Annotated in this window: 53 protein-coding genes, 3 pseudogenes and 1 riboswitch (1 of these 57 running past the window's edge); of the genes and pseudogenes, 34 read left to right on the top strand and 22 right to left on the bottom strand. The window is 36.0% G+C overall.

Features of this window, described 5'->3' with window-relative positions; translation table 11 throughout:
• The 4 genes in view from rnr to lepB are tightly spaced (at most 1 nt apart) and all read right to left on the bottom strand, a layout consistent with a single transcriptional unit that may run on beyond the window.
• A protein-coding gene (gene rnr / locus M1V25_RS03075; protein ID WP_498842397.1) for a ribonuclease R crosses the window boundary here: on the bottom strand, positions 1 to 2,093 show its 5' portion. 337 nt of this gene lie to the left of the window's left edge; 2,093 of the gene's 2,430 nt are visible here — the first part of the coding sequence; its start codon is at positions 2,091 to 2,093; the stop codon falls past the left edge of the window.
• Positions 2,071 to 3,003: a tRNA pseudouridine(55) synthase TruB gene (truB, locus tag M1V25_RS03070; protein ID WP_116963963.1), complete on the bottom strand. Its 933-nt coding sequence runs from the start codon at positions 3,001 to 3,003 to the stop codon at positions 2,071 to 2,073. The genes rnr and truB overlap by 23 nt, the downstream gene beginning before the upstream one ends.
• Before the next feature lies 1 nt (position 3,004).
• Positions 3,005 to 3,688, bottom strand: coding sequence for a ribonuclease III (gene rnc, locus M1V25_RS03065; RefSeq protein WP_498842396.1), 684 nt, complete (start codon positions 3,686 to 3,688; stop codon positions 3,005 to 3,007).
• 1 nt (position 3,689) lies between these two features.
• Positions 3,690 to 4,523 (bottom strand): signal peptidase I, encoded by an 834-nt coding sequence (lepB, locus tag M1V25_RS03060; protein WP_116963961.1) that lies wholly within the window; start codon positions 4,521 to 4,523, stop codon positions 3,690 to 3,692.
• A gap of 352 nt (positions 4,524 to 4,875) precedes the next feature.
• Between lepB and cphA the strand changes: the two genes are divergently transcribed.
• The 4 genes from cphA to M1V25_RS03040 are packed head-to-tail and all read left to right on the top strand — an operon-like array spanning position 4,876 to position 11,103.
• Positions 4,876 to 7,689 carry a cyanophycin synthetase gene (cphA, locus tag M1V25_RS03055; protein ID WP_498842395.1) on the top strand — a complete coding sequence of 938 codons (2,814 nt, stop codon included), beginning with the start codon at positions 4,876 to 4,878 and terminating at the stop codon, positions 7,687 to 7,689.
• A 14-nt stretch (positions 7,690 to 7,703) separates the two neighbouring features.
• Positions 7,704 to 9,404 (top strand): Mur ligase family protein, encoded by a 1,701-nt coding sequence (locus M1V25_RS03050; RefSeq protein ID WP_498842394.1) that lies wholly within the window; start codon positions 7,704 to 7,706, stop codon positions 9,402 to 9,404.
• A 29-nt stretch (positions 9,405 to 9,433) separates the two neighbouring features.
• Complete coding sequence (locus M1V25_RS03045) at positions 9,434 to 10,252, top strand: cyanophycinase (RefSeq protein ID WP_498842393.1); 819 nt, start codon at positions 9,434 to 9,436, stop codon at positions 10,250 to 10,252.
• Positions 10,252 to 11,103 carry an isoaspartyl peptidase/L-asparaginase gene (locus tag M1V25_RS03040; RefSeq protein WP_116963957.1) on the top strand — a complete coding sequence of 284 codons (852 nt, stop codon included), beginning with the start codon at positions 10,252 to 10,254 and terminating at the stop codon, positions 11,101 to 11,103. The genes M1V25_RS03045 and M1V25_RS03040 overlap by 1 nt, the downstream gene beginning before the upstream one ends.
• Before the next feature lie 18 nt (positions 11,104 to 11,121).
• On the opposite strand, the gene rsmB is transcribed toward M1V25_RS03040, so the two are convergent.
• Together rsmB and M1V25_RS03030 are read right to left on the bottom strand one after the other, a co-directional pair.
• The gene (gene rsmB / locus M1V25_RS03035; RefSeq protein WP_116963956.1) at positions 11,122 to 12,405 is read right to left on the bottom strand and encodes a 16S rRNA (cytosine(967)-C(5))-methyltransferase RsmB; all 1,284 of its coding nucleotides are present in this window, start codon (positions 12,403 to 12,405) and stop codon (positions 11,122 to 11,124) included.
• 14 nt (positions 12,406 to 12,419) lie between these two features.
• The gene (locus tag M1V25_RS03030; protein ID WP_116963955.1) at positions 12,420 to 13,259 is read right to left on the bottom strand and encodes an inositol monophosphatase family protein; all 840 of its coding nucleotides are present in this window, start codon (positions 13,257 to 13,259) and stop codon (positions 12,420 to 12,422) included.
• Between the two features lie 51 nt (positions 13,260 to 13,310).
• Between M1V25_RS03030 and M1V25_RS03025 the strand changes: the two genes are divergently transcribed.
• The 5 genes and pseudogenes from M1V25_RS03025 (at position 13,311) to M1V25_RS03005 (ending at position 17,848) form a co-directional block, all read left to right on the top strand.
• Positions 13,311 to 14,051 carry an RNA methyltransferase gene (locus tag M1V25_RS03025; RefSeq protein WP_204723368.1) on the top strand — a complete coding sequence of 247 codons (741 nt, stop codon included), beginning with the start codon at positions 13,311 to 13,313 and terminating at the stop codon, positions 14,049 to 14,051.
• Positions 14,048 to 14,620, top strand: a complete 573-nt coding sequence (rnhB, locus tag M1V25_RS03020; protein WP_116963953.1) for a ribonuclease HII — start codon at positions 14,048 to 14,050, stop codon at positions 14,618 to 14,620. The genes M1V25_RS03025 and rnhB overlap by 4 nt, the downstream gene beginning before the upstream one ends.
• Positions 14,621 to 14,837: 217 nt before the next feature.
• Positions 14,838 to 15,881, top strand: a complete 1,044-nt coding sequence (gene gshB, locus M1V25_RS03015) for a glutathione synthase (protein ID WP_116963952.1) — start codon at positions 14,838 to 14,840, stop codon at positions 15,879 to 15,881.
• Positions 15,859 to 16,092 carry a hypothetical protein gene (locus M1V25_RS03010; protein WP_498842392.1) on the top strand — a complete coding sequence of 78 codons (234 nt, stop codon included), beginning with the start codon at positions 15,859 to 15,861 and terminating at the stop codon, positions 16,090 to 16,092. Before gshB ends, M1V25_RS03010 begins: the two co-directional genes overlap by 23 nt.
• Positions 16,031 to 17,848 (top strand): annotated as a pseudogene (locus M1V25_RS03005) (flavohemoglobin expression-modulating QEGLA motif protein). Before M1V25_RS03010 ends, M1V25_RS03005 begins: the two are co-directional and overlap by 62 nt.
• A gap of 98 nt (positions 17,849 to 17,946) precedes the next feature.
• On the opposite strand, the gene M1V25_RS03000 reads toward M1V25_RS03005, so the two are convergent.
• From M1V25_RS03000 to mutM, 4 genes are read right to left on the bottom strand one after another with little or no spacing between them, the layout of a single operon-like run.
• The gene (locus tag M1V25_RS03000; RefSeq protein WP_498842447.1) at positions 17,947 to 18,171 is read right to left on the bottom strand and encodes an HAD hydrolase family protein; all 225 of its coding nucleotides are present in this window, start codon (positions 18,169 to 18,171) and stop codon (positions 17,947 to 17,949) included.
• A 25-nt stretch (positions 18,172 to 18,196) separates the two neighbouring features.
• The gene (locus tag M1V25_RS02995) at positions 18,197 to 18,718 is read right to left on the bottom strand and encodes an HAD-IIB family hydrolase (RefSeq protein ID WP_498842391.1); all 522 of its coding nucleotides are present in this window, start codon (positions 18,716 to 18,718) and stop codon (positions 18,197 to 18,199) included.
• A 4-nt stretch (positions 18,719 to 18,722) separates the two neighbouring features.
• Positions 18,723 to 18,938 (bottom strand): hypothetical protein, encoded by a 216-nt coding sequence (locus M1V25_RS02990; protein ID WP_116963949.1) that lies wholly within the window; start codon positions 18,936 to 18,938, stop codon positions 18,723 to 18,725.
• Positions 18,939 to 18,960: 22 nt separating this feature from the next.
• Positions 18,961 to 19,779, bottom strand: a complete 819-nt coding sequence (gene mutM, locus M1V25_RS02985) for a bifunctional DNA-formamidopyrimidine glycosylase/DNA-(apurinic or apyrimidinic site) lyase (protein ID WP_116963988.1) — start codon at positions 19,777 to 19,779, stop codon at positions 18,961 to 18,963.
• 145 nt (positions 19,780 to 19,924) lie between these two features.
• On the opposite strand from mutM, the gene M1V25_RS02980 reads away from it, so the two are divergent.
• Complete coding sequence (locus tag M1V25_RS02980; protein WP_116963948.1) at positions 19,925 to 21,097, top strand: class I SAM-dependent rRNA methyltransferase; 1,173 nt, start codon at positions 19,925 to 19,927, stop codon at positions 21,095 to 21,097.
• A 64-nt stretch (positions 21,098 to 21,161) separates the two neighbouring features.
• On the opposite strand, the gene bioA is transcribed toward M1V25_RS02980, so the two are convergent.
• The gene (bioA, locus tag M1V25_RS02975) at positions 21,162 to 22,451 is read right to left on the bottom strand and encodes an adenosylmethionine--8-amino-7-oxononanoate transaminase (RefSeq protein WP_498842390.1); all 1,290 of its coding nucleotides are present in this window, start codon (positions 22,449 to 22,451) and stop codon (positions 21,162 to 21,164) included.
• Between the two features lie 95 nt (positions 22,452 to 22,546).
• Between bioA and bioB the strand changes: the two genes are divergently transcribed.
• The 5 genes and pseudogenes from bioB to bioD all read left to right on the top strand — a co-directional run bounded on the left by bioB (position 22,547) and on the right by bioD (position 26,750).
• The gene (gene bioB, locus M1V25_RS02970; protein WP_498842446.1) at positions 22,547 to 23,539 is read left to right on the top strand and encodes a biotin synthase BioB; all 993 of its coding nucleotides are present in this window, start codon (positions 22,547 to 22,549) and stop codon (positions 23,537 to 23,539) included.
• Positions 23,523 to 24,675: pseudogene (locus M1V25_RS02965) on the top strand (aminotransferase class I/II-fold pyridoxal phosphate-dependent enzyme). Before bioB ends, M1V25_RS02965 begins: the two are co-directional and overlap by 17 nt.
• 2 nt (positions 24,676 to 24,677) lie before the next feature.
• Positions 24,678 to 25,343 (top strand): hypothetical protein, encoded by a 666-nt coding sequence (locus M1V25_RS02960; protein ID WP_498842389.1) that lies wholly within the window; start codon positions 24,678 to 24,680, stop codon positions 25,341 to 25,343.
• Positions 25,336 to 26,097: a methyltransferase domain-containing protein gene (locus tag M1V25_RS02955; protein WP_157966605.1), complete on the top strand. Its 762-nt coding sequence runs from the start codon at positions 25,336 to 25,338 to the stop codon at positions 26,095 to 26,097. Before M1V25_RS02960 ends, M1V25_RS02955 begins: the two co-directional genes overlap by 8 nt.
• Complete coding sequence (gene bioD / locus M1V25_RS02950) at positions 26,094 to 26,750, top strand: dethiobiotin synthase (protein ID WP_157966604.1); 657 nt, start codon at positions 26,094 to 26,096, stop codon at positions 26,748 to 26,750. Before M1V25_RS02955 ends, bioD begins: the two co-directional genes overlap by 4 nt.
• 58 nt (positions 26,751 to 26,808) lie before the next feature.
• Here the strand turns inward: bioD and glnE are convergent, their stop codons facing one another.
• Positions 26,809 to 29,538, bottom strand: coding sequence for a bifunctional [glutamate--ammonia ligase]-adenylyl-L-tyrosine phosphorylase/[glutamate--ammonia-ligase] adenylyltransferase (glnE, locus tag M1V25_RS02945; RefSeq protein ID WP_498842388.1), 2,730 nt, complete (start codon positions 29,536 to 29,538; stop codon positions 26,809 to 26,811).
• Between the two features lie 178 nt (positions 29,539 to 29,716).
• Positions 29,717 to 30,361 carry an outer membrane beta-barrel protein gene (locus M1V25_RS02940; RefSeq protein ID WP_498842387.1) on the bottom strand — a complete coding sequence of 215 codons (645 nt, stop codon included), beginning with the start codon at positions 30,359 to 30,361 and terminating at the stop codon, positions 29,717 to 29,719.
• 320 nt (positions 30,362 to 30,681) lie between these two features.
• Between M1V25_RS02940 and purF the strand changes: the two genes are divergently transcribed.
• From purF to prfC, 4 genes are all read left to right on the top strand, one after another.
• Positions 30,682 to 32,193: an amidophosphoribosyltransferase gene (purF, locus tag M1V25_RS02935; RefSeq protein WP_498842386.1), complete on the top strand. Its 1,512-nt coding sequence runs from the start codon at positions 30,682 to 30,684 to the stop codon at positions 32,191 to 32,193.
• Positions 32,194 to 32,196: 3 nt separating this feature from the next.
• A complete protein-coding gene (locus M1V25_RS02930; protein WP_116963938.1) occupies positions 32,197 to 32,802 on the top strand; it encodes a MiaE family protein in 606 nt (201 codons plus the stop codon).
• Positions 32,803 to 32,880: 78 nt separating this feature from the next.
• On the top strand, positions 32,881 to 33,084 hold the full coding sequence (locus M1V25_RS02925; protein ID WP_498842385.1) for a hypothetical protein: 204 nt from the start codon (positions 32,881 to 32,883) through the stop codon (positions 33,082 to 33,084).
• Between the two features lie 203 nt (positions 33,085 to 33,287).
• Entirely contained in the window at positions 33,288 to 34,868 is a 1,581-nt protein-coding gene (prfC, locus tag M1V25_RS02920) for a peptide chain release factor 3 (protein ID WP_116963936.1), read from the top strand.
• 1 nt (position 34,869) lies between these two features.
• Here prfC and M1V25_RS02915 read toward each other — a convergent pair whose 3' ends face one another.
• Both M1V25_RS02915 and M1V25_RS02910 read right to left on the bottom strand, forming a co-directional pair.
• Positions 34,870 to 35,955 (bottom strand): carbohydrate kinase family protein, encoded by a 1,086-nt coding sequence (locus tag M1V25_RS02915; protein WP_498842384.1) that lies wholly within the window; start codon positions 35,953 to 35,955, stop codon positions 34,870 to 34,872.
• A 13-nt stretch (positions 35,956 to 35,968) separates the two neighbouring features.
• On the bottom strand, positions 35,969 to 38,113 hold the full coding sequence (locus tag M1V25_RS02910; RefSeq protein WP_498842383.1) for an anthranilate synthase component I: 2,145 nt from the start codon (positions 38,111 to 38,113) through the stop codon (positions 35,969 to 35,971).
• A gap of 205 nt (positions 38,114 to 38,318) precedes the next feature.
• Between M1V25_RS02910 and M1V25_RS02905 the strand changes: the two genes are divergently transcribed.
• Positions 38,319 to 39,047 (top strand): glutathione peroxidase, encoded by a 729-nt coding sequence (locus tag M1V25_RS02905; protein WP_116963933.1) that lies wholly within the window; start codon positions 38,319 to 38,321, stop codon positions 39,045 to 39,047.
• Positions 39,048 to 39,107: 60 nt separating this feature from the next.
• Here the strand turns inward: M1V25_RS02905 and M1V25_RS02900 are convergent, their stop codons facing one another.
• Both M1V25_RS02900 and M1V25_RS02895 read right to left on the bottom strand, forming a co-directional pair.
• Positions 39,108 to 39,884 carry a sulfite exporter TauE/SafE family protein gene (locus M1V25_RS02900; protein ID WP_498842382.1) on the bottom strand — a complete coding sequence of 259 codons (777 nt, stop codon included), beginning with the start codon at positions 39,882 to 39,884 and terminating at the stop codon, positions 39,108 to 39,110.
• A gap of 196 nt (positions 39,885 to 40,080) precedes the next feature.
• Positions 40,081 to 41,202 (bottom strand): NlpC/P60 family protein, encoded by a 1,122-nt coding sequence (locus tag M1V25_RS02895; protein ID WP_116963931.1) that lies wholly within the window; start codon positions 41,200 to 41,202, stop codon positions 40,081 to 40,083.
• A 343-nt stretch (positions 41,203 to 41,545) separates the two neighbouring features.
• Between M1V25_RS02895 and glsA the strand changes: the two genes are divergently transcribed.
• The 4 genes from glsA to rimI are packed head-to-tail and all read left to right on the top strand — an operon-like array spanning position 41,546 to position 44,041.
• Positions 41,546 to 42,781, top strand: a complete 1,236-nt coding sequence (gene glsA, locus M1V25_RS02890; RefSeq protein ID WP_116963930.1) for a glutaminase A — start codon at positions 41,546 to 41,548, stop codon at positions 42,779 to 42,781.
• A 48-nt stretch (positions 42,782 to 42,829) separates the two neighbouring features.
• Positions 42,830 to 43,150 carry a DUF4404 family protein gene (locus tag M1V25_RS02885; RefSeq protein ID WP_116963929.1) on the top strand — a complete coding sequence of 107 codons (321 nt, stop codon included), beginning with the start codon at positions 42,830 to 42,832 and terminating at the stop codon, positions 43,148 to 43,150.
• Positions 43,151 to 43,158: 8 nt separating this feature from the next.
• A complete protein-coding gene (locus M1V25_RS02880; RefSeq protein ID WP_116963928.1) occupies positions 43,159 to 43,590 on the top strand; it encodes a hypothetical protein in 432 nt (143 codons plus the stop codon).
• Complete coding sequence (gene rimI / locus M1V25_RS02875) at positions 43,556 to 44,041, top strand: ribosomal protein S18-alanine N-acetyltransferase (RefSeq protein WP_116963927.1); 486 nt, start codon at positions 43,556 to 43,558, stop codon at positions 44,039 to 44,041. Before M1V25_RS02880 ends, rimI begins: the two co-directional genes overlap by 35 nt.
• Positions 44,042 to 44,061: 20 nt before the next feature.
• On the opposite strand, the gene M1V25_RS02870 is transcribed toward rimI, so the two are convergent.
• Positions 44,062 to 44,772 carry an HAD family hydrolase gene (locus M1V25_RS02870; RefSeq protein ID WP_498842381.1) on the bottom strand — a complete coding sequence of 237 codons (711 nt, stop codon included), beginning with the start codon at positions 44,770 to 44,772 and terminating at the stop codon, positions 44,062 to 44,064.
• Positions 44,756 to 45,211, bottom strand: a complete 456-nt coding sequence (locus tag M1V25_RS02865; RefSeq protein WP_498842380.1) for a hypothetical protein — start codon at positions 45,209 to 45,211, stop codon at positions 44,756 to 44,758. Before M1V25_RS02865 ends, M1V25_RS02870 begins: the two co-directional genes overlap by 17 nt.
• An 88-nt stretch (positions 45,212 to 45,299) precedes the next feature.
• Here M1V25_RS02865 and secA point away from each other — a divergent pair, with 88 nt between their 5' ends.
• Complete coding sequence (gene secA / locus M1V25_RS02860) at positions 45,300 to 48,014, top strand: preprotein translocase subunit SecA (RefSeq protein ID WP_498842379.1); 2,715 nt, start codon at positions 45,300 to 45,302, stop codon at positions 48,012 to 48,014.
• 169 nt (positions 48,015 to 48,183) lie between these two features.
• On the opposite strand, the gene dctA is transcribed toward secA, so the two are convergent.
• Entirely contained in the window at positions 48,184 to 49,440 is a 1,257-nt protein-coding gene (gene dctA, locus M1V25_RS02855) for a C4-dicarboxylate transporter DctA (RefSeq protein WP_498842378.1), read from the bottom strand.
• A 269-nt stretch (positions 49,441 to 49,709) separates the two neighbouring features.
• Here dctA and queF point away from each other — a divergent pair, with 269 nt between their 5' ends.
• Positions 49,710 to 50,534: an NADPH-dependent 7-cyano-7-deazaguanine reductase QueF gene (gene queF, locus M1V25_RS02850; protein ID WP_116963922.1), complete on the top strand. Its 825-nt coding sequence runs from the start codon at positions 49,710 to 49,712 to the stop codon at positions 50,532 to 50,534.
• A gap of 1 nt (position 50,535) precedes the next feature.
• On the opposite strand, the gene M1V25_RS02845 is transcribed toward queF, so the two are convergent.
• Positions 50,536 to 51,534 carry a hypothetical protein gene (locus M1V25_RS02845; protein ID WP_116963921.1) on the bottom strand — a complete coding sequence of 333 codons (999 nt, stop codon included), beginning with the start codon at positions 51,532 to 51,534 and terminating at the stop codon, positions 50,536 to 50,538.
• Between the two features lie 180 nt (positions 51,535 to 51,714).
• Positions 51,715 to 51,900, top strand: a riboswitch (cobalamin riboswitch).
• 27 nt (positions 51,901 to 51,927) lie between these two features.
• On the opposite strand from M1V25_RS02845, the gene M1V25_RS02840 reads away from it, so the two are divergent.
• Together M1V25_RS02840 and M1V25_RS02835 are read left to right on the top strand one after the other, a co-directional pair.
• Positions 51,928 to 53,895: a TonB-dependent receptor gene (locus tag M1V25_RS02840; RefSeq protein ID WP_498842377.1), complete on the top strand. Its 1,968-nt coding sequence runs from the start codon at positions 51,928 to 51,930 to the stop codon at positions 53,893 to 53,895.
• A 6-nt stretch (positions 53,896 to 53,901) separates the two neighbouring features.
• Positions 53,902 to 54,543: a hypothetical protein gene (locus M1V25_RS02835; protein ID WP_116963919.1), complete on the top strand. Its 642-nt coding sequence runs from the start codon at positions 53,902 to 53,904 to the stop codon at positions 54,541 to 54,543.
• Between the two features lies 1 nt (position 54,544).
• Here M1V25_RS02835 and M1V25_RS02830 read toward each other — a convergent pair whose 3' ends face one another.
• Complete coding sequence (locus M1V25_RS02830) at positions 54,545 to 55,405, bottom strand: class I SAM-dependent methyltransferase (RefSeq protein ID WP_498842376.1); 861 nt, start codon at positions 55,403 to 55,405, stop codon at positions 54,545 to 54,547.
• 176 nt (positions 55,406 to 55,581) lie between these two features.
• Between M1V25_RS02830 and M1V25_RS02825 the strand changes: the two genes are divergently transcribed.
• The 6 genes and pseudogenes from M1V25_RS02825 to M1V25_RS02800 form a co-directional block, all read left to right on the top strand.
• Positions 55,582 to 56,022: a DNA polymerase III subunit chi gene (locus M1V25_RS02825; RefSeq protein ID WP_116963917.1), complete on the top strand. Its 441-nt coding sequence runs from the start codon at positions 55,582 to 55,584 to the stop codon at positions 56,020 to 56,022.
• Between the two features lie 99 nt (positions 56,023 to 56,121).
• Positions 56,122 to 56,403: a type II toxin-antitoxin system RelE/ParE family toxin gene (locus tag M1V25_RS02820; protein WP_204723366.1), complete on the top strand. Its 282-nt coding sequence runs from the start codon at positions 56,122 to 56,124 to the stop codon at positions 56,401 to 56,403.
• Between the two features lie 39 nt (positions 56,404 to 56,442).
• Positions 56,443 to 56,622 carry a hypothetical protein gene (locus M1V25_RS02815; protein WP_157966600.1) on the top strand — a complete coding sequence of 60 codons (180 nt, stop codon included), beginning with the start codon at positions 56,443 to 56,445 and terminating at the stop codon, positions 56,620 to 56,622.
• A gap of 3 nt (positions 56,623 to 56,625) precedes the next feature.
• Positions 56,626 to 56,757: a helix-turn-helix domain-containing transcriptional regulator gene (locus M1V25_RS02810; protein ID WP_498842445.1), complete on the top strand. Its 132-nt coding sequence runs from the start codon at positions 56,626 to 56,628 to the stop codon at positions 56,755 to 56,757.
• A gap of 194 nt (positions 56,758 to 56,951) precedes the next feature.
• Positions 56,952 to 57,206 (top strand): annotated as a pseudogene (locus M1V25_RS02805) (type II toxin-antitoxin system PemK/MazF family toxin); the annotation flags it as partial.
• Positions 57,207 to 57,412: 206 nt separating this feature from the next.
• Positions 57,413 to 57,671, top strand: a 259-nt coding sequence (locus M1V25_RS02800; RefSeq protein ID WP_498842375.1) for a hypothetical protein, incomplete at its 3' end; no start/stop codon positions are given.

Below are 57,671 nucleotides of genomic sequence, written 5' to 3'. Positions count from 1 at the left end.
CTAACTTTAGTACGTTGACCAATAAGACGATGTTGTGCTTCGTCAAAGATATAATAATCACTATGCATAGTAGAGATATGCACAAGCCCTTCGATGTAGTTGTCTATCAATTCAACATACATTCCGAATCCAGTGACATGAACAATTTTGCCAGCAAACAGTTCACCAATACGGTTGTGAAGAAAGTGACATTTTAGCCATTTTTCAACATCCGTGGATGCAGAATCTGCATTGCGTTCTTGGTTTGAAGCATGAGAGCAAAGCTCATTTAATTGAGTATAGGTATAACTTTTAGCACCAAATTTTTTCTCACTAATAATCGATTTAATAGTGCGATGAGTCAATAAGTCAGGATAGCGACGAATAGGTGATGTGAAATGAGTATAAGCAGGGTAGGCTAAACCAAAATGCCCTTGATTGTCAGGTGTGTAAATTGCCTGATTCATGCTTTTTAAGGTCATCAATTGGATATTGGCAAAGTCTTCTCGATCTTTAGCTTGTTCGAGCATGTGGCTATAGTCAGCAGAAGTAACTCCTTTCTTGTTAGGTTTAAAACTAATCCCTAAGGAGTGTAAATAGGCTCTCAGATCCTCAATTTTGCCACTCGGAGGTGCGCCATGTACACGAAATGGTGCATGTGCTTTGTGTTTTTCAATAAATTTGGCTGTTGCGACGTTAGCCATCAACATACATTCTTCAATTACTTTATGAGCTTGATTGCGTTGACGTGGAACAATAGCCTCGATATGGTTATGTTCATTAAGAATAATTTGAGTTTCAACCTTATCAAAATCAATCGCACCTCTTATTTTTCGTGCCTTGGCAAGTATTTGATATAAGTCATATAAGTCAAAAAGGTTTGGGACAAGTTCAGGTTGTTGGTAGTAAATATGTGACTCTTTATGATTTAAAAGTTTGCTAACTTCAGTATAAGTTAGGCGTGCCTTAGAGTTAATCACTCCAGAATAAAATTTATAACGTGACAGGCGAGCACTTTGACTGATGTTCATTTCACAGATCAATGCTAAACGATCAACGTTAGGCTTTAAAGAACAAAGTTCGTTAGAAATCTTTTCTGGCAACATCGGAATAACATAGCCAGGAAAATATACAGAAGTTGACCGACTTTGAGCATCTTTATCTAAGGTAGAATCAGCTCGAACATAGTAAGAGACATCTGCAATCGCAACGTATAATTTCCAACCATCAGTTGAGCTTTTATGTGCATAAACCGCGTCATCAAAGTCTTTTGCATCTTCACCGTCTATTGTGACAAACGGCAAGTGGCGTAAATCAACACGCTCAATGATTTCATCAGGCAGCACCTGTTGTGGTAGCGTAGTAACAAATTTTTCGGTTTTTTTAGACCATGCTTCAATTAGATTGTGCTTTCTACTTGCAATTGAAATAGCAGTGAGAATAGGGGATTGTTCTTCAAGCAATTCAGTAAATTCAGCTACTGCTGGAGATATGGGTGAAGGGTAAATAATCACTTTAGCCTTAATCAGGGCATCAGGTTCTAGCGCTTTTTTGGGAGGTAGTAATAAAATATGGCGTGACATAGTTTTGCTAACCGGCTGGATTAAATGGCTATCTAGCTGCTGGCTGTAACGACCAATGATTTCCGTTGTATTGCGTTGAATAATACTGTCAATTCTGGCTTCTAATTTGTGTTTGCGATTTAAACCAAGGATAACAGCACAGACCTTATCACCATTGAACACCAGTTTTGCTTGGTGTTGTGGTAAGAAAGCACTGTACATTTTATCTTCTGTGGTAACAATGGCATTACCATCATTTTCAACGCGTACTATACCCGTAACAATATGTTGCTTTTGTTTAAACAATCTAAAATATTGTCCATCTTGTTCAAGTTGTTCATCTCGAGTCATTGCCCCTAAGCGATTAGCAAGCGCATCAAGTTGTCGATTGCGTTTAAGTGACAACGCTTCAGCAATGTTTTCAAAAACTGTAGGTTGATTTAAATCTTTAAGATAAGCCAAAATCACATCACGACTTGGAATTGGATCATCATATTTCTGTGCTTCATTTTCCCTGTTGGGATCATTTTTAATTGTGTATTTCGTGCCCATTATTGATGATGCCTTGTAAAAAGAGTTGTTTTTTAATCAAGTTACCTTGTTCAAAATAGCCGATTGCAACAAAGTGCCCTTGATCATAAATTCTTGCAATTCCACTAAAGTTCCTTTCTAATTGTAGTTTTCCTTTTGAGTAAAATAAACTATGTGCGTCGCAAGGTATAGTAAAAATTGGGGTATCTGTAAATACACATTCTGTATTAAGTACCCTACTATGGCGTTGGGTAATAGTTAGTTGCTCTAAATTATCAATTTCAAGCATGATTTGACTGCTAAGCAGACCACATTGTGTACGTGTAAGCTTAGTTAAATGACCATCAGTGCCAAGTGCTTGAGCGATATCCATGCCAAGTGTGCGAATATAGGTGCCTTTAGAGCAGTGAACATCAATATTTATCGTATGCTTATATGCGTCGTAGTCAATAAGTTTAAGTGCGAAAATAGTTATTACTCTTGGTTTTCGCTCTATTTCAATACCTTTACGAGCAAACTCATATAATGGCACACCTTGATGTTTAAGGGCTGAATACATAGGTGGTACTTGTTTAATTTGACCAATAAAGCGCTGAAGTGTGGTGTTGATTGTCTCTTCATCCAGCACTGGAATATCACTTGTACGAATTACTTGACCTTCTATATCACCACTGTCAGTGCTAATACCTAATTGGATGGTGGCTTCATAGCTTTTATTTGCATCTAATAAATATTGCGAAATGCGTGTAGCTTGCCCAAAGCAAATTGGGAGTACGCCTGTTGCCAATGGATCAAGGCTTCCTGTATGCCCTGCTTTTTGAGCATTAAACGCCTTTTTAATGCGCTGAAGAGCTTGATTAGAAGAAAGACCATAAGGCTTATTAATAATGATAATACCATTTAAAGCGATCCCTTTTCTTTTGCGTGCCATTTTAGTCTTCTTTTATATTGATTGCATTTAATGCGATTTTGGCTGCGGCATGTTCAGCCTGTTTGCGTGACTTCCCTTTAGCACAGTAAGTCTTCTCAAGGCTACCTAAAGATACTTCAACAGTAAAGGTTTGGTCATGATCCAAGCCTTCAGTAGCAATAACAGTATAAATAGGATGAGTTTGGATCTTAGCCTGTAAATATTCTTGTAGACGTGATTTTGGATCTTTAGTGTGTTCTTCTATATTGAGTGTTCTAAGTGCATCGTCATACCAGCTTAAGATTTGTTCTTTAACAGTGTTCATATCACTATCAAGATAAATTGCACCTATAATTGCCTCAAAAGCATCTTCTAATAAACGAGCACGCTTATATCCGCCAGATTTGAGTTCTCCAACACCAAAGGACATGTATTCACCTAGATCGAAACGCTTGGCTATATCAGTTAGCATTTTGCCTCGGACTAAATACATGCGCAGAAGAGACAAATTGCCTTCATCTTCGTGAGGAAACCTTTGGTAAAGTGCTTCAGCCATTACAAACCCAAGAATGGAGTCGCCCAAGAACTCTAAACGCTCATTATGTTCTTTTTGCTTGCTTCGATGTGTAAGCGCTTGTTGAACCAATGCTTCATTTTTAAAATGATAGCTAATACGACGATATAAAGAAGAATAATCAACTCTCATACTACAATACTCGCGCTATTTGGTTCCAGCGAATAGAGTTGTTTAAACTGTTCCAACTAAACCAGACAAAGCGTGCTTTACCAACCAAGTCTTTCTCTGATACGAATCCCCAATAGCGGCTATCCTCACTGTTGTCTCGGTTATCCCCCATTACAAAATACATCCCTTGTGGTACAACAAGATTGGTAAAATCTGCTGAAGGGGTATTTGCAATCATATCAATCTCGTGTGGTGTATTACCAAGGTGCTCCATACAAATCGTGTTTGCACCATTGCCATTGTAGCTATTAATTTGATCGTATTTACAATTGCTGTATTCAATAGACTTGCCATTAATTGTGAGCTTTTTATTTTGGTAAGAAATGACATCTCCTGGTACGCCAACAACACGCTTAATAAAATCGACATTAGGATTAACCGGAAAATGAAACACAACGATATCGCCACGTTGAGGGTCACCTGTTTTAATCCAGATAGCGTTGGTGATTGGATTTCGAATGCCATAAGCTGTTTTGTTGACAAGGATAAAGTTACCAACAGGAAGCGTTGGTGTCATTGATGCAGAGGGAATGAGAAAGTTCCCAATTAAAAAACCGCGTAGAATGAATACAATCAAAAACACACTAAAAAGCGAGCGCGCATAATCGGCTAAAAAAGGTGCTTTTAACGCTTTGTTTTTTTGGATAAACTTATGGCGTTCTTTTTTGCTCATGCCTTTTAGTTGGTCGATAACAGGCGCTAAACGCTTAGGTTCAAACTTAAATTTATCAATTATGGCGATAATGCCAGAGGCTATGGTTAACACCAACAACCAAAAGCTAAAATCTATATTCATAATAATATTTACTATCCTTAACTATTCTACGTTCGTTATTATACGTTGTAAGCAAAAAATCGCCATGCTTTTTTCCTACTTCAAAGCAATTAAAGAAGGCAAATGAAGTTAAACCTCCATGAGGATATATTTCCTTTAGCGTGCTGCGATCAACGGGAGGTTGCAGTGAGCCCCGACTTACTTGTGGCGGAGATAGGAAGTTGAGCTCAAAGTTTATTAGAGAGCGATTATTGATCAACTTATGTTTTTATCTACCTTCAATGTAAAAAGCATTAAAGTTTGCTATACAATAGCATTTGGTTTGATTATTCTAAATAGACTATTTTTGGGAAAAAATACAAGGGAGCGCTTTATGCAAATTATTTCAAGTAATGTCTATATTGGTCCTAATTTATATGCCAATTTCCCAGTGATCCGACACGTAATTGATTTGGGTATTTTAGAGCATTGGCCATCTGCAAAATTAGGTGATGAGTTTATTGATAAGTTGGTGGAAGCCTTATCAGGGTTAAAAGAGCATGGTTGTTCATACCGAGAGCCAGGTGGTTTTATTCGTCGTATGAAAGAAGGTAAAGGGACTTGGATGGGACATATTTGGGAACATGTGGCCATTGAACTTCAAGATATTGCAGGTAGCCAAGTAAGTTTTGGTAAAACAAGAAGTACGGGACTGCCTGGGCAATATAATATGGTGTTTGAATACAAGCAAAAAGATGTTGGTTTACAGGCAAGCTATCTTGGGCGTGATTTACTATTATCCTTATTACCTAAACACTTACAACAAGAGCTCAATGTCAATTTGGAGACTTTTGATTTTGAAGAGCAAAAAGTGGGCTTCATTAAGTTTGCGCAAAGTAAGGAGTTTGGTCCAAGTACAGGGTCGTTAGTGGAAGCTGCAACAAAGCGTGATATTCCTTACATACGCCTAAATGAACACTCATTGGTGCAGTTTGGGCATGGTAAGTACCAAAAACGTATTCAAGCAACAATTACAAGCGAAACTAAGCATATTGCGGTTGAGATTTCATGTGATAAAGCGCAAACCAATACTATCTTAAATGGTTTGGGGTTACCCGTGCCCAAGCAAAGAACTATACGTTATGAAAGCGATGCCATTTCAGTGGCAAAACATTTAGGTTACCCACTTGTGGTTAAGCCATTGGATGGTAATCATGGGAGAGGAATTACAATTAATATTCAGGATGAAGAAACTTTGAAAAAAGCTTACGCCGTTGCTAAAGAGCATGGTCGTTGGGTAATTGTGGAGCAGTATGTTGAGGGTTTTGACCATAGGATGTTAGTTGTTAATGGTAAGCTTGTAGCCGTGGCAAAACGTGTACCAGGACATATTGTTGGTGATGGTAAGCATAGCATTACTGAGCTTGTGGATATTGTAAATGAAGACCCAAGACGTGGTGTGGGACATGAAAAAGTATTAACACGTTTAGAACTTGATCATCAAGCATTGATGCTACTTGAAAAAGCAGGCTTAAATGTAGAGAGTGTTTTAGCAGAAGGGGAGACTTTCTATTTACGTAAAACGGCAAATCTATCAACAGGTGGTACAGCAATTGATATGACGGATGTTGTGCATCCAGACAACCGTGAAATGGCTGAGCGTGCAGTTACTGCTATTGGTTTGGATGTTGGTGGCGTTGACTTTTTATCACCTGATATTACTCAATCTTATCAAGAAGTAGGTGGAGCAATTTGTGAAGTTAATGCTGCTCCTGGTTTTAGAATGCATGTTTCTCCAAGTGAAGGTCAATCTAGAGATGTTGCTGGTGCTGTGATGGATATGCTGTTTCCTAATACAGAATGTGCACGAATTCCAATTGCTGCAATTACAGGTACCAATGGTAAAACAACAACAACGCGTATGGTAGCACACATGTGGAAAATTGCAGGCAAATCTGTTGGCTTTACAACAACAGATGGAGTTTACGTTAATGGCAAGCAAACAGTTGCAGGTGATATGACAGGGCCTAGATCAGCACAAATGATATTAAGGGATCCTGCCGTAGAGGTTGCAGTGTTTGAAACCGCGCGCGGTGGCTTATTAAGAAGTGGCTTAGGATATGATTATTGTAACGTTGGTGCTTGTATCAATATTTCTGAAGATCATATGGGGTTAAAGGGCGTTAATACACTAGAGGAGCTTGCTGATGTCAAGCGAATCGTTACCGATGCTGCTCATGATGTAGCTGTATTTAATGCAGATGACCCACATTGTTTACGATTATCTGCTTATACAAATGCACAGCACATCATGTATGTAACGATGAATCCAGAGCATGGTTTAGTGAAAGAACATATTCGCACAGGTGGGAAAGCGGTTGTCATAGAGAAAGGTGTCAATGGTGATATGATTACAATTTTTGATAATCACATTCATATGCCTGTATTATGGACACATTTGATTCCAGCAACAATGGAAGGTCGTGCTATTCATAACGTACAAAACGCGATGTTTGCAGTAGCAATTGCTTATAGCATGAATATGAGCTTAGATGACATTAAAAATGGCTTACGCACATTCACTACTTCATTTTACCAAGCACCAGGCAGAATGAATTGGTTTGATGAGCATCCATTTAAAGTATTGTTGGATTATGCACACAATCCTGTAGCAGTTGAAGCAATAGGTAAATTAGTTGAGAAAATTGAGGTAAAAGGTTTTAAAACTTGTGTAATTGCGGCACCTGGAGATAGGCGAGACCAGGATGTGTTGAATCTGGCAAAAGCAGCAGCAACTTATTTTGATCGTTTTATTTGTAAGCAAGATAATGGATTAAGAGGGCGAGAGTATGGTGAAATTCCGTGTTTATTAAAGCAAGGATTGTTAGAAGCAGGTGTAGCAAGTCAAAATATAGAAATTATTGAAGAAGAAGCTCAAGCAGTTGATACGGCACTTAATCATGCCAAAGCAGATGATCTAGTTGTGATTTTTGCCGATGACATTAAAAAAACCTGGAAACAGATCATTCACTTTAATAAGCTAGAGTCAGCATTAGGGGAGATCCCACAACAAGTAAACAAGCATGCCATTACGTTATCTCAAAGTCATGGGTTGGCAAAAGAGATCGTTGAAATGATGCAAGCAGGGATTATTGCCGATGAGCGCGGTGTGCGAATTGCTGTGCATGCTGATGAAGATGCAGACTAAAAAGGGTAAATGTTATGATTGATCTACCAGAAGGGTATTCTCGTCGCTTAGTGGGACCAAACCTTTTTTTCAGCGAAACAGGGACGGTGTTAGATATTCCATTAAAGTCACATCAGCAAGAGTTGGTTAACATCTGGCAGAATGTGTGTAAGCGTGTTTTAACTGAACTTAATTGGGGAGAGTATAAGCTTGCTTATAAAATCTATAATGGTGGTTTACGCCTAGCATTTACCGCACCTGTCGATATTCTTTTAGCTGCCTGCGATGTGATTGATTATACCTGGAAAGAAGCTTGTTATAGATTTTTGCATAAACAGGAATTCGTTGTTTGCAAAGAGGCTAAGGATGTTTTGCAAAAAATGATCAAAGCAGAACAAAATCCAGCCTATCGCGTACTTTATGCCAAAGCTAAAACACATGGAGTGAATGTTTTTCGAGATGGTGATGAAGCTTATGTTGGCTCTGGCGTCGGTAGATATAAAGTATCTTTATTAACGGATGATTATTTATCTATTCCTTGGCAAGATGTATATGATGTGCCAGCAGTGATTGTCACTGGAACAAATGGCAAAACAACAACGGTGAGGTTAACCTATTACATTTGCCAACAAGCAGGAAAGTTAACAGGTTATGCTTCAACAGATTGGGTAGTGATTAATGATCAGATCATAGGTAAAGGTGATTATTCAGGACCAACAGGACATCAATTTGTTTTAACCAATCCTCAAGTGGAGATAGCCGTGTTAGAATCAGCACGAGGTGGTCTATTAAAGCGTGGACTTATTGAAACTCAAGTTAAAGCTGCTACGATTACGAATGTATCACCTGATCATATGGGTGAAGATGGTGTTGAAACACTTCAGGACCTTATTGAAGCAAAATGTATCGTTTATCGAGGATTAGCAGGTGAAAACGCATATGCTGTGATCAATCTGGATGACGTTCATTTAGCAAGTTTAGTCAATGTGATTAAAAAACCTAATAAAATTCTGATTAGTAAAAACCCAATTGAAGTATCCCAATTAGGTACTTTATCGGATAAGGATAAAGCTTGTTACGTTAAAAATAACGTATTTATTTGGTGGGAAAACTATAAAGAGCATATACTTGTTAAGCTAACAGATATTCCACTGACCATTAATGGTGCGGCTAAACACAACATTGAGAATACATTGCATGCGATTGCTTTAGCTTATGCACTGGGTATATCTTTAGATGATATTGGACATGCGCTTACAACTTATAAGAACGATATAAATCAAAATCAAGGCAGAGCAAATATCTATAAGCTTCAATCTGGAGCAACGGTTATTGTTGATTTTGCTCATAACCCAGCAGGTTTAGATGCAATTTTATCTCTTGCACGTCACTACTGTAACAAAGACTCAAGGCTTTCATTAATGCTTGGTACAACAGGAGATAGGATTAACTTAATTGATGATTGTTCAAGGGTAGTTGTGCAATATCAACCAAGCCAGATTTTTATTAAAGAGCTCAAAAAATATTTACGTGGTGCAAAGTTAGGAGAAATTCCTCAAAAAGTAGCAGTATCCTTAGCTCATTTTGGCATAAAACAAGATACAATCTTTTTTGTTGAAGATGAGCTATCTGGTGCAAAACAAGCATTACAAAATTTACAATCAGATGATGTATGTGTGCTTTGCTGTCATGATCAGATCACACCAGTAACAGATTTGGTAAAAACATTTTGCTAATAAACCCTAAGCAAATAGGAGGTATAAAGGTGCCAGCACCGACAGTTTCAGGTATTCATAGAGGTTATATTATTCCAATTGGTGGTCGAGAAGATAAATTTACTTCTTCTAAAGTGCTGACAAGGTTTATTGAGTTAAGTGGTGGTGAAGATGCGTATATTGTGATTATCCCAACAGCATCTAAGTTACTAGATACTGGGAGTGAATACGTTAAAATTTTTAATAACCTTGGGGTTAAAAATGCAATCAGTTTAGAAATTCAAAATCGTGCAGATACTGATAAAGAAGCGTATTTGGCTCATTTTGAAAAAGCAACAGGCATTTTTATGACAGGTGGTAATCAGCTCTTGTTATCTACGATTTTGGGTGGGACTAAAGTGGCGCAATTGATTCGTCGATGTAATGCCAAAGGAGTTCATGTTGCAGGCACCTCAGCAGGAGCGGCGTTTATTTCTGAGCATATGATTGTAGGAGGGGCAAATGGATTTATGCCACGTTATAATATGGTTAATATGGCACCAGGGCTAGGATTGACCAATAAGATTTTAGTAGATCAACACTTCTCACAACGTGATCGGTTAGGGCGTTTATTAACAGCGCTTTCCTATAATCCATTTGTGACCGGTGTTGGCATCGATGAGGATACAGGTGCGTTTTTGGCACATGATGGTGTGATTGAAGTTGTTGGTAGTGGGGCATTGACCATTATTGATATGTCCCATATTGAACACTCTTCTATGCCAGATGCACGTGATAATGATCCAATTAGTTTAGTTGGCATCCGCATGCACTTACTATTAGAAGGCAGTAAGTATGATGCCAACGTACATGAAGTAAGGGTGATATGATGCAAAGAATCATTATTCATGGAGGCTGTGGCGCAAGAGAAGATTACAACACAAGGTTTCAAGATTACCACAATCATTTATTAACAATTATCAAACAAGCCTATTCATTTTTACAAAAAAGTGATGATGCATTAAAAACTGCGGTATTTACAGCAAAGTGTTTAGAAGATGTTCCCATTTTCAATGCAGGAACTGGTTCAAGGTTACAGCAAGATGGTCAAGTGCGCATGTCAGCTTCGATTATGGATAGCTGCTTAGGCAAATTTGCAGCAGTCATCAATATTCAAGATATTCAATATCCAAGTGAAGTAGCAGCATCACTTTTGACTCATCAGCATAGTATTCTAGCAGCAAATGAAGCAACATATTATGCACGCCATCGTTTAAAAATGCCCAAGTATAATCCAATTACTGAGCATCGTTACCAAGAATATCTTGAGCTTAAAAAAGGATTAACTGGCACGATTGGTGTGGTGGTGCTTGATCATTCGAATAATATTGTTGCCTTAACTTCCACAGGAGGGGCTGGTTTTGAAGTTCCAGGGCGTGTTGGTGATAGCCCAACGATAGCAGGTAATTATGCTTCAAAAATAATGGGCATATCTTGTACAGGGATTGGTGAGCAAATCATCAATGAAGCGGTTGCTGCTAAAGTACATACCCGTGTAAGAGATGGGATGAGCTTGCAACAGGCAGTCGATAAAAGCATTAAGGAAAGTGATGCACTTGATGATTATGTTGGATTAATTGCACTGGATAATAAAGGGAATTTTGCAACAGGCTCAACTTCAGTTGCACAAACGCTGTACGCCTATCATGATAGTAGGTGTGCTTGTACTTTTTATCAATAGGGGACAAGACGTTAGCTTTCACTTTTTTTGTATTAAACAATAATAAAATCCATCTCCCGCTCGTGTTTTTGGGAAGAGTTGATAACCATGTTGTTGCTTTGCCTTAAAATTTAAAATTGGAATATCTAATATATAGGCATCTAAATGATTTTGTAAAAAGCTATTGATTTGTTTATCATTTTCTTCAGGTAAAATAGAGCAGGTTGCATAAAGCATAAGCCCATTGGGTTTTAAGTATTGCCATAGGTTATTTAAAATCGCTTTTTGTGTTTCAACGATGCTTTTGACTTCTTCTGGTGTACGTAAAACCTTAATATCAGGATGGCGACGAATAACACCTGTGGCACTGCATGGTGCGTCAATAAGTATCTTATCAAATTGCGAGTTTTGAGGGAGGGCTTGTGTTGCATTATGTAGTAGAAAGGTGATATTTAACTTCAGCTGTTGCAAGCGTTTAATATTTTCTTTTATACGTGGAAAGCGCTTTTGATTATTATCCATAATGGTCAGTTGGATATCTGGACAATATTCAAGTAGATGAGTGCTTTTCCCGCCAGGAGCTGCACAAGCATCCAATACTTTTTCATTTGGTTTGGGTTGTAGGATATGTGCGGCATATTGTGCTGATAAATCTTGAACGGTATAAAACCCTTCATCAAATAACGGTAATTCGTCTATATTACAGGCTTGTTGTAGATAAATACAATAAGGTAGATCGGTGATATGATATTCAATGCCTTGTTGTTTCAATGTGGTTAATAATTCTGTTTGGTTTTTTTGTTGATTTAGACGTAAAAACATAGGTGCTTGCTTATTACTCTCGTCAATAAGACATTTTATATCATAAGGGTAGTGTTTTTTAAGTTTCCCATATAACCAATCAGGGATCTCAGGAAAACCTATCATAGGTGGTAGAACTGTTGAATCAAGTGCAACCTTACGTAAAAGAGCATTGATAAAGCCTTTAGCGTTTTCAAGATTTAATTCTTGGCAAGCCTCAACCGTCTCATGAATAAGTGCATGTTTGGCTTTATTCATAAACAAAAGTTGATATAAGCCGACCATGCTAATTAAGCGTATTTTAGCTTTTGTTTTACTTTTTGCTAATCGATCAACACAAGCATCTAGGTAAAAGAAATGACGAAAAACGCCATAGCATAAAACATAAACTAAGCGTGTATTTTGTCGGTCTAGATTGTAAGCTTTAAGCAGTTGATCAAGATGAATAAGTGATTCTTTATGTTGTACGATTTGGTGAATAATATGACAGGCAATAGCACGCGGATTGTTAAGGGCTAACATATGAGTGAATGTCTTTAGGCTTCGCTATTAGCAGGCATTAAATGTGGCGCTAAGAATTTTGTCAATTTGGAGACAATTCGTGGATTTCCTGCAATTAAGCGACCATCATCTAAGAAGTTTACCCCACCATCTAAACCACAAAGCATTCCACCTGCTTCTTTGATAATTAAAGCTGCACCTGCTGTATCCCAGATCTTGGCATCACGTGAAGTCCAAACGGCATCTAAGTAGCCAGCTGCAACATAGCACATATCAAGGGCAAGAGAGCCAGAATAACGAAGTCCTGAAATTTCTTTATGTAAATCTAATACTGCCTCAGGATAGCTAGGTGCGAACACTTTTTTACTAAACTTCAATGCACCTGAGAACAAGCAACCAGTGAAGTCTTTACGATTAGCAACTCGGATACGCTGACCGTTTAATTGTGCGCCAGAGCCTTTTGTTGCAGTAAACAGTTGATCCAAATAAGGATTGTAAACAACTGCAAGCTCAGTTTTGCCACGAAACTGCATGGCGATTGATACGCAATGGTGTGGGATCCGATGTATAAAGTTGTTGGTGCCATCAATTGGGTCAATAATCCACGTGTGATCGCTGTTTTTTTTCCCAAATTCTCCTGATTCTTCAGTAATGTAATATTGATCAGGAAAAGCTCTTTGCAAAATATCAACAATGGCTTTTTCTACTTCAACGTCGACATTAGTAACATAGTTGTTATGTGATTTAGTTTGTATTTGAACATTTTGCATATTTTCACTGGCATTTAGAATCATGCGACCTGCTTTGCGCGCAGCTTTTACTGCAACATTCATCATTGGATGCATTGGCAATACCTTTTGGTTTTTTGCTCTCATAAAAAATTAGTTGTGTATAATAGCTTATTTATGAATAAGGTGATAGGTTCAATTTTAAAGATGTTGAATAAAATACGGATTGTATTAATTGAGACCTCACATACTGGCAATATTGGTAGTAGTGCGCGAGCAATGTTGAATATGCAAATTAATGAACTTTATTTAGTTAAGCCAAAATATTTGCCAGATGAACAGGCATTGGCAAGTGCAGCACACGCAATGGATGTGGTTAACAATGCCAAAATTGTATCAACACTTATCGAAGCATTAGATGGAGTGGATTTAGTAATTGGTACCAGTGCCAGGACAAGACGTATGGATCTGCCAATGTTAAGCGCACAAGATGCCAGCAAAGAAGCACTCAGCTATGCCAAAAAAGGATTAAATGTAGCAATTTTATTTGGGCGAGAACGCACAGGACTTTTTAATAATGAATTATTGATGTGTCATTTGCATGCCTATATTCCCAGTAATGAACACTATACTTCGCTTAACCTGGCTCAAGCAGTACAAATTATTTGTTATGAATTGCATAAACAGTTTAAAGAACAGGATGAGGCACAACTTTTACCAAAGCAAAGTCACATTCAAGATAAAGCTTCCATAAAAGACGTACAAGCATTTTATACCCAGTTGGAGCAAAAGCTGATTGAAGTGGGATTTTTAAATCCAGACAAACCAGGACAAGTTGTTGATAGGTTAAAGCGCTTATTTCAACGTGCGCAGTTAGAGTCACAAGAAATCAAAATATTACGTGGGTTCTTGAGTCAAATTAAAGGGGGAAAAAAATGATCATCGTTGGTGTGGATGAAGCAGGTCGAGGTCCATTAGTTGGTTCGGTGGTGGCAGCTGCTGTAATATTAGATGAAAAAAGACCTATTCTTGGTTTGACAGATTCTAAGCAATTAACAGAAAAAAAGCGTAAAGCTTTATATGAAGAAATCATGACAAATGCAAAAGCCTATGCTATTGCTGAGTGTACCGCCAGCGAGATAGATAAGCTTAATATCTTACAAGCAAGTTTATTGGCGATGCATCGTGCGGTAGCAAAAATCGAAACAGATTTTCATAGAGTACTAGTGGATGGCAATCATTTACCCATTTGGTCGTTTGAGTCAGAGGCGATTGTCAAAGGAGATAGTAAAATTCAAGCAATCAGTGCTGCATCAATTTTGGCTAAGGTTTATCGTGACCAACAAATGATTGCGCTTGATCAACATTATCCTATGTATCAATTTGCTAAGCATAAGGGATATCCAACCAAGTTACATATGGAAATGCTCCAAAAGTATGGTGTGCTTTCTGAACATCGTAAAAGCTTCTCTCCTGTAGCAAAGCTAATGATAGGTCAAAGTAATTGATCTATGATATGCATTACAGTTTACAGATATAAGTTAGGTGACCAGAGAATAGAGTATTAATCTACCTGCCAAAATGGAAATCGAAGTTTAATCAATTGATGCTTACGCTTTACCAACTTAATGATAAAGGACTAATGACAGATTTTATGTTTGATTGTTTAGATCAGTGGTTAATAGAAATCATGAGCGAAAAAGAATAAAAATCAGGACACTAAAAATGAGAATATGTTTTATTATGTACCCTTGGGAGCGTGTTGAGGCTCAAATGGATTCAACTTTACGCTTGATTCATGAGTGTGTCAAAAGAGGGCACATGGTTGCATTGACAACTCCAAATAACCTTACAATTCGTAATAGCGTTGCTCAAGCCTACGTTGACGTTTTTACTAAAGAAACAAAGGTAACTAATAATTTTGTTTCCTTTTATAAAAACGCCAAATTTAAGCGCTGCCAATTGCCATTGTCAGGGTTTGATATGATTTTTATGCGCGATAATCCACCGCTGGACACTTTGGCTTTAAACTTCTTAGATTCGGTAGACTCACATACTTTTATCATGAATAGCCTAAATGGCTTAAGGATTGCTAATAACAAGCTTTATACATCATCCTTCAACGATCACGAAAACCGTTTTATTCCAGTGACACACGCTTCAAAAAACCGTGAGTATTTACAGCGTGTTTTAGCAGAGTCTCCTGGAGATAGAATGATTTTAAAACCTCTAAATGGTTTTGGTGGTGAAGGTGTGATCATCGTTGAGAAAAAAGCAGCATCTAACTTTAGATCATTGTTAGATTTTTATATAGGGAATAAAAATTCAAAAGGCAATTACGTTATTTTGCAAGAGTATGTAGAAGGAGCAGATCAAGGTGATGTGCGTATTTTGATGTTAAATGGTGAACCAATTGGTGCGATGCGGCGTATTCCCGCAAAAGGTGATATTCGCTCTAATGTTCATGCAGGTGGCTATGTTAAAAAGCATGTGCTAAGCAAAGACGAAAAAACGTTATGCAAATTTATTGGTCCTAAGCTTGTGGAAGATGGCTTATATTTTGTTGGTATTGATGTCATCAATGGTAAGCTTATTGAAGTTAATGTTCAAAGCCCAGGTGGAATTTCAAGGATTAATACGTTAAACAAAGTAAAACTACAAGAAAAAGTGATCGATTTTATAGAAAATATTGTTATTACACGTAGAAACTTAATTGAGCATAAGAAATTATTAACTAAGGTAATCGATGATGCAAACTCTATCAACTAAAGAGATTGTGGCTAAAATCAAAGCGCATGAATGTTTTAAAGCAAAAGTTGATCATGGTGGGTTTAGTATTGCAATTTGCAATTATGTGCCATTCGTTGCCACCGCCATTCATGCAGGAGAGCATTTAGATAAAACTTTAGAACAGAATTGTGCATTATCTAAAGTCGAGCGCTACTACGAGGAAGACCCTTTTACAGAATTATTTTATTAGCGATTTACCCATTACATTGATTGGTCATGATTCTCGCTATGCTTATGATTTAAATCGTATCCCAGGGTCATGTATTTATGAGCGTGCTTGGGAAAAAGCTGTGTGGAAAAGACCATTAACAAACAAAGTGATCACTAAACTTCAAACACAACATCAAAGCTATTATCAAGTTTTAAATGCGCTTGTCGAAACCTTAGAACAGCAGTATAAAAAATGCTGTGTGTTTGATGTGCATAGCTACAATTATCAACGGATTTGTGACACGCTTTCGCCTGTATTTAATATTGGTACGCATTTTATTAATAAGGGTAAATGGCAAAAATGTTTAACTCAGTTTAATCAGCTGCTTATTTCAGAAATGAATATTCATAATATCGATGTTAATGTTGAGTGCGATTTAGTGTTTTATGGGCGTGGTTATCAAGCACAGTTTATTCGTGAACATTTTAGTGACACTTTACTGATTCCATTAGAGATTAAAAAAGTTTATATGGATGAGCTTACAGGTGAACCTTCCCCACTTATGATTGAGGCAATTGCTCAAGGTTTGCAAAGCGTTATTTATAGGTTTATAAGTACATTTAAGCAGGTAAAACTTAAAGCTAAAAGACAGCAAAGCATCGTCGATAAAACATTATTAGAGTTTGATCGCTGCTTGTTTCAGTTATCGCGTAAAATTGATATATTAAATTATGTCAATCCCATTAATTTTCATGCTGAAGAGAAGAAGTTTTTTCAAAAGCGTGGCAACTATGAACCTAAATTTCGTTATCGTCAACTTAAAATTAATCCGTTTGAATTTAGGGAAAAGCTTTATCATTTACCAATTAATCGAGTCAGCTCGCCTACATTAAGGCAGCTTTACACTGAAGTAATTGATGCGCTTGCGCTAGATATGGATCTATTAACGAGTATCAGTAAGGATGAGTTTTTTTATAACAGCCTGCGTATTTATGGCGAACCCAGCAATCGTGATATTGCCAATGCAACCTTCTTATTACATGCCCCTGATATAGAAGACAAAACGAAACAGCCAACGCTTGCAGGTGATTCCATCATTCAATTGTTTCAAGAAGTCATACATCAATATGGTATTGATTTTACGGTTAAATTAAGTGATCAAATGATTGCTAAGGCAATGGTGGATAATAATAAGCGTGAAGTGGTGATTAATAAAAATGCAAATTTTACTGACAAAGAGTTGTAAGCACTTATTCACCACGAAGTAGGAGTCCATGCCTTAACTACTATTAATTCTGAAGCTCAACCTTTATCATTGTTGCGCTTGGGTCTACCAAATAATACTCACACTCAGGAAGGCTTGGCAATATTCAGCGAGTACCTTTCTGGAAATTTAACCATTAAGCGTCTACATGAATTAGCATTACGGGTGATTGCTGTAGAACATATGATTAAGCATATGGAGTTTGCCAAGACTTATCATTACATGCGCTCTATCTGTGCTTTGGAAGCACATGCTTGTTTTTGCCTAGTAGCGCGAGTCTATCGAGGAGGGGGCTTTAGCAAAGACTTTTTGTATTTAAGTGGGTTACGCGAGGTCATTCAAGCTTATCATACAGTGGATATCAGTCTTTTATTTACGGGTAAAACTTCACTTAAGCATTTAGATAGCTTAAAGAAAATTCAACAAGAAGGTTATTTGATGAAGCCTAAGTTGATTCCACTTAGCTTTCAATCACCAATGATCAAAGAAGATGATGCTATTATTCGTTACTTAATGCAGTCGATTAAATAGTTGTCCCTGAAAAACAACACAAACAGTTTAATATTCCAACATAGATATTTTGTTTGAAGAAATGACATAATTACCAAAAACTTTCCTAAGCACCCTGCTTATATTTGTGACAAGCATTTTGTTCTTAGAGCGTTTGACGATAAGTCTTTTATTACATTATGAACATGGTGAAAATCGGTATAAATTGAAGCTTTGTTGTAAGAACTTTTAGTGCCCACAAATACAGATATAAATGCGTTGTCTAACATTTCAAAATCATTCATATCATTACCGAAACATACAGAACGAGAAACGTCAATATTGCACTCTTCTAAAGCGACCAGCTTGTTATTTTTAGTTGGGGTGATATCAAAAAAAACTCTCTTGAGTGTGATGATTTAAACTATACAATATATTCTGTTTATTTAGATATTTTATTAATTTGTTTTTAAACTTATTCTCTAAAATTAATAGCTTTGTTACCCCCTTACTTATCAATTTTTTCTCACTAAGTTCGTAATTACTTAATGACCTTATATAATCATGAAACATATGTTTTTTTTCTGATAAAGAAAAGAACCAATCACTATCAAGGACATAGGGCATATCATTGTTCTTAATAAACTCTATTACCCTTATTATCTGTTCTTTCTTAAAATAACGAGTTTTACCAAAACTACCATCTTTATAATGAATTCCGCCATTGCAGCCGATCAGCAAACTTTTATGTAATGAGCTATCAATTAAAGGCAACATATCCCGAATCGGTCTGGCAGATGCAAAAATGACATTTCTTGTTTTTGATAATTCCAATATCGCTTTTTCGATATTAGGATCAATATATCTTCCGTTGTTACATATTGTGCCATCAATATCAAACACAAAATTCATATCTTTATCCTATCATAAATTTTTTAATTTTCTGATAACCAATATTTTCTTCAAATTCTATATCCAACATAGACTTTCCCGTCAAAGCCTTATTATTTTTTATAAAGTCAATAAAATTTTCACCCAACTTATTTGTTATTTTTGAGCCTGGGCAAAAATAATTATCAACTCCAAATGAGAAGTGTTTTACTTTTAAATTATCTGTATTGGCAAAGTTCACGTTAATGAAGCAAGATGTTTACTTATCTTTGGCAGTTTGGACAATAAAAAGTTGTACGTTGAGCCAGTGTTATTGCTTTAATTGCAGTGTGGCAAATTACACAAGGTTTGTCTTTTTGACCATAGACTTTTAGTTTTTGTGCAAAATAGCCAGGTTTGCCTGTTGCATTTTTATAATCCTTTAAGGTTGTACCACCTTGAGTGATCGCATCCGCCAAGGTGGTTTTTATTGCATTAATCAATTGATGGTGCTCTTTTATTGTCAGTATATTACTGGCTTTTTGAGGATGAAGCTGTGCTAAGAATAAGCTTTCACAGGCGTAAATATTACCAATACCAACCACGATTTTATTATCCATAATTGAAGATTTTATCGGTTGTTTGCGCGATTTTAATGCGTTGACAAGATACTTTGGAGTAAATACATCACTCAGTGGTTCTAAGCCATAATGATTAAAACATCTATGCTGAAGTGGATCATCGCTTGTGATATGCCAATAACCAAATCTCCTAGGGTCGTGATAAAAAAGGGTAGTATTATCGTTAAGTTTCAGCACGATATGGTTATGTTTTTGAAGCTTATAGCAATCTGTATCAACAATTTGCAATGAGCCAGACATCCCCAGATGAATAATAAGCGTATAATTAGCTAACTTGACAATTAAATGCTTACCACGGCGCTCAAAGTTAAGAATCACTTGACCTTTTAGCTTTTGACAGAGTGTAGGATCAAGTGGATAACGCAACTTTTGACAATAGATACCAGCCTCAACAATGGTTTTATTGATGCAGTATTGGTTTAAGCCATTTTTGATGGTTTCAACTTCGGGTAGCTCTGGCATAATGAAATATTTAAAGTAAATAAAAATAAATGCTAATGGCTTTTTCGCTAAATGGAAAGGATGATCAAAGTCAAAAAAGCTGTAAAGTGGTTTGTGATGAGTATACAATAAGCACGCAATTTTTTGTAAAAAGATAAAAATCAATATGCAGTTAACTGAAATTACCTTAGTAAAGAAGATCAAAAACTATCATGTACGTAGCATTTTTTACAGCAATGAGATTGAGCATTTAGATCAATCAAAATTAAATGCCCAAGGCTGTAGTTTAGTGCAATGTAAACAAAGACTTGCCTTATACAGTAAGCATCAATTGATGGCAGTGAGAGTGTCAGCGTTAAGTATAGAAGAGATTGTAATACACGGATTAGAAAAAGTTATTATTGAATTTCTCGAGCATCTATATCAAGAGAAAGAAGTGTTTAAATTTGTCCAATGCCAAGAAGCTTTTCGCTTATGTCACGGCGATCATGATGGTTTACCTGGTATTACGATTGACTGCTATGGTGCAGTCAACGTTGTGCAGTCTAGCGCTGCAAGTGCAGATTTATTAATGCCTTTTGTTATTAAAGCACTTAGTCAGTTAATGCCAGCAGTTGCTGTTTTTGAGCGCAGCACTGGTCAAGTACGTGAGCAAGAAGGTTTGCAAAGTATTGTACAATGGCAGTATTTACAAGCTGAATCAATACAAACAACTAAACTTGCTGGTAATAACTTGAGCTTTGATTTAGTGCATGGACAGAAAACGGGTCTATTTATCGACCAAAGATGTAACTTAATTGCTTTTCAAGACTATCTCACCGAGCAGCTGTCATCAATGCTAGATGTTTGTTGCTATATGGGTGCATGGAGTGTTACAGCTTCACAACAGTTAAAAGTTTTTACCTTGATTGATCAAAGCGAAAAAGCACTTAATATGGCAAAACACAACATTGAGCAAGCAGCAAGTGGTAAAGTCATTACTTTATTGCATGGTGATATGTTTGAAGCACTTAAATCATTGACTACCATGAATAGGTACTATGATGTTGTGGTTGCTGACCCGCCTGCTTTTGCTAAATCTAAAAAGCATTTAGCAGAGGCGATACGTGCATATCAGCGACTGTATCGGTTGAGCTTAGCATGTCTCAATAAAGGGGGGTTGTTTATCGCGTGTAGTTGTAGTCGCCACTTAACAGAAGAGCTATTTTTTGAAATCATTCAGTCGTTAGGTGTTAATATGATTTTACTCCATAAGGGCTACTCATCCCCTTGTCATACTCAGTCAGTGCAAGTCGACTACCATGATTATTTAAAGTGTTATATTTTTAAATTGCGATAGAAGTTCAATTGAGTGCGGCTTAGGCATGTCAAGCGCTGATCAAAAGGATAATTGTTAATAACGCTTAATCTAGCGTTAACAAGGCTTGTATTGTGATGTCTTTGAGCTGATTGAGCGTTTTAAGATCCGTATTTAAAGGCGGTAACCAATAAATCGTATTGCCCAATGGTCGAAGAAATGCTCCTAATTGCACAGCCTTTTGGTAGACTTGATAACCTTGGCGTGGATGAGATGGGTTTTTAATATCAGCAGCAACCACTGCACCTAAATGGCGAATGTTGTGCAAAGCTTGAGTTTTATCGGCCACTTCATATAAGTTACGAGCAAGTGTAGGTGCAAGTGTATGATTAACGTAATCTAAAATCTGTTCATTCTCAAATGTTTCTAAGGTTGCTAAGGCAACTGCACAAGCAAGCGTATTTCCACTATGGGTATGTGAGTGCATAAAAGCTTTTTGAGTTTTATAATCATCATAAAATAATGCATAAATAAAATCATGAGTTAGACAAACACTTAATGGTAGCATGCCAGAAGTGAGTCCTTTGGATAAGCAAATAAAATCAGCTGTTATATTGGCATATTGACATGCTAACATTTTGCCTGTGCGACCGATGCCAGTCATGATTTCATCAGCAATAAGATAAACGTCATTTTCTTTGCACCACTGTGAGAGGTAAGATAAATAATCTTTGCTATAGATGAGCATTCCACCTGCGCCTTGAATTAAAGGTTCAATAATGATGGCATTAAGCTTATCTTTAATCATTTCTAGTTGTGTCTGTGTTTGAAACCAGTGTTCTTTAGCATCATGCCAAAGTATGTCTTTTTTACCACTAACGTAGGGTATAGCAGTTAAAAAAGTGCAATCAAATAATAAACTTTGGTATGGTTTTTTATATAAACCTGAGTCACTGACGCTTAACGTTGCACAAGTTTCACCGTGATAACTATTCCGCAACGCAGCAAATTGAGTCTTCTTTGTTTGACCACGTATTATTCTGGCATGAATACTCATTTTAAGAGCTATTTCCACTGCACAAGAACCATCACTGGCAAACAAGACTTTATCAGTTCGAGTAAGTGTGCAAAGCTTTTTTGTAAATTTTTCAATAGTTGGATTGGTGGTATTAGCTAGAATGGTATGCTCAAGTAAGTTCAATTGAGTGATTAAAGCTGCCTGGAGTTGTGGATGATTGTGTCCTAAAGACTTACACCACCAGCTGGAAATAGCATCGATAATTGCTTTATTATTGTGATAAACAAAGTTTCCTTTTGCTTGGGTAATATTAAGTGGGTTAAAGCTTTCATAGTCCTTCATTTGGGAGCAAGGGTGCCATAGATGAGTTGAGTACATTTGTAAACTTCTTTAAAAATAAAAGTTGACTGAGTTGAAAAGTATACGTAGATTGTTGGCGCATAGGAAGCAGTATTAGGAAAGCCATGCAAAATATAACGCTAGAATATGCCAAAACCTTGTATAGTAAGCCATTTAATGCACTTTTGTTTGAAGCTCAAACCGTGCACAGAATGCATTTTAGAGATGAAATGGAATTATGCACATTACTGAGTATTAAAACAGGTAGTTGCCCTGAAGATTGTAGATATTGCCCACAAAGCGCACATTATAACGTTGACATCAAAAAAGAAAAACTTATGGATGTTGAGCTTATTATCCCTCAAGTAGTAAAAGCAAAAGCATTGGGTGCCAAGCGTTTTTGTATGGGAGCAGCATGGCGTAACCCTCCACTAAAAGCGATGCCAAAACTCATAGAAATCATTCAAGCTGTTAAGGAGCAAGGCCTAGAAACCTGTATGACCTTAGGGATGTTGAGTAAAGAACAAGCTCAGATGTTAGCAGAGGCTGGCCTTGATTATTATAACCATAATTTGGATACATCAGAAAACTATTATAAATACATTATCACGACCAGAGATTATCAATCACGCTTGGATACATTGCAAAAGGTTGCAGAGGCAGGTATGAAAGTTTGCTGTGGTGGGATCCTTGGTATGGGTGAAAGCATAGAAGATCGATTGCAAATGTTAGTGACTTTGGCAAATCTTAAAACACCTCCTGCCAGTGTCCCTATTAATCAACTTATTCCTGTGCCTGGTACGCCACTTGGTAATAAACTGAATAAAATACAAGTCAAAACGTTTGACTTTGTACGTACAATTGCAGTGGCGAGAATTTTGCTCCCAACTTCAAAAATTCGTTTATCGGCTGGACGTTCACAGATGAGTGATGAAATGCAATCGTTAGCATTTTTAGCAGGAGCAAATTCGATTTTTTATGGTGATAAGTTATTAACTGCAACTAATCCAAGTGAAGATCATGATCTGGCTTTATTAACAGAGTTGGGCTTTGAAATTGAGCAAACTACTGATAAACATTATGAATATATCAATGAAACAAGAGCAATAAATGAAGCTTGCCATTGATGTTATAGAAGAAATTAAGCTAAATGGGCTTTATCGCCAACGATTATTTTTAGAGCGAAAGGGAAAAGTTATTTTGCTTGAAGATAAAGGCTTAATTGATTTTAGTAGCAATGATTATTTAGGCTTGTCACAGCATCCATTAGTTAAAAAAGCTGCACAAAAAGCAATAGATGATTATGGCGTGGGTAGTACTTCTTCTGCAATTGTCTCAGGAACAACTCAATTAACGAAATCATTAGAAGAGGCTTTTGCTGAGTTTGTTGGTTATCCTTGTGCTTTACTGTTTAACTCAGGATATCATGCAAACCTTGCAGTTATGAATCTACTGGCAAAGCAAAAAAAAAACAATCGTTACCGACAAACTTATTCATGCTTCTATCTTAGATGGTATTTTATTAAGTCAGACTAGATTTAAGCGTTATCCACATCAAGATATCGAAGCGTTACAGAGAATCTTAACTCAAGATAAAAGCATTCAATTTTGTGTAACAGAAGGTGTTTTTAGTATGGATGGTAATATTTCACCTTTATCTGCGATTAGAAAAAAAGCTTTACCAGTTGATAAAACACTTATCGTTGATGATGCGCACGGCTTTGGTGTATTGGGACAAAATGGTAGAGGATCGATTAATCATGCAGGTTTAACACATGAAGATATAGCACTAACAATTTTTCCTTGTGGTAAGTCGATGGGTGCAATGGGAGCAATTGTTTGTGCGGATTTAGATACGATAACGTTATTAATTCAAACAGCACGCAGTTATATCTTTAGTACAGCGTTAGCCGTTCCTATTGTAGGTGCACTCAATGCGGCGTTGTATGTACTTAAAAAAGCAGATGGTTTACGTAATAAATTATTTGAAAATATTGAATATTTTAACCATTATGCACAGTATTTGGATTTGAATGTTTACTCAACCGATGCGACACCTATTCGTAGCATTATTATTGGTGATAATGAACAAACTCAGCAGTTACAAGGGGCACTTAAAGAGCGTGGATTTTTAGTGTCTTGTATTCGTCCACCAACTGTGCCGCAAAAAACGGCAAGGTTACGCATATCATTAACGGCACTACATGATAAAAGCGATATTAAAGGGCTATTAGATGCTTTGCGTTTGTGTAGGAGTAAGTAATTTTGGATAAACAAAAATATATGAACGATAAAAAACACGTTTTCTTACCTGGTTGGGGCTTTAGCGCAAGCATATGGCAATACTTTTATCCAACATTAGTTCAGTCACAGTGTATTAACATGCCTGATTTTGATGTGGGAGATGAAAAAGAGGTGTTAGCAAAATTAGAAGAGAGTTTAGCAGGTGCTCATGTAATACATGCGTGGTCGCATAGTGGTTTGTGGCTATTAAAATTGTTAATGAAGAAAAGAATTCAACCACAAAAAATTTATTTTTATGGCTTACCCTTGGTTTGGCAGTTTCATGAGGATGCAAAAAAAGCAGCGTTTATACGTCAGTATCAGTTAAATCAAACTGCATTAGCAAATAAGTTTAATAAACTTATTTGTTTTCCAAATTTATTACAACAGATCGACTTTCCTTTAGATTTCACTCAGGATAATTATAAAAGTAACCTTAATTATCTAAGATGGATGTTTCGTTTTGATTTCGCTATCGAGCAAATACGGCTGATAGTAGCACAATACCAACACAAGATTTTATTAGCTGAGAAAGACGCTATTATCGACTCTAAAACCTTAGCGATGCAATTAGATGTTGTAATGATTAAAGGTGCAAGTCACCTTGATCTTTTACATTATGTGTGTGGAGATCGTTACATTGTATAAAGAAATAAGTCATTGTTTTAATCTTGCAAAATCAAGCTATCCACAACATGATAACGTGCAAAGACAAGTTACACTTACACTACAGCAACTGATGTACAATTATATGAAATATGCGCATTCTGTGCTTGAGCTTGGTTGTGGTAATGGCATAGATAGTTTTAAGCTTTTCAAAATACTAAATAGTAAACGTTACGATGCTATTGATTGTGCAGTTGAACTAATTACAGAGGCAAAGTGTATCAGTAAGTTGGATGCTCGTAATTTTGATAGATTAAACTTCTATTGCACAAATTTTGATTTAGATGAGATGTGGATGAAACTAGCAGGCAAGAAATATCATTTAATTTATAGTAATATGGCATTGCAATGGTCATGTGCGTTCTCGTTGCTGCTGTATCGCATCCAACAAACGTTGGAAGACAATGGTTATTTTTGCTTTTCTATTCCGTTAAAAGGGACATTTAACGAGCTTGAACAGGTGGTACGCATTAATCATTTTTATAACCATATACAAGTACTTAAAATGTTACAAAAAAATGGTTTGGTTGTAATAACAGCAAAATGTGAAAAATTCGTTGTTGCTTTTGATGATCGTATTTCTCAACTAAGGCATTTGAAGTATACAGGTGTGAATTGTTATTTAGGAGACTCTAAAGTGGAAACACTTAAGTTACGATGTTATTTACAGCAAGATGAATGTGCACAGCTAACTTATCTAACGGGATTATATATATTGAAAAAGAGAACAATATGAGTTTAGAGCTTTTGCTAACCTATAACAAAATTGGTGTTATTGGTACAGATACAGAGGTGGGGAAGACCTATGTTAGTATACATTTAATGACACAAATAAAGCAGATGGGGAAAAATGTTGCTGGATTAAAACCTATCGCATCTGGTGCTTTCTTGCAGGATGGAAAATGGGTTAATGGGGATGCGCTTTTGTTACAACAGACAGCATCCAAATCTTATGACTATGAATTAGTTAATCCAAATTTGTATAAGCCGCCAATTGCTCCACATATTGCAGCCAAGGATGTGAGCGATGAACTTAGTGTTGAGAAATTGATGATGCAGAGTTACGACGCATTTGGACAAATTGATGCTGACCTATTATTGATTGAAGGGGTGGGCGGTTTATTGACACCGTTGAACTTAAATCAAACCTGGGCAGATTATTTAAAAGCTTTAAATATTCCTGTAATACTAGTCGTAGGAATGAAGCTTGGATGTATAAATCATGCTTTATTAACTGACTATTATTTACGCCAAAATGAAATTCATTGCATTGGCTGGGTTGCTAATTGTATTCAAGCGGATATGCCAAGGTTACAAGAGAACATTGCCACTTTAACCTATATGCTAAGTGTGCCCAAAATTCTTACGGTTGATTTTCACATAAAATAAGGAGCTGTCGTAACAGCTTAAAAATTGATCTTTTGATCAAAGCAAATTGATTTCTTTATTAAAGTGCTTCTGTTATAAATAGTTCATCCCAGATGGCGTGTATTTGCTTTGCCTGTATTTGACAAGACTTAATTGTAACAATTGGATCGGTTTTATTGAGATAGCACTTAAATCCTAAATCGCGATAATAACAATAGTGATTAATTAAAGTCTGTGCAGTTGTCCATGAAATCATGTGTGCACTTTCCATAGTTTGAATAATGCGGATGCTATCACTGTAATAACAAATAGGAGGTATTTTGTGACTGTAAGCAAGTGCATAGAATTGTGCAATAAATTCAATATCGATCATACCACCAGTGCTTTGTTTTAAGTCAAATTGATTATCAGAAACTTTCAACAAGTGTTTACGCATTTTATGGCGCATATTGATAATATCTTGTTTGAGTTTTTGAATGTTGCGTTTTTGACAGATAGTTTGTGTGCGTATTATGTCAAATTTTTTTTGGATGACGATGTCACCACAAATAAAACGAGCACGTGTCAAAGCTTGATGCTCCCAAGTCCAGGCAGAGTTTTTGAGATATTGTTCATAACTTTGAATGCTAGTTGCAACAAAGCCATTTTCACCATCAGGACGCAAACGTAGGTCCACTTCATAAAGTGCTCCGTGATAGGTTTTAACTTGCATGAAATGAATAAATTTTTGGATGACGCGAACAAAAATTCGGGATGAGAGACTAGCATCTATTTTGTCATGAATAAATACAAGATCTAGATCAGAAGCAACGCTAAGCTCAAGTCCTCCAAGTTTACCATAGGCGATAATAGCTAATGAATGCTTGTAATGTGGCTGTAGATTAAAGGGTATGTCACTATGCATAAATACTTCGCGCCAAGCGCCATCAAGTGCAGCTTCGATAATAACCGTGGCAAGATAGCTAAATAAATCGCTAGACTCCATCAGTGAGATATGTCCACGTGATTCGCTAACGATAATATTGAAAATCTGTTCTACTTTAAATCGGCGCAAGCATTCTAAAAATGCTTCAATATCTTTTAAATGAATGTTCTGTAATTGGATATTGAGTTTATTGCGTAAGCTTTCTATATCCAAATAAACTTCATCATGGTGCTTGTGTGTTAGTGTGCGCTCTAATAAGAATGGATGTTCAATCAGCATGTCGATAATGCCTTGACCATAGCTTAATAACGCTAAAAAATCGCGGTATTGTTTTTGGCGCTCAGCAAGTAGAAATAAATAAGTTTGGCGTTTTGCTAAGTTACGTAAAAGCAAAAAAAGGTAAGCTAACAGATTTGGATATTCGTTTAGGGTTAATAAAAGTAAGTTTTTTATTGCAGGTTTAACTTTAATATTAAAATCATGCTGATCCAAAAAAACGTTAATTTCTTTGAGTGATTGAGTGTTTCCAGGATTTAACATATCTATAGTGAGGTTTAAGGCAGGAGAATTAAATTCAGAAGATTTAGTAGAATAGGGAGTTTGGGGTTTATTAAAATTGGTTAAGTCGTCAAATAGCTGACTGACTTCTGCACGCACGTGCTCTATTTTGTTAGACAGTGGTTGCCAATCGGTATAACCGCTTAATGAAGCAATAGCTTGCTGAGCTTGAAGTAAAGTTGGCAAGGTATGAACTTGTTGATCGTCGAGCATCTGTAGACCGTTTTCAGTATTGCGTAAGAAAACATAGTGTCGATAGAGCGTATCTTGAACTTGAGGCGTTATAATATTGGCTTTTCCAAGATTTATAAGTGCCTGGTAAAGAGATTTTGTTTGTAAGGTTTTATTTTGACCACCATAAATGAGCTGAAAACATTGACAGATAAATTCAATTTCACGAATTCCTCCTCGACCAAGCTTGATGTTGTTAGAGAGTGTACTTTGTTTCATTTCGGTTAAAATTTTATGTTTCATTTCTCTAATTGAGTCAAGCATCCGATAGTCGTGATAATGGCGATAGACAAATTGAGTAATTTCATAAGTAAGCCTTGATTTAAATGGCTCTTTAGGGTAGATGATATCTGATTTGATATAAGCATAACGCTCCCAATCACGTGCGTGATGAATAAGATATTGCTTGAAACTATCAAAATCAGATGCTAAAGGTGAACCGTCTCCAAATGGACGTAAGCGCATATCTACGCGATAGACAAAACCATCAACACTAACTTCATTAATAAGTGTAATAAGCTTTTGGCTAAGCTCGGTATAAAAGCGCAGGGGGCTATATTCGCTATCAGATTCACGTATCAAACTTATATTATTAGGATAAACAAATACTAAATCGATGTCAGATGAAAAATTCAGCTCATTGCCTCCTAATTTCCCCATAGCAATAATAGCAAGGTCAGGAGGTGTTGTTTTAAGTTTGTGTTTAATCGCTAAGGTTTGTAACAAATATTGCTGTGCATACAACAAAATAACTTTAGCGGTAAAAGAAATGATTTCGGCAATATATTCAAAATGAGCAAGCTTGTGTTGATGTTGAAAAATTATTTTAGCGTATAGCTTCTGTCTAAAAATGCGAAGCGCTTTGCCAAGTTCGTATAAATCACTTTGATAGGTGCTAAATAATACTTTAACTTGTTGATTAATGTCAGTAATCTGTTCTTTAGCATACCAATTGATATTTTTTAAAAGCTCAGGATGTTGGTTCACTATCCGTGCCAAGAAAGTACTCGTTTCAAAGCTCACAAAAAGTTGTTTGATTAAAGTCTTATCAAGTGAGTTTAGGTGAAAAAATTCGCAAAATTCAGTCAGTTGCATTTAGATTTGATTTATATTTTTTATAGTGAAATAGTACCCTTTAGCTATGCTGATAGGCAATATTTTTAGTTGTACATGTATTGGTAAGACCAAGATAGAAAAACACTAAAGCGGATTAATAAACAAATCAGGCGCACAAGGCGCCTGACAAAAAATAAGAAACTAGTATGTAAAAAAATTACATAGGAAGAGTGTACGATAATCCTAGAGAAATAGTGCTGAGACCACCTTTTAATTTTGGTGCGGCGGAATCTTGTTGGTATTTTAGCCAGTTGTATTGGTATTGAGCAAAGATATTAGCTTGACCAATTTTATAACCAACACCAGCAGCAACCACTGGATCAAAACGATTGTCATTTATAGTTGTTTTAACGCCTGCGGCTTCTACTTTTACGCCAAGCTGATTATAAGCATAGCCAGCTTTACCAAATACATTTAGTCCATCTACTCCTGGAATATAGAATTTACCAACTAAGAATAACGGAATACTTAATAAATTAGCTTTTCCGCTTACATTAGCTAGTGAGTATTTAGCAAATTGATTAGCATATTGCACACCAACTTCAGCACCAAGGCTAAACATTGGGCTAATAGCATAATCAAAGCCAGCAAATAAACCACCAGCAATATTACCGTTTTTATTATTAGCGCCAGAGTTTGGACCAAAATAATTTTGATTATTACCTATATTTTTAAAATCACCAGATGGCATTGTGTAACCAAGGTTACCACCCATAACCATACCTGTTTGAGCATTGGCTGCAAATGCAGAACCACTGATAAGTGCCGCAGCTACGATGCTTGTTGCGATTATTTTCTTCATATATACTCTCCTGTTTTTGTTTGAAAAAGCTTCAAAAGTAACTTAAACGCAATTACCAGCCAAAGCCTAATGAAATCGGGGTAGAAAAGCAAGTTTGATCATTGTTTTTTTTTGAAAAAAAACACAAAAAAGTTAATTTTTTGCCTTTTTGTAACTTCTGCGTGCAAATTAGACAGTAATAGTAGTTTTAATTTTTTCTTAAAGATTTTATTGGAAGTAAATCAATAATGTTATGAAACTGATACATAAAAACCACCAAATGAATAATTTTTTTGTTAAAATAACCATGCTTTTAAATAGCTAATTGGAATAAAATTTTTATGTGTGGTGTGGTGGGTATCCTTGGTAAAGAAGCCGTAAACCAAAAAATCTTTGACGCATTAACTATGTTGCAGCATCGTGGCCAAGATGCCGCTGGTATTTTGACATGTGATGGTTATCACATGTCCTTACGTAAGGACAAAGGTTTGGTGGTTGAGGCAATTCGTACAAGACATATGGAGCGCTTACAGGGTAACTTAGGTATTGGGCATGTGCGCTATCCAACAGCAGGCTCAGATAGTGAGTTTGAGGCACAACCTTTTTATGTGAATTCACCTTATGGTATTGCACTTGCGCATAATGGTAATCTAATTAATACGGATGAGATTCGTAAAAACTTATTAGAACATGATTTTCGTCATATTAATACCAGCTCTGATTCAGAACTTTTGTTAAATGTGCTTGCAGCAGAATTACATAAAGCGAAAGTTTCCTTGACTAATTTTTCTACGGAAATTTTCTTTAATGCCATGCGTCGAGTTTATCAGCGCTGTATTGGTGGTTATGCAGTGGTGGGAGTGATCGCTGGAGCTGGTTTATTTGCCTTTCGTGATCCTCATGGTATTCGACCGTTAGTGTTAGGCAAAAAAGAAATCAATGGTGTAATTGAGTATATGGTGGCTTCTGAAACCGTTGCGCTTGACTGTGATGGTTATGAGGTGATGGGCGACTTAAAAGCAGGAGAAGCAATTTTTATCAATCTTGATGGTCAACTTGAGCGTAAAGTGTGTGCTATGAATGCTCGTTTGTCACCTTGTATATTTGAATATGTTTATTTGGCAAGGCCTGATTCAGTCATTGATGGTGCTTCGGTTTATAGTGCACGTTTGGAAATGGGAAGAATTGCTGGAACAAATATTTTAAGGGAGTTATCTAAACATGATATTGACGTGGTAATTCCCGTACCTGATTCAGGACGCCATGCGGCACTGCCATTATCATGTGTATTAGATGTGCCATATCGTGAAGGCTTTGTCAAAAATCGCTATGTAGGACGGACATTTATTATGCCCAATCAAATTGCGCGGCAAAAATCGATTCGCAAAAAACTCAATACGATTGATCATGAATTTAAAGGTAAACATGTGCTTTTGGTCGATGACTCAATTGTGCGTGGTAATACTTCAAAGTTAATTGTAGAAATGGCAAGAAAAGCAGGCGCAAGAAAAGTTTCGATTGTGTCAACGGCTCCTGTTGTGAGATACCCAAACGTGTATGGTATTGACATGCCAACACACGAGGAGCTTGTTGGACATAATCGTAGTATTGATCAAATTGCAAAATGGATTGGTGTTGATCATTTATTTTACTTAAGTATTAATGATTTAATTCAAGCTGTTAATAAAAATGCGCCACAATTAACGCACTTTGATACATCAGTTTTTGATGGCAATTACGTTACAGGAGGTATTAATGAAGCTTATTTTGCTTGCTTATTGAATAAACGAAAAAATCAGGATACAAGTACAGTAAGGCGATTGGGATCTGTTGATATCCATAATCAAGAGTAAGCTATGGGATATTACGATCAAAGTACAATAAATACATTTTTACCGTGTAAAACGCCTCAGACTTGGATTAATAAGGCGCTTGAGCATCAGGATATTATGCTTTTAGATCATGCGCATTGTGAAAAGAAAGCTGCATCGGCTGCGATAAGCTTTATGTATCGAAAATCTACAGAGCATCCTGATTTATTGCTAAGGATGTCAAAGATTGCGCGTGAAGAACTTGTGCATTTTGAGCAAGTACTGAATATTTTGAAAAAACGTAAGATCGAATATAGATTACTAAGTGAATCACGTTATGTCAGAACGCTAAAAACACAAGTACGGACATCCGAAGAAGGACGCTTAGTTGACACACTCATTGTAGGGGCATTTATTGAAGCTAGGTCTTGTGAGCGCTTTGGTGCAATCGCCCCTTTTTTAGATAATGAGTTACAAAAATTCTATCTGGGTTTACTTGCTTCAGAGCAGCGCCACTTTACAATTTATTTGAATTTTGCACATGGTTATGCCAGCGATGATATTAATAAGCACATTAAGCGTTTTGCACAAATAGAAAAAGAGTTGATTGAAGCGCCTGACGATAATTTTCGCTTTCACAGTGGAGCATAATATTGACCATTTTGATTATTGTGTTTTGTGATTTTCCTTTCTATTATTAACTCTACAAAATTGGAGAGGTAGGCAATCATGCAAATAACAGAAAAAACAAAACGATGGTTGTTTAGTATGTATAATAAGCAAAGCATTGCGACGGTTAAATCTCACAATGTCTCTTATGTTGGTGTGCTTAAACATATCTCTTTTGAATACGTGATGCTAGAAATGCCATTTGGCGTGAAAAAAATTAGTTTTGCTGATGTTGATAAAATCATTGAGCATTCACCACAATGAGGTTAGCTGGAATAGGACGTAGGTTGTAATCTATTTTCATTTAAGTTTTTACATTTTTAGTTAAAATGAGTACGCTTTGCACCTGCATAAACTAGTACGCGTGCTATATCCATTGAAAATACAACGCAAACAAAGCTGTAAAATGGTTTGTAATGGGTATAAGTAAAGCAAGGGTTAATTTATTTAATATATAGGAACTGACTATGTCTGAGTTTTTACAGGCGCTTAATAAGCGTCGCACATTTGCGATTATCTCGCATCCAGATGCGGGTAAAACAACTTTAACAGAAAAAATGTTATTATTTGGAAACTTAATTCAGTTAGCAGGAACAGTGAAAGGTAAAAAATCAGGGCGTCATGCAACGTCCGATTGGATGGAGTTAGAAAAGCAACGAGGTATTTCTGTTACCACATCTGTAATGCAGTTTCCTTATAATCATTGTATTGTTAATCTTTTAGATACACCAGGCCATGAAGATTTCTCAGAAGATACTTATCGCACGCTTACTGCAGTTGATTCTGCTTTAATGGTAATTGATGGTGTTAAAGGGGTAGAAGAGCGTACGATTAAACTTATGGAAGTTTGTCGCTTACGCACAACCCCTATTTTAACGTTTATCAATAAGTTTGATCGTGATACGCGTGATCCTATGGAGCTTATGGATGAGGTAGAAGATGTGCTTAAGATCCAATGTGCTCCTATGACTTGGCCTATTGCTTCAGGCAAGGCATTTAAAGGCGTGTATCACCTATATAAAGATGAAGTGATCTTATTTGAGGCAGGGCATGGTCACCATATCTATAACTATAGGATCATAAAAGGGTTAGAAAACCCAGAGTTGGATGAAACAATAGGCTATTTTGCTGAAGAGTTAAGAGAAGAGGTTGCGCTTGTTAAGGGGGCCAGTCACGAATTCGATTTAGAAAAATATCGAAAAGGTGAATTAACCCCAGTTTTTTTTGGGACAGCGTTGGCTAATTTTGGTGTGAAAGAAATGTTAGATATGTTTACTAAGTTCGCGCCTTCGCCGACCCCTCGAATGACGGATATACGTGAAGTTCATGCTAACGAAGAACCTCTAACTGGTTTTGTATTTAAAATTCAAGCCAATATGGATCCACAACACCGTGATCGAATTGCTTTTTTTAGAATTTGCTCAGGAATGTATAAAAAAGGCATGAAGTTACAACATGTGCGTTTAAATAAACAAGTACAAATTTCAAATGCCCTGACTTTTGTTGCAGGAGAGCGTGAGACCTTAGATGAAGCTTATCCTGGCGATATCATTGGTCTACATAATCATGGCACAATTCAAATAGGAGATACCTTCACCCAAGGTGAAATGATGAAATACACAGGTATTCCAAACTTTGCGCCTGAACTTTTTCGCCGAGTACGTTTAAATGACCCACTGAAAATGAAAGCCTTATTAAAAGGATTGATTCAGTTATCAGAAGAGGGAGCCACACAAGTGTTTAGACCACTTAACAATAATGATCTTATTTTGGGTGCAATAGGAGTATTGCAGTTTGATGTAGTTGCACATAGGCTTGAACATGAATATGGTGTGAAGTGTAGTTATGAACAGGTCAATGTTATTGCTTCACGTTGGATTGAATGCAGTGATAAGAAAAAGCTTGAACAGTTTAAAAATAAATATACTGATAATCTAGCACTAGATGGTGGTAATCATTTAACTTATTTGGCTACGACACGTGTTAACTTACAAATGGCACAAGAGCGTAATTCTGATATTCGATTCTTAGCTACGAGAGAGCACTGATTTACCATTCAACAATACCCAGTTGATTGGGAATATTTATAATTCGTTTAGTGATTTCAGCTTTATCAAGCAACCCGGTTTTGGCATCGTGATATTGAATAACAGAAGCGCTGTTGACAAGTCCATAACAGATCGCTGTATGAATGCTTTCTCCAGCATAAATTGCACCACAGAAGCTTGAACCAAAGGCATCTCCAGCACCTAATGTATTGATGATATTGTCTACTTTAAGTGCTGGATGAAAGTACATTTTCTTTTCAGTTGCAACGTAAACACCCTCACAACCATTAGTAACTACTACAATTTTTGGACCAAGGCTTAATGCTTTTTGGAAGAAGCTTTTGAGTGAGAAAAAACTATCTTGGTAAATTGGTTGGGTTTCAAGTAAGTTTTGATGGTGATCAAGGCTTTCTTCAGATTGTGGAGCTTCTTCACAGCTTAAAAGAGAACTCATAAGTTTTTGTGCTTCTTGGTAGTTCATGATGAGGATGTCAATGCCACTTATTGCTTCTAAAATAAAGCTACTACCAACTTCTAGTTGGCTATAGCCTGGGTTAATGGCAACCTTGGTATCATAACGTTGTGCAAGCTTGACGATCTGGGGTAACTGGGATGCTGACGATTTGCTTAAAGAGGTCACATAAACAAAGTCAGCTTGTTTAATAGCATCAACTGGTAAGTCTTCAGTAAGTAAATCGCGATTAGCACCACGATAAGCAAAAATGGTTCTATCTCCCTTTAAAGAGGGAACAACATATGAAGTAGCAGTCCCATAGTGGCTAGAAAAGCGTACTATTGAGATATCTACACCTTGATTTTGTAATTCTTGCAGCAGTGACTGACCAATATTGTCTTTACCTACTTTACCAAAAAAGCGTACATTAAAACCAAGCTTTTGTAAGGAAACTGCTGCATTGGTTGCGCCTCCACCACTAAAACATTTCTGATTAGTGACTTCAATTTTAGCGCCCTCTTCTAAAAGCAAATATGATTGTTTAGTATGTGGTTTTTGAATTTCCATCGTTTCCATTTGTTCATATTCGATAATCGTATCTAGTGTGGCGCCACCTATTGTTAATACCTTCATATCGATAAACCTTTTATTGACACAAGCTTAGCAAAGCATTGTGCACTAATTTCAAGCCAGTGTCATCGTGTAATGTTAAAATGGACTCAGGGTGAAATTGCACAGCAATAGCAGGTTTTTCGTTATGTTCTATGGACATGATATCACCATGTTCATTCGTGGAAGTAACTTTTAAGGTTTTGGGTAAGGAAGTAGGATCAGCGATAATCGAATGATAGGCGGCAACAACACAACCTTGGTCAATGTTATCAAACAGCTTTCCTTTATGCTTAAGCTTCCAAGTTTTGCCGTGCATGGGATTACTCAGCAGCTTAAGTTTGCCACCAAATGCTTCAAACATACCTTGTAAACCTAAGCATACTCCAAATTGTGGAATACTTGCTTTGGTAATTTCTTGAATCATTTGTGGCAAAGCAAAGTCAGAAGGAGTGCCAGGACCTGGGGAGTAAATGATAAGGTCAGGTTTTTTATCGATAATTGCTTGAGTGCTAATTGTGCCTGTACGGAAGGTTTCAAGTTTAACCCCTAATTTTCTAAAATAGCTAGCTAGAGTATGGACGAATGAATCTTCGTGGTCGATCATAATTGCATTAACATGATCAAAGCATTGTGGTATCCAAGCTTTAGCTTTTGTTGTAGGATTAAATTGCCCCAATCCCTTATAAAAAGTAGTGGCTTTGATAATTGTCTCAAGTGCTTCTTCTTGTGGTTTGGAATCCCATACAAGTGTTGCACCTGATTGATAATAGGCGTGGTTATTTTTTAAATGTACCGTTCGGATGGTGATGGTTGAGTTCATATCACCATTAAAGCCTAAGCAACCAATTGCACCACCGTACCAATTTCGTGTTTGGACTTCATTTTTTTCAATCAGTTCAACCGCACGCTTTTTAGGGGAGCCTGTTAAAGTGACTGCCCACATGTGGCTTAAAAAAGCATCTAAACCATTATATCCATCTCTAAGCTTACCTTTTACATGATCAACAGTATGAAAGAGTCCAACATAGCGTTCAATAGTCCGCCTAGAAATAAGCTTGATACTATCAGCTTCACAAATACGCGCTTTGTCATTTCTATCAACATCGGTACACATGGTAAGTTCGACTTCATCTTTGTATGAATTAAGTAGTTCACGAATTTTAAGCTCATCTTCCATAGCATTGTTGCCACGGCGAATGGTGCCTGAAATTGGGCAAGATTCAATTTCTTTGCCTTCACAACGTACAAACATTTCAGGGGAAGTCCCAATAATTTGTTCATCACCTAATTGGCAATAAAATTCATAAGGGCTTGGATTCATCGTTTTTAAAGTCTGATATAAATTCGCTGCAGAACCAGACACTTTAGCACTAAATAATCGGCTATAAACGATTTCAAATATATTTCCTTTTCTCATTTCTTCTTTAGCCAATTTGACAAGGTTGACATATTCATCATCCGTTAAAGAAGTTTCAATGGTAGAAAGGGATTTAAATTTTCCTTTGTCACTTGTCAGTGTATTAAAAGATGTAGTGGATTGACTTTGCGTATTAAGCTCATTATTTGATAATTCAAGCTTAAGCTCAAAACTAAGCTCTTTTTGTTTATCGATAACATAAACATGATCTGCAAAAAACAGGTGATAAAGCTTATTGTTTTGATCACGCATATGGTTAAGTTTGGATGACTCAAATGCGAAAATAAGATCATAAGCAAATGCGCCAAAAAGACCAAGCATATTATCTTTTAACTGTCGAAATTCTTCATTTATAATGCGCAAAGGAGTGGCAACCGAAGGTTGTTGACTTCTTTGCTCTTCACTGAAAATTTTTTTGCTAAAATGAATGTGTAAATGAAATTCAGAATGACTGAGAGTTGTAATAGAGAGTTCTGTATGAGCGTCGAAAATAGGTAAAAGAATTTTAAGAATGATTTCCCCTCGTGGATTAAGTGCCTTAAACTTAACCTCGTCTTGGTAAGCAATAATTTCAACAGGTGGATTGATAAATCCTAGTTCCCAACGATTATAACGCCCTGGATACTCGATACCAGATGACAGCATCATCCCTTTGTGGTTATCAAGTGCAGAGGTGATATGGTCTAAGTTATCGAAATTAAGCATTTTTTTGTTATAGTGAACGCTTATACCATGAATGGTTGTAAAATGTTGATGATTCATTCTTTATTCCTTAGTTGTTTCTATATTCTTGTAGTAGTGCAAGAATACAGCGCTATCTTTATCCTGTCGAGTAAGTTATAGCGTTCTATTTATAAGAAAAGTTTATTAAAAATAAATGAATGATATATTTAAAGTTGTAGCAATCAAGTGATATAGTAACCCAAGTCAAAAGACTCACAATCAACAAAACGCAAGGAGAAATATGATGTTTAAAAATTTAGAATCACAGCCTGTGCCAAACGTTACCTTTAAAACAATTCAAGATGGCAAGTGGCAGGATGTAACAACAGATGATCTTTTCAGAGGTAAAAACGTTATTGTGTTTTCATTGCCAGGTGCTTTTACACCTACTTGCTCATCTTCGCATGTGCCGCGTTACAACGAGTTATTCCCACTTTTTAAAAAACATGGTGTAGATGCAATTGTGTGTCTGTCTGTTAATGACACCTTTGTTATGAATGCGTGGAAAAAAGATCAAAAAGCAGAAAATATCCGCTTTATTCCAGATGGAAATGGGGAGTTCACTGAAAAGATGGGTTTGTTGGTAGATAAGCATGATTTGGGCTTTGGTAAACGCTCATGGAGATATTCTATGCTAGTAAAAAATGGGGTAATCAATAAGATGTTTATTGAACCAAGTAAGCCAGGCGATCCATTTGAAGTTTCGGATGCTGATACAATGTTAAAATACATTTCACCTAATGAAAGCTTGCCAAAAGAAGTAACTATTTTTACAAAACCTGGCTGCCCACACTGTGCTAGAGCAAAAAAATTATTGACTGAAAAAGGTATGTTGTTTGAAGAAATCGTTCTTGGTGAGAGTGCGTCTGTTCGCTCATTAAGAGCAGTCACAGGCAAGCAGACGGTGCCTCAAATTTATATTGATGGTCAGCATATTGGTGGAGCAGATCAATTAGAAGCATATTTTAAATAAAATCATAGCCCATTGAGATTAGTTTATGCCGATCACAAAATGGTTTGTGATGGATATGTTTTATAACAGCATTAAAATAGAGACAATAAACATCATTACAATAAAAATCCTTTTCAAAAAATGACTTGGTAAAACATGTACCAATTTAGCACCTACTAAGCCACCTAAGATACAAGGAATGAATGCCGAGAAAAAAATCGGTAAGTTGGCGTAACCAAGGTTATGCCAATTGATACCCATAACAGGTATTCCTAAGCATATCATCCACATTCCTGCAATAGTAGTATAGGTAAAAACAATTGCAGTTGATGTGCCAATTGCTTTTTTGATTTCAATGCCGCAGAGAATAAAAAAAGGAACACTGAAAACTGATACTCCTGTGAGCGTTGAAATTCCACCTACTATACTCGATAAGCTTTTAAATAACGGTTTGGAAATAGTTTTTTTTCTGGGTTTAGATGCTTTGAATATTAATAGCCAAATTGCGGTAAGTAACACGATGATACCAAAAATGTATTTTAGAGAGTGACTATCAATAATAGTTGCAAGATAAGCACCAATAAGTGCACCAATCGTCATAACGATGATAATGCTTTTGTATAGTTTTAAATCAAAATTTTTATATCTAATTTGCTTGTAAGTTGCAATTACACCCAATGGGATAGCACATAACGTGCCAGTTGCAATTGTCATTTGCATGACATGTGGTGTCTCTGGGAAAAAATGATTTATCATCCAAAAAATAGCAGGGACGGATAATAATCCAAACCCACCACCAAAAATACTAGATAAACAGCTTGCCAAAAAGCCCATAATAATTGCGCAGATGATTAACATTTTGCCCTATACTCAGGTGATAAAAGAGGGTGCAATTATATAAAATATAAATATAAAATGATACTTAACTACACGATTCTAAAGTTTGTTTTTTTAAAAAATTTTTACTTAACGTCAACTCAGTTTAAATGTTTATAATACAATCAATTCATTGTTTCTCTTATTAACCTCATTAATCTATGGTTTAACTCTCCTATCATAATTCTGTCTTGGTGGAGTTAGAGTTAATTATACTAGCATTTGTATTGATGCGTGGACGCAATATCCACACGTTATCATTGCCGTGTGACCAGCTCCACTCAGCAATGTTAATACCATTTTGGCTGTCGTCTTCTTTGCGCGTACAATGAATAATTGACAGTGTATTGTTGGCACTAACAGGATAATCCATAGCAATCATGACATGCCCAGGAATGGCAATCAAATCACCTAACTTAATCTCGGAGGCAAATGTGTTTTCAGTGATATTTTTCGCTTCAAGCTCCTGATCTAAAATATCTACATTTGACCAGCTTTGTAGTTGAGTGTATTGTATTTTTTCATCAACGTTTAGACCGTAAACTTGTTTTTTCCATGATAGTTCGAGCATTTTTGTTATCATGCGATTAACTTGGCTTTGTGTACTATATTGAACAAAACCAGAACAATCTGTTCCTTTGAAATTATTTTCATCCTTGAAATTACCTCCCCAGACATAGCCACTATTAAGAAGGTTAAATTGGTGTTTTTTGTGATCGTAAAGTGCAACTGGATGTAATAATTTTTTTAAAGCATTAGATTTAATCGTAATAGGGTAGGACAAGTTTAAGGATTGAAAGATATCTGAGATATTTTCAGACAATTCAAAGACCATATAAATCATGGTGACTTTGCTTACCAGAAAAACTTTAGGTGACGTTTTCAGCAAGTTGGTGCTGTAAACGCTGTCGTTGGTGCAAGTAGAGTTCAAAAGATCAATTGCATCATCAAAAATACCTTTGTAATTATCATAACCAATATATTTTCTAATATCTTTCAACGATATATTTTCATAAGGGAAATCAACATGTTGATACACTTGTTTTAACCAGTAGTTATCCGCTTTAATTTTTTCAATGGTTTTTAGTACTACAGTGTAATTATGGCAATCATAATCTTTTGAGAGATCCTTAAGGAAGTTAAAATCATGCAGGTTTTCGGTATCTGCAATTTCCTTTAATCGAAGTGCATTTGATAGTACTGGGTGATCTGTATAATCAGACAAGGGTGAGTTTTGCACACTATTTACACATATCAAGATTGATAGGGCTAATGTGGCAAATAGATATCTATATCTCATTTTATATTCATAATCAATCTCTATTCCATTACCTAGCGTGGAATATAACGCAGAATGCAGTATATTTTGTATTAACATTCTATAACTAATTGTATCTAATTATGGTATCTATCTTGTCATAGTGGTTAAGATCTCATAATAGATTCTGTATATGGATGTACAAAATCAAATCAGTTATCCTTCAGCAATATAAATTTTGTTCAAGTTGTCTGCCTCGTCAGCATATCGTTACAAATTTGCTTGGCTCTTTTTTAGTAAACGCAGAAAATAATGACTTTGGCTTTCAAGCCGCAATCCTTTACTCTACAATAAAGTACATTTCTACGTAGTAAATGTAAGCCATATGACTATATGCTGTGACCTTTACCAATTAGTTTTAAACTCTTGTAATAACGTTGCTACTGGCAAAGCAATTATTGATTATCTGAAGTCGCAAGGCTTTAGTCGTGAAAATAACAAGACAAAAACCTTAATAACAAAGCTTGAAAACTTACATGAGTCGCAATTAACATCACTTCAATTTGAAGAACTCATGCAATATGAAGATAGAGATTTTTATACTAAGTTATTCTCAAAAATGCTTGTTATACCTGATTTTTCAACTTTTTGTGAAAGACTACAAGAAATTTATAATACGATTATAACCAACAAAAAAGGCAAAGTAGCAAGTTATATTCCAGAACTTAAAAAAGTTAATCCTGAACAGTTTTCTATTTCAGTGTGTACAGTAGATGGTCAGCAATTTAGCATAGGAGACTATAAGACCCGCTTTTGTATGCAATCGATGGTTAAACCGGTATTGTATGCACTCAATTTAGAAGAAAATGGGCTTCAATCTGTGCATAAGCATGTTGGTAGAGAACCCAGTGGTAAAAATTTCAATGAATTGACTTTGAATGATAAAGGATTGCCTCATAATCCGATGATTAATGCTGGAGCGATTATGTCATGTGCTATGATTAAGCGTAAGTTGTCACCTGCTGGGCGTTTTAATCATATTATGCAGGCACTTTATGTATTAAGTGACAGCAACAAGATTACTTTTAACAATGCGGTTTATAATTCGGAAAAAGACACAGCGGATCGTAACTATGCCTTAGGTTATTTCATGCGCGAACATCATGCCTTTCCTAAAAATACGGACTTACATCAAACGCTTAACCTATACTTTCAAGCTTGCTCAATTGAGCTTAATAGCGAACTGTTAGCTATCATTGCGGCAAGTTTTGCCAATGCTGGTACTAACCCTTTAACGCAAAAAGAAGTCTTTAGACCAGAAACGATTAAGCATTGCTTATCGCTTATGTATTCTTGTGGAATGTATGATTATTCAGGTGAGTGGGCATTTTCTATTGGACTTCCTGCTAAAAGTGGTGTTTCAGGTGGGATTTATGTTGTGGTACCAGATGTGATGGGAATTGCAATATATTCACCACGTTTAGATAATCATGGCAACTCAGTGCGTGCAATTGCTGTTTGTGAACAATTAGTTGAACATTATAGTATTCATAATTATGACAGCATTTTGTTTTGTCCAAACAAAATCAATTTATTACAACCAATCCAATTGTCAAAGTAAGGGTTTGTTCCTAGAATAAGGGTCTCAAGATATTCAAGGAGAATAACTATGCTTAAAGATACTATCGCTCAGATCAAACAACTGTTACAAAATACGGGTAAGTTAAATTTTGTCGATACAGAAGCGCTATCTGAGCTTTTGGACCAATTACAAAGCGAACTTGCAACTTTTCCAAAAGATCAACAAGCACAAGCGATTGAAATTGCAAAGCTAACAAAACAGAAAATTGAAATGAGTAAGTTGCAAGATCCAAAAGAGGCTGATTTTAGTGATCTTGAACAAGTAGTTATGGAATACGAAATTACTCACCCACGACTTACAGATACCATACGTTCGATCTGTAACTTGTTATCAAGTATTGGGATTTAAAATAGTTCATGATGATTGATAGTAGGCAAAAAGTAATTTTACAGTATTTAGATATCGATTTATGGTGTTATAAGCATAAGCAACAAACAATTATTGAGTGTATAGATAATAATAAGAATTTTGATTCGATCGTTATAGATACACATTTAGTAGATGTTATTCTATCAACACTTCAGCATAAAAAAGTACTGGCATGTTTTCTAAGTGCTATGTTTAAGCACAAAAAGATTCAGTACCACGAATATTCAACGCTTGATATAAAAAAAATAATGGCATCTAATGGAATTATTATTTATGATGAACGTTTGATGATAGAGGAGTTGGGTGGAACATATGATTACAGAAGTTTTAAAATCCCAATCGATAAACTCACAAGCGCTAATATAAAAAAACAGGCTATGATCCATGTCTACGCAGTATCAGATTTTACCACTAAGTGAAAATTACCTGCCTCAGATGATGGATATTGAGCGTGAAGTATTTGATCATCCATGGTCGGCTTCACTAATGAAAGACAGTATCTTATCCGCACATACTGAAACCTGGGGATTGTTGGACCCTAATGATCGCTTAATTGCCTTTGTGGTTGTCTCGGCTATTTTTGATGAAGCTGAGATTTTAAATTTCTCAGTAGCCAAAATCTATCAACACCAAGGTTTTGGACAAAAATTGTTGGCATATTTAATGAATCATTTGGCGTATAAGAAGATTGAAAAGTTATTTTTAGAGGTGGGGGTCAGTAATATTCCTGCAATTAGTATTTATAAAAAATATGGTTTTGAGCAAATCTCGGTACGTAAAAACTATTACCAAGTTGGTGACAAACAAGAAGATGCACTTGTTTTACAAGCTACTTTACAGCCAAAAGAATCATCTCACTATTTTAGGTAAGTGAAGGATGGCATATCACACTATTTTGAATTGTAGTTTAAGGAGTTCGAGCATTGTTTGGCATATTGCTTTAATTCTACGAATTGTTCGATGACGTTTAAAGCACCTAACTTATGTAAATTTACACCATTGGCATAGCCATGACTGATTAAAATACAGCTCATACCAAGCACTTTGGCACATAAATAATCATTTAACGAATCACCAATCATAAGACTCTGTTCAATTGTAGCGTGAAGTTTATTGCACGCATAGGCTAAAGGTGCAGGATGAGGTTTGTAAAACGCTGTCGTGTCTCCTCCAGCGATGCAATCAAAATAGGGCATTAAATTTAAATACGACAAAATTTTGATAGCGTGTGCTTGTTCTTTGTTGGTAACAACTGCCATAGGGATATTTTGTGATTTAAATATATCTAAGGTTTCAATAACGCCAGGGTAGATATAAGTGTGTTCTCCCATTGTAAGTTCATAGTATTTTAGTGTTAAATCAAGCGCTTCTTTAGCATAACGTTTAACTTTATCTTCGGGCAGATCAAGTGCAAGCACTTTTTGGGTTGTCGTGGGAAAACCTTTGCCAATGATACTTGCCGTTGTTGTATCAGTAATGGCCGTTAAGTTGAAATGAGCGCGCATTTTGTTTAAAGCATAGGTGATGTCTTTAACGCTATTGATCAACGTGCCATCAAGGTCAAAAAAAAGATAGGAAAACTGTTTAGTTGTTTTGATCATAGTGTTTTTTAAGAAAGGTGTGAATGGAGTGCTTGATTTGATCATTATTTATTTGGTCTGCTAAGTGTTTAAAAGCCGTTTGTGCACTTTGTGGTGCAGACTTGGCATGATGATCTTTTTGGTTACCTAAGAGATTGAATTCAAGAATGAGCTCCAGTCTTTCAAGGCGATTAAAGTAGTCACTTGTCTTTAACAATGTAATGAGCTCTTTTTTAAGTTCTCGAAATTTAGAAAGCAATTCTGGAATATCCGTTTTTAACACAAGTTTAGTACCATTGTAAAAGCACACTTTGGTGTGGTTGAAATAGGGAATATTAAAATTGAGCAACGTTTGTTGAGTCGTTTGAGCGATATCGTGCTGTTTTTTTATTGAGTGCAGAAGAGTTGACTTTTTGACAGTAAAAAGCTCATCAACTGAGTAGTTTGTCTTACGGATCATTTTGACGCACTTAGCTTTTGTTATGGAATAAGTTGCAGTATAATCCAAAACCAGTTAAGTGGAAACCAACCCATCGTTTGGAAGATAGATGATTATAAAAAAACTATTTGGTAGCCGTAATGACCGTTTAATTAAAAAAATGCGAAAAACGGTTGATAAAATCAATGCCTTAGAATCTGAAATTGAAAAGTTTACCGATGCTGAATTACAAGCAAAAACGAATGAATTTAAAGAGCGTTTAAAAAACGGCAATACTTTAGAACAGCTGTTACCAGAGGCATTTGCGGTTGTTAGAGAAGCAGCAAAACGCGTTAAAGGTATGCGCCATTATGACGTACAACTTATTGGTGGGATGGTGTTACACTCTGGTAAGATCGCCGAAATGCGTACTGGTGAAGGTAAGACGCTTGTTGCGACGTTGCCAGCTTATTTAAACGCATTAACAGGTAATGGCGTGCATGTGATCACTGTTAATGATTACTTAGCTTCGCGCGATGCTGAGCTTATGGGGAAAATATACAGTTTTTTAGGTTTAACGACAGGTATCATCATTGCTAATTTATCACCAGATCAACGCAGAGCAGCTTATGCTTGTGATATCACCTATGGTACTAACAACGAGTTTGGCTTTGATTATTTGCGTGACAACATGGCTTTTAGCAAACAAGATCAAGTACAAAGAAGTCGCAATTTTGTCATTATTGATGAAGTCGATTCGATCTTAATTGATGAAGCCAGAACGCCTTTGATTATTTCTGGAGCATCAGAAGATAGCTCAGATATGTATTTATTATTTAATCGCTTAGTACCAACTTTGACCAAGCAAACAAACTCGGAAGCAAATGATGGGGATTTTTATCTAGATGAAAAATCTAAACAAGCTTATTTGACAGATCAAGGTCATACAAAAATTGAAGAAGCATTGATGCGTGAAGGCATTTTAAATGAGAGTGATAACTTATATTCACCTCAGCATGTCACCAAAATGCACTATTTAAATGCGTGTTTACGTGCGCATAACTTGTATCAGAAGAATGTTGATTATATTATTCGTGATCAGGAAGTGATTATTATTGATGAGAATACTGGACGAGCCATGGAAGGTCGTCGCTGGTCAGATGGTTTACACCAAGCAATTGAAGCTAAAGAAGCTGTCAAGGTACAAAGTGAAAACCAAACCTTAGCTTCCATTACTTTTCAAAATTTCTTCAAATTATATAATAAACTGTCTGGTATGACGGGAACGGCAGATACTGAGGCCTTTGAATTTCACGAGATCTATGGTTTAGAAGTTGTAGTGATTCCAACAAACCGTCCACCTAAGCGTGAAGATCATCATGATCGTATTTTTGGTGACCAAAAAGATAAATTTAAAGCAATTGTTGAAGATATCAAAACGCGTGTTGAAAAAGGTCAACCGGTTCTTGTTGGTACAGCATCGATTGACACATCTGAAATTTTATCAACGTTACTGCGTAAAAAGAAAATAAAGCATGAAGTATTAAATGCCAAGCAGCATGCAAGGGAAGCGGCAATCATCGCTCAAGCAGGTTATCCAGGGAACGTTACAATTGCAACTAACATGGCAGGTCGAGGTACTGATATTATTTTAGGTGGGAACTGGGAAGCAGAAATTGCGGCACTAGAAGCGCCTACGGTCGAGCAAATTGCTAAGATTAAAGAAGATTGGAAAAAACGTAACCTGCAAGTCATTGAGGCAGGTGGGTTGTGTATTTTAGGTTCTGAGAGACATGATTCACGTAGGGTGGATAATCAATTAAGAGGGCGGTCAGGTCGCCAAGGTGATCCAGGTGAGAGTCGTTTTTATTTATCTATGGATGATAATTTACTACGCATTTTTGCCTCTGAATCTTTAGCTAATAGAATGAAAAAAGCATTGGCAGGGGGAGAGTCGATTCAATTTGGAATGATGACGCGTTTTATTGCTAAAGCGCAATCAAAGGTTGAGCAATACCATTTTGACATTCGTAAGAACCTGCTTGAATATGACAATGTTGCTAATGAACAAAGAATGGTGATTTATAAACAGCGTGAAGAGCTTCTAAGTAGAGAAGATGTTTCTGCCATTATTAACAGTATGCGCTATGATGTAGCAGAAAAGTTATTTCATGACCACGTGCCAGCAAGATCGATAGAAGATCAGTGGGATTTGGAAGGTTTGGAAACAGTATTATTAAATGATTTTGCTATTTCAATTAACTTGCGTAGGATATTAGCAGAGGATGATCATTTAACTGATGAGCACTTAAAGGAAATTGTCGTTAAAGCAATCGTTGATGAATATCAGCATAAAACACAAAATAAAACACAAAACTTAGACTTAACCGCAATTCGTCACTTTGAGAAAGTCAGTTTGATGCAGGCACTTGATAGCCATTGGCGTGAGCATTTAAATGCGATGGATCATTTACGCAACAGTATTAATCTGCGTGGTTATGCACAAAAAGATCCTAAAAATGAATACAAAAAAGAGTCATTTGAGCTTTTTTCGAGCATGCTTGATAACTTTAAATATGAAGTTATTTCTAACTTAGCGAAGATTCGAATCCAAGCGCCAGAAGAAGCGCAAAAAATGGAACAAGAATGGAAGAGTTCGATTAAAAATATCGAAGCACAACATGAAGATGTATTGGCAGGTGGTAGCTCATCAAGACACGATGAAGAGACAGCACATCGTGCACATCAACCATTTGTGCGCGAAACACCTAAAGTCAAACGTAATGATCCATGCCCATGTGGTTCAGGTAAAAAATATAAACAATGTCATGGTGCGTTAGCTTAGATCCTTAGATCTTAGTAGGACTATATTTTTTGCAGCAAGCTACGAGGATTGCTAAATTTGACTCAATGTAGGGGTTAATACTTTGTCAGGCCATAATTTTAAGGAATATGGCAAAGCATTTTTCTTGATTTGAAGGCACGAATGGGTGACGGTATGAAAATTTGAACACTCATTTTTTAAATTGTAACGTTGTATAGAGTTTTTGAAGATCTAATTGTTTATTCCATTTGGCAATGATAATAGTGGCAATTGTGTTGCCAATCATGTTGGTAATGGATCGACCTTCTGACATAAAACGATCTATCCCAAGTATGATTACAATTCCTGCAACAGGAACCGTTCCAAGTGCGGCAAGCGTGCTAGCAAGAATAACGAAACCACTACCGGTCACCCCGGCAGCACCTTTAGAACTAATTAACATGACCACTAACATAAATAATTGCTGCTCAAAACTTAAATGTACATTTAAGGCTTGTGCGATAAAAATTGCCGCAAGTGATAAATAAATTGCTGTACCATCAAGGTTAAATGAATATCCTGTTGGAATAACAAGACCAACGATGCTTTTATCACAACCAAGCTTGGTTAACTTTTCAATTAGGTTGGGTAAGACCGTTTCTGAGGATGAAGTTCCTAAAACGATTAGAATTTCAGTTTTAATGTAACGAATGACTTTAAAAATATTAACCTTGCAATAAAAGTGCAAAATCAAACCAAGCACTACAAAGAGAAAAATAAGGCAGGTAAGATAAAAGCACATGAGTAAACCTAGTAAACCAACTAATGTATGTAAGCCATATTTACCAATGGTGTAAGCCATAGCAGCACAGGCAGCTAAAGGGGCATAGTACATGATGCTATGGATGATTTTGAAAAATACTTTGGATAAATGTTGAACACCTTCTAAAATGGGTTGTCCTTTTTCACCATACATGAGTAAACCAGTGGAAAAAAGAATAGCAATAAATAGTACTTGTAAAATTTCTCCGTCACTAAAAGCACTGAAAAAAGTATGTGGGATGATATTTAAAAGAAAACCAGAAATACTATCCATTTGCTTTGCTTGTCCAATATATGCTTGAGCTGAATGCATGTCTAGACTATTTGGATCAATGTTCATGTTTGATCCTATAGGAAAAAGGTTGGCAACAATCAGACCAATTGCAAGAGCAGCTGTCGTTGTGATGATAAAGTATACCAATGCTGCACCACCAATTTTTCCAACTGCTTTTAAGCTTTTCATTGCAGTAATACCAGAAACAATAGTTAAAAAAATAATTGGTGCGATAAGCACTTTAATAAGTTTAATAAAAACATCTGCAAATGGCTTTAATGCAATTGCAAAGGCTGGCTCAATCGCCCCGAGTATTACTCCGATACCGATACCTATAATAACTTGAATATAAAGATGTTTAAAAATACGCATGTGTTCCCCATTGTTTTTATTTTATGTGTAAATATGTATCAAAATTGCAATTGAGTCAATTGTTTGCAATTTAAAGCATCAAAATCATTAAATTTTTTTGCCATTATTACTTTGAATATGTAGATTGATGAATATAATTTTAACGTGTTTAGTAAGATGACAACAAGTTTCGGAAAAAGAGGGTGAACGTTGGTTAAGTGTGTGCTTAGTATTATATTATTTGTTATGGTAGAGTGTTTAAACCTGATTAGTTGTAAGAGGATGATGAAATGAATTTAGTATTATCTGAACTTGGTAAAAAATCAGAATATAAAACAGAATATGATCCAACCTTACTCTTTCCTATTCCTCGTACAATTAAGCGTCAAGAGCTGGGGATAACAGCTAAGCCAACCTTTAGTGGGGTGGATATCTGGACAGCGTTTGAGGTTTCATGGCTTAATCTTAAAGGTAAACCACAAGTCCGTATTGCGATATTTGAAATTGATGCCTTATCGCAATGTTTGATTGAGTCAAAGAGCTTTAAATTGTATTTAAATTCATTTAACAATAGCCGTTTTGCCGATGATGAAATTGTAATCAAAACAATGCAAGAGGATTTAGAAAAAGCTGCAAATGGTACAGTAAAAGTGACATTGTATTGCTTGACAGACTACCCTATCCAAGTGACTCCAATGTTTGAGGCAGAATCATTGGATGAGCTAGATGTTGAAATTACAGAATATATTACTAATCCTAATTTTTTGTCAGTTAATCCAAAAGTGATTGTTCACGAATGTCTGAGTAGTGATTTATTAAAGTCAAATTGTCTTGTAACGTTTCAACCAGATTGGGGTAGTGTGTTAATTGAGTATCAAGGAGCAAAAATTGATAAGGTTGGCTTGTTAAAATACATAATCTCATTTCGTAACCATAATGAGTTTCACGAGCAATGTGTAGAGCGAATTTACAATGACATTATGCAAAACTGTAAACCTGAAAAGCTTATGGTTTATGCACGCTATAGTCGTCGAGGTGGATTGGACATTAATCCGCTTCGTAGTAACTTTACTCTTGCTGAGAAATTGAAAACATTGCGTTTAGCAAGACAGTAAGTCAAAGATCAGATCTTTGATATTCTCTTAATTTAGGCTGACAAGGAACGTTTGAGTATTCTTCAATCTGGTAAGCGATTTTACATGACTCATGTTCGCATAATTGATATGAATTATCAGATAAACCTTCAGGATATACTTTTTTACCTGATTGACAAATATCATTTATTGCCTTTGCAAACTTGATCTTTTCTCCCATCTCATTGCCTTTTAAACCTAAATACGCACCATCTGTTTTTAAGGCGCTATAGGCTTTATCTTCACTTAATGTTTTATCATTAAAACTGTCAATCTGACATAAATATCCTGACTCACATGACCATTCAAATGTTGTATATGGTCCATGTAATGACTGATAGTTATATAAGTTGGTTGCGTAGATTGCAACCATTCCCAAATAGGAAGTCAAAGTACGCATAGCAGATTTAACAGCACTGCGCGCGCTAATAGCTTGTTGAATTAATTCTTGTGGTAATATTTCACCTTGATAATGGATCGCTTTATAGCTATCTTGAAACTCACGCGTAAAAATTTGCGTAATCAATTCATTATAAGCCTTTCTTACAAGCCCGTCTGATGGTTGAATCAAAAGGTTCATTTGAAGCTGTGTGTCTAAATAGGAGAAACGTGCTAAGGAAAGTGATTTGCAAAATGCCATTGGATATTTGCTATATAAAGTTTGTGAAATCCATTGAGATAGGGCTTTATCAGTCTTAGCTAACTTTTGTATTTCTTGCAGTTGATGTTCAATATATTGTCTTGCAAAATGATCACCTGTTATTGCTTTATCTAAATTTTCAGAAAAATCTTTTTTGAATGCCATGATAGCATCAATATTTTCATTAAACATATCTTCAAAGAGAATGTCATCGAAAAAATATCCTACATAGTGAGGATCGTTAACGTTGGCGTTACTTTTAATTTCGGTAGAAGCAAAACTGACTGAAGATAACAGTGTAGTAATAGTGAAGGTAGAGATTATTAGTTTTTTTATCATCATAATTTTATTTCCTTTTGTTTTTTAACATCGTATTTTAGCCTATGTGACATTTCAATGCTCTTGTCTTAGATTCAACGTTTAGATGATGTTTTGTAATGACTCAGCTGATTGAAAAGGCTTGCAGATAAGTTTTGCTAATTTTTAGCATTGGTATATTCCCATTTGCCATAAATCCCTCTAGTATCACCAACTGACTTAGGTGCGCAGTGCGTTAAAAGGGAAATTGGTGAAAGACCAATACTGTACCCGCAACGGTAAACCAGTGTATTTAAAAGATACTAGAAGATCTTGCATCACTTACTAATAAGTTAAAGAGTGAAACAGTTATGGTTAAGTCCGAAAATCTGCCTATGTCTAAATGTTTACGGGGATATAAACGAAAAAGAGGATAAAATGAAAAAACAGATTTACATCGTAATCAGCTTGAGCTTCGCGATGACACATTTTGCTTGTGCAGATAATTCACAAGAAAGTGCTCACTATACACTACCAACTATCGTTATTCACTATAACAAACAAGGGACTCAAGCACACACGAGTGATCTCAAAGCAACCAATCCAATTGCCGTTGAGTTATTTCCAAGCTATGGCAATCAAATTATCGACAATATGCTTAAACAAAACGCATGGGTAGAAACTAGAATAAGCAGTGGCGCTAATCCTACATATTATCTTAAAGGGCAACGTGCAACGGTGTTGTTAAACGGGATGTCATTGAATCAATTTAATAGTCAAGCGCAAAATACCTCGCTTGTTCCAGCCAATAGCATAGAAACCATCGACATCAATCCAACTGCAAGCAGTGTATTATATGGCTCAATGGGATTAGGTGGTACAATCGCGATCAAACAAAAATTTATTGATTACAATCAATATTTGATTGGCATGAGTACAAGTTATCCACTAGGAGGTGGAGTCAATCTTTTTGTAAATCAACTATTAGATCAGCAAAAAACCTGGGCTTTTCAATTGATCACCAATACAGAAAGTTTGGATAACTATCGCGATTATTCACGCAATAACAACAATAATATTGATTTTACATTACTACATCAAACAAACACTCAACAATTACGCTTTAATTTTAGTGATAGTTATCAATATCTGCATTTCCCAGGTGGTCTATCTCAATTAGAAAGCGATCAAGATCCTTGGCAAGCAAGTTCTTCTGGCAGACAAAAATATATCAATCACACTATTAATAGCCAGCTAGGCTTAACTCAAAAAATTAATCAAGAATTCATCTTTAACTTACAATCACAATATCAACAACAATGGGCAAATGTGATTTTTGCCAATCCAGGCTATGGTTCATCGAAACAAAACAGTAGTCTTTTTTATCTGCGTCCTAGCATTACTTATCAAAACAATTGGTTAAAAAATATTACAGGTTCTGAGTTCAACTATCAAACGTTTAAGCAAAGCTCGACTATTTCAGACTCTAGACAAACAAATGTCGCTATTTTTAACCAAGCAGATCTAAAACTAAATCTAAAGTGGCAAACAGGTGTGGGTGGTCGTTATGAACATAGCTATACACAAGGAGACCTTATCTTATCTGCCAGTCACGGCTCACAGATTATTAATATCGGTGCGGGAGAGTTGTATTTGCAATACAACTGGGCAACAAGCTTTAATACGCGTGCATCTATATCTTATGCTTATCAGTTACCTTTTATCGATCAGTCTAACCTTACACCTGGTTTAACTTCAAATTTTGGATTGGATCCACAAACTGCTTGGATTTATCAAATAGATAATCAATATAAAAACAACAAACTTGAACTCAAGAATAGTACTTATTGGATGCTAATTAACAATCAAATTGCTTATAATGGCAATGATCCAAGTTCATCTTTTGGTGCCAATATTAATTTTCCACCTACTCAAACGATTGGTAATTTATTTTCGCTTGACTATAGATGGTCACAAATGCTGAGTAGCGGCGGTAGTTTTGTGCTTAATTTAAATACATTTAGATTTGGTACATTTAGTCATGCTAACAATATAAAAACTGATATCAGTAATAATACCGTTCCAGGTCAATCTCCTTTTAGTGCTGAGATTCACGGCAATTGGCATCTCATGCCTGATTTGACGTTATGGTTGCAACAGCAGTATTTCAGTGCTCAATATGCTGATGGTGATTATTCCAATACGCTTGCCAAACAAAGTGGATACTTTCTTACCAACCTTGGCGCTAAGTATCAAATCAATCAATGGCAATTTAACTTAAGTATTTATAACTTATTTAATAAGTTTTATTACAGCTATGTTGCCACTGCTGATTTTAAGCGTCTAAGCTATTATCCTGCAAATGGCATAACAGCAATGCTTAACATCCAGTACACTTTTTCGTAACCTTTTATGAAAAAAGCATTAGTTTTTTCGTTTTTAATACACGTTGTCGTTATTGCTACACTTACTTTGATTAATTTCTATATATTTGTCCCGATACATAAAGAGCTTATATTTTCAAATCACCTACAAAGTATACCTGCACATATTGTTTATTTTACCCAACCACACATTACCAATATTGAAAACACACCAAACTCTACTCAAAATAAATTTAACTTTATAAAACGACATTCAACAGTAGAGCAATCACCCATCCTTGTGATAACTAGTAATAAACCAAAGTTTGTCACTCCTTTAGAAACAAAAGGGAATCAACAGAAAAACAATATTGACCTTACCGATACGCCTAAATTTACTCAACAAGTAACAAGCTATAGCACTTCCAGAGAAGTACAACAAGCCTTGTCACACTTGCAAAGTGCATTGACTGAGCTTTTAAATCAGCATAACCCAGACTACAGTACCAAGTTTGATATTTACATCACACTAGAGAAATCAGGTACGATAAAGTCGATTGTGTTTAGCCCCTCACCCCCTAATCAGCTTAAGGAATATATTCTCTATTTTTTACATCAACAAAGCTATACAAAAAAACTAAGTTTTAAGGATGATGTTAATATAAATATTCCAATTCAGTTGGTGTTTTAAATCATACTTTTTGTGTAGTTATAAACCGATGTGGCACCGCTTTTTTATCTTCTATTATTTTGAAGCCTGCTTTTGTAAACATTTTTTCTAAATCCATCGTATGAAATGCGTTAACAAAGGGTTCGTTGAGCTTTTGTGATAACAATCTAAAATACATTCCTTTAAAGCCATGTGTTCTGAATAAAGACCAATAACTTTGATGATATTGGACAGGCGATGGCTCAACAATAACGAAAAGCCCACCCTTCTTCAATACCCTATTGGCTTCTTGCAACAACTTTTCAATATATTTTGGTGGGATTTCATGTAAAACGTAACATGCACTTAACCCTTCAAAGCGTCGAGTGCAAAAAGGAAGCGCTTCTGCGATTGCTTGAACAAAGTATATGTCCTTATAAGTCTTAGCTGCACATTGCAGCAAATAAGGACTAGGATCGATTGCCCAGACATCAGTCACGCCTTGCGCCTTTATGGCAGCGGCTGTTTTAGCACCAGCACAACCTATATCTAATACCGACCAACAGCACCCTAATTTTTCAGCAATATATTGTCTTGCTTGTGGCATACTATTTAACATTACAATATCAAAACCTTTTATATAGCCTTTGGTTAAAGTGTTTGAATAATTTCCGCCAGGAAGGTTATGAAATTCTTGTAATACGTATTTAGGAATAGATGATTTTCCAGGTAAATCATCTACAATTTTAATTGCATTTCGCTTGGATGAAAAAGTTGCTTTCAAGAGCAAAAACCATGTATAAGGATGCTTAAAATTAAGCTCATCTACCCATGAATTTGGCAATTTGACATTCTGCCAATCCACTGGAGTGGGGTCATTTGCATCTGCTTCTTCGTTTTTCAATTGATTTACACTTAAACTTTTAAAAAAAATTTCTGACAGACTATACACACTTATTATTTTTTTTCTACAACCATTACCGCACGGGATAATTTGTAAAAATTTAAAATAGCAAAAACGAGTTTGCCATAAAAACCTGCTGCTATTATGATGTATTGTACGCGTGCTTAGTAAAGCTTATGGTTGTGAATATTGAATTCTTTATTTTAAAAAGTGCAGATTCAAAGAGCTATCTTCAATTTGTTGCTGATCAGGTTAAAGCATATTATCAGGGTAATAAACCTATTGTTATTTATGCTGAACCTAGTATTTGTCAAGCGCTAGATAAGCTATTGTGGTTTGATCAGGAAGATAGCTTTATTCCACATTTTTATGTGACTAAAGATAGTGAGTTGGAATATATCAACTTACCAGTACTTTTGGTAAGTGATGCTGGTTTTTTGGATAAGTGTATAAAAGATACTCTAATTGACCTATCCTTGCAAACAGAGGTTAACTATAGTCAGTTCTCAAGTTTAATAAAAATAGTCGATCAGGAGCCTTATCGCCTTAAGGCATCGAGAGTGCAGTATAAGCAATTACAACAACAAGGCTATCAAATACAAGTTCACAACTTTTAAAGAAAAAATGGAGCAAATAGCTTCAATATTTAGTAATTTTAATTTTTATCGGAATAATTATTATTTTATATTCTGTCGCTTGTAAGCTACAATCAAACCATGAGACAGATACGCATATACAAAACACCAGATGGTAAAGAGCCTTTTAAAACATGGCTAGATAGCATCAAAGATAAAATAATTAAAGCCAGAATACGTAGGCGAATTGATCGTCTATATTTGGGTAATGAAGGCGATCATAAGCATGTTGGCAACGGAGCATTTGAACTGAGACTAGCATTTGGTTCTGGATACCGTGTTTACTATGCCAAAGAAGCTGATATCACCTATATTTTATTGCTTGGCGGAGATAAAAAACACAGTCTAATGATATTAATCTAGCTCAAAAATATTGGCTTGAACTAAAATCAGGAGATCATTGTGAATAACTATATTACACAAAACACAACTGATTATCATGCAAACCTAATCCAAAGCTTACATGATAAAGATGAAGCCACTGCTTATTTAGAAGTAGCACTTGAAGAATACGAAGATGATGGTGATAGTCAGGCTTTTATGCTTGCCCTTAAAATGTTGTCGAAGCACAGGGTGGAATAGGTTATTTATCAAAAAACGGGATTAGATCGAGCACACTTATATAGGGTATTATCTAGCAAAGGAAATCCAAGATTTTTAACACTAGGTAATATATTAAAAGCCCTAGGTTTTAAGCTATCAGTAAATGCTATATAGAAGAGCTAGTAAGACCCCATGTAATTGATAAAACACTAGAAGACGGATAAGGCTATGGCTTTAGATAAAGAGAGAGAAAAAGAAGCAATGCAATGGTGTAATGGAATATCTGGAGACATGGCGAGTGAAACGCGGTGAAGTTTGGTGGGTTGAATTTGATCCCGCTGTAGGGAGTGAAATAAAAAACAAGATCAGCGGTAATTTTAAGCAATGACCTCGCGAATAAACACTTGTCACGTGTTGTATTAATTCCGCTCACAAGCAATACAGAGAAACTTTACCCTGGTGAAGCTTACGTGACTTTGAATGGAAACAAGAGTAAAGCGATGGATGATCAGCTCATGGCAGCAGATAAAGCAAGACTTAAGAGTCAAATTGGATCTATAACACAACATGATCTGCTTACGATAGAAGATGCAATTAAACTTCACTTGAGTTTTCAGAATTAGCAATAGGTGTTTCAAACAATTCCCTTATAAATAAGAGATGGTGCTATATTAATTACTTCTTTAAAGTCGGTATAGATCACCATATCAAAACTCTCACAAAAAAAGCGAAAAAGCTTACCTTTAAATTATAGATTGTCTTAATTCTTAAATTTAGATATGGACTATCTTTAACGTAGATTTAAATAAAATAAAAAGGGTTATCTATCATGATCAAGCAATTATATAAAGTCGTACAGAGCCAATTACACACGCTTGTTTCAGCAAATAAAACCAATAAAAATAAAAAAGATAATAGGATGTTCTATCAACCTCAGCCTTCATTGTTGCAAGAGTTAGAGCCTCGCATTATGTTTGATGGTGCAGCAATTGCCACAGTCGATATCATGGATGGAGTAAACGCCGATGAACAAAACTACGTGTTAGCGGCGCTTGCCGAAAATGAACATGCCAATCAGACAGAAAGTC

Source organism: Candidatus Nebulibacter yamunensis (assembly GCF_024208055.1).
Classification (GTDB): Bacteria; Pseudomonadota; Gammaproteobacteria; order Francisellales; family Francisellaceae; genus Caedibacter; species Caedibacter lacustris.
This window is presented reverse-complemented; position numbering and strand designations above follow the sequence as displayed.

Excerpts from the sequence above, each read along its gene's own strand:
- M1V25_RS02835 (WP_116963919.1), top strand. The coding sequence starts at position 53,902 with ATGAAAAAAGCATTAGTTTTTTCGTTTTTAATACACGTTGTCGTTATT.
- M1V25_RS02885 (WP_116963929.1), top strand. The coding sequence starts at position 42,830 with ATGCTTAAAGATACTATCGCTCAGATCAAACAACTGTTACAAAATACG.
- M1V25_RS03030 (WP_116963955.1), bottom strand. The coding sequence starts at position 13,259 with ATGAGAGCAAAAAACCAAAAGGTATTGCCAATGCATCCAATGATGAAT.
- M1V25_RS02940 (WP_498842387.1), bottom strand. The coding sequence starts at position 30,361 with ATGAAGAAAATAATCGCAACAAGCATCGTAGCTGCGGCACTTATCAGT.
- lepB (WP_116963961.1), bottom strand. The coding sequence starts at position 4,523 with ATGAATATAGATTTTAGCTTTTGGTTGTTGGTGTTAACCATAGCCTCT.
- secA (WP_498842379.1), top strand. The coding sequence starts at position 45,300 with ATGATTATAAAAAAACTATTTGGTAGCCGTAATGACCGTTTAATTAAA.
- truB (WP_116963963.1), bottom strand. The coding sequence starts at position 3,003 with ATGGCACGCAAAAGAAAAGGGATCGCTTTAAATGGTATTATCATTATT.
- rsmB (WP_116963956.1), bottom strand. The coding sequence starts at position 12,405 with ATGTTAGCCCTTAACAATCCGCGTGCTATTGCCTGTCATATTATTCAC.
- M1V25_RS02825 (WP_116963917.1), top strand. The coding sequence starts at position 55,582 with ATGGTTGTGAATATTGAATTCTTTATTTTAAAAAGTGCAGATTCAAAG.
- M1V25_RS02930 (WP_116963938.1), top strand. The coding sequence starts at position 32,197 with ATGGGATATTACGATCAAAGTACAATAAATACATTTTTACCGTGTAAA.
- M1V25_RS02905 (WP_116963933.1), top strand. The coding sequence starts at position 38,319 with ATGTTTAAAAATTTAGAATCACAGCCTGTGCCAAACGTTACCTTTAAA.
- cphA (WP_498842395.1), top strand. The coding sequence starts at position 4,876 with ATGCAAATTATTTCAAGTAATGTCTATATTGGTCCTAATTTATATGCC.
- M1V25_RS02865 (WP_498842380.1), bottom strand. The coding sequence starts at position 45,211 with ATGATCCGTAAGACAAACTACTCAGTTGATGAGCTTTTTACTGTCAAA.
- bioD (WP_157966604.1), top strand. The coding sequence starts at position 26,094 with ATGAGTTTAGAGCTTTTGCTAACCTATAACAAAATTGGTGTTATTGGT.
- M1V25_RS03010 (WP_498842392.1), top strand. The coding sequence starts at position 15,859 with ATGATGCAAACTCTATCAACTAAAGAGATTGTGGCTAAAATCAAAGCG.
- M1V25_RS03050 (WP_498842394.1), top strand. The coding sequence starts at position 7,704 with ATGATTGATCTACCAGAAGGGTATTCTCGTCGCTTAGTGGGACCAAAC.
- M1V25_RS02840 (WP_498842377.1), top strand. The coding sequence starts at position 51,928 with ATGAAAAAACAGATTTACATCGTAATCAGCTTGAGCTTCGCGATGACA.
- purF (WP_498842386.1), top strand. The coding sequence starts at position 30,682 with ATGTGTGGTGTGGTGGGTATCCTTGGTAAAGAAGCCGTAAACCAAAAA.
- M1V25_RS02980 (WP_116963948.1), top strand. The coding sequence starts at position 19,925 with ATGCAGTTAACTGAAATTACCTTAGTAAAGAAGATCAAAAACTATCAT.
- mutM (WP_116963988.1), bottom strand. The coding sequence starts at position 19,779 with ATGCCAGAGCTACCCGAAGTTGAAACCATCAAAAATGGCTTAAACCAA.
- M1V25_RS02995 (WP_498842391.1), bottom strand. The coding sequence starts at position 18,718 with ATGAATTTTGTGTTTGATATTGATGGCACAATATGTAACAACGGAAGA.
- M1V25_RS02845 (WP_116963921.1), bottom strand. The coding sequence starts at position 51,534 with ATGATGATAAAAAAACTAATAATCTCTACCTTCACTATTACTACACTG.
- M1V25_RS02895 (WP_116963931.1), bottom strand. The coding sequence starts at position 41,202 with ATGAGATATAGATATCTATTTGCCACATTAGCCCTATCAATCTTGATA.
- M1V25_RS03040 (WP_116963957.1), top strand. The coding sequence starts at position 10,252 with ATGCAAAGAATCATTATTCATGGAGGCTGTGGCGCAAGAGAAGATTAC.
- bioA (WP_498842390.1), bottom strand. The coding sequence starts at position 22,451 with ATGTACTCAACTCATCTATGGCACCCTTGCTCCCAAATGAAGGACTAT.
- rnc (WP_498842396.1), bottom strand. The coding sequence starts at position 3,688 with ATGAGAGTTGATTATTCTTCTTTATATCGTCGTATTAGCTATCATTTT.
- rimI (WP_116963927.1), top strand. The coding sequence starts at position 43,556 with ATGTCTACGCAGTATCAGATTTTACCACTAAGTGAAAATTACCTGCCT.
- glnE (WP_498842388.1), bottom strand. The coding sequence starts at position 29,538 with ATGCAACTGACTGAATTTTGCGAATTTTTTCACCTAAACTCACTTGAT.
- gshB (WP_116963952.1), top strand. The coding sequence starts at position 14,838 with ATGAGAATATGTTTTATTATGTACCCTTGGGAGCGTGTTGAGGCTCAA.
- rnhB (WP_116963953.1), top strand. The coding sequence starts at position 14,048 with ATGATCATCGTTGGTGTGGATGAAGCAGGTCGAGGTCCATTAGTTGGT.
- M1V25_RS02910 (WP_498842383.1), bottom strand. The coding sequence starts at position 38,113 with ATGAATCATCAACATTTTACAACCATTCATGGTATAAGCGTTCACTAT.
- prfC (WP_116963936.1), top strand. The coding sequence starts at position 33,288 with ATGTCTGAGTTTTTACAGGCGCTTAATAAGCGTCGCACATTTGCGATT.
- M1V25_RS02820 (WP_204723366.1), top strand. The coding sequence starts at position 56,122 with ATGAGACAGATACGCATATACAAAACACCAGATGGTAAAGAGCCTTTT.
- M1V25_RS02915 (WP_498842384.1), bottom strand. The coding sequence starts at position 35,955 with ATGAAGGTATTAACAATAGGTGGCGCCACACTAGATACGATTATCGAA.
- glsA (WP_116963930.1), top strand. The coding sequence starts at position 41,546 with ATGACTATATGCTGTGACCTTTACCAATTAGTTTTAAACTCTTGTAAT.
- dctA (WP_498842378.1), bottom strand. The coding sequence starts at position 49,440 with ATGCGTATTTTTAAACATCTTTATATTCAAGTTATTATAGGTATCGGT.
- M1V25_RS02900 (WP_498842382.1), bottom strand. The coding sequence starts at position 39,884 with ATGTTAATCATCTGCGCAATTATTATGGGCTTTTTGGCAAGCTGTTTA.
- M1V25_RS02925 (WP_498842385.1), top strand. The coding sequence starts at position 32,881 with ATGCAAATAACAGAAAAAACAAAACGATGGTTGTTTAGTATGTATAAT.
- queF (WP_116963922.1), top strand. The coding sequence starts at position 49,710 with ATGAATTTAGTATTATCTGAACTTGGTAAAAAATCAGAATATAAAACA.
- M1V25_RS02880 (WP_116963928.1), top strand. The coding sequence starts at position 43,159 with ATGATGATTGATAGTAGGCAAAAAGTAATTTTACAGTATTTAGATATC.
- M1V25_RS02870 (WP_498842381.1), bottom strand. The coding sequence starts at position 44,772 with ATGATCAAAACAACTAAACAGTTTTCCTATCTTTTTTTTGACCTTGAT.